The 57,671-nt window shown below is 39.4% G+C and carries 58 protein-coding genes (2 of these 58 running past the window's edge); 45 read left to right on the top strand and 13 right to left on the bottom strand.

Annotated features, from left to right (window positions below):
• The 5 genes from ACEXOE_RS01360 to ACEXOE_RS01340 all read left to right on the top strand — a co-directional run.
• Positions 1-520, top strand: partial view of an RDD family protein gene (locus ACEXOE_RS01360; RefSeq protein ID WP_394746925.1) — the 3' portion only. 281 nt of this gene lie to the left of the window's left edge; 520 of the gene's 801 nt are visible here — the last part of the coding sequence; its start codon lies beyond the left edge, outside the window; its stop codon occupies positions 518-520.
• A gap of 66 nt (positions 521-586) precedes the next feature.
• Positions 587-1,492, top strand: a complete 906-nt coding sequence (locus ACEXOE_RS01355; RefSeq protein ID WP_394746924.1) for a helix-turn-helix domain-containing protein — start codon at positions 587-589, stop codon at positions 1,490-1,492.
• Positions 1,493-1,579: 87 nt separating this feature from the next.
• Complete coding sequence (locus tag ACEXOE_RS01350) at positions 1,580-2,101, top strand: nuclear transport factor 2 family protein (RefSeq protein WP_394746923.1); 522 nt, start codon at positions 1,580-1,582, stop codon at positions 2,099-2,101.
• Between the two features lie 4 nt (positions 2,102-2,105).
• Positions 2,106-2,645 (top strand): nuclear transport factor 2 family protein, encoded by a 540-nt coding sequence (locus tag ACEXOE_RS01345; protein ID WP_394746922.1) that lies wholly within the window; start codon positions 2,106-2,108, stop codon positions 2,643-2,645.
• Positions 2,646-2,660: 15 nt separating this feature from the next.
• On the top strand, positions 2,661-3,569 hold the full coding sequence (locus tag ACEXOE_RS01340) for an alpha/beta hydrolase (RefSeq protein ID WP_394746921.1): 909 nt from the start codon (positions 2,661-2,663) through the stop codon (positions 3,567-3,569).
• Positions 3,570-3,683: 114 nt separating this feature from the next.
• On the opposite strand, the gene ACEXOE_RS01335 is transcribed toward ACEXOE_RS01340, so the two are convergent.
• The gene (locus tag ACEXOE_RS01335) at positions 3,684-4,157 is read right to left on the bottom strand and encodes a Fur family transcriptional regulator (protein WP_394746920.1); all 474 of its coding nucleotides are present in this window, start codon (positions 4,155-4,157) and stop codon (positions 3,684-3,686) included.
• Positions 4,158-4,380: 223 nt separating this feature from the next.
• On the opposite strand from ACEXOE_RS01335, the gene ACEXOE_RS01330 reads away from it, so the two are divergent.
• The 7 genes from ACEXOE_RS01330 to ACEXOE_RS01300 all read left to right on the top strand — a co-directional run bounded on the left by ACEXOE_RS01330 (position 4,381) and on the right by ACEXOE_RS01300 (position 10,180).
• Entirely contained in the window at positions 4,381-4,881 is a 501-nt protein-coding gene (locus ACEXOE_RS01330) for a hypothetical protein (RefSeq protein ID WP_394746919.1), read from the top strand.
• The gene (locus ACEXOE_RS01325; protein WP_394746918.1) at positions 4,871-5,836 is read left to right on the top strand and encodes a YncE family protein; all 966 of its coding nucleotides are present in this window, start codon (positions 4,871-4,873) and stop codon (positions 5,834-5,836) included. The genes ACEXOE_RS01330 and ACEXOE_RS01325 overlap by 11 nt, the downstream gene beginning before the upstream one ends.
• A gap of 386 nt (positions 5,837-6,222) precedes the next feature.
• Positions 6,223-6,786: a Crp/Fnr family transcriptional regulator gene (locus tag ACEXOE_RS01320; RefSeq protein ID WP_394746917.1), complete on the top strand. Its 564-nt coding sequence runs from the start codon at positions 6,223-6,225 to the stop codon at positions 6,784-6,786.
• Between the two features lie 121 nt (positions 6,787-6,907).
• Positions 6,908-7,306, top strand: a complete 399-nt coding sequence (locus ACEXOE_RS01315; RefSeq protein WP_394746916.1) for a DoxX family protein — start codon at positions 6,908-6,910, stop codon at positions 7,304-7,306.
• A 63-nt stretch (positions 7,307-7,369) separates the two neighbouring features.
• Positions 7,370-8,185: a hypothetical protein gene (locus ACEXOE_RS01310; protein WP_394746915.1), complete on the top strand. Its 816-nt coding sequence runs from the start codon at positions 7,370-7,372 to the stop codon at positions 8,183-8,185.
• Between the two features lie 108 nt (positions 8,186-8,293).
• On the top strand, positions 8,294-8,485 hold the full coding sequence (locus ACEXOE_RS01305; protein WP_394746914.1) for a tautomerase family protein: 192 nt from the start codon (positions 8,294-8,296) through the stop codon (positions 8,483-8,485).
• A 132-nt stretch (positions 8,486-8,617) separates the two neighbouring features.
• Complete coding sequence (locus ACEXOE_RS01300) at positions 8,618-10,180, top strand: amidohydrolase family protein (RefSeq protein WP_394746913.1); 1,563 nt, start codon at positions 8,618-8,620, stop codon at positions 10,178-10,180.
• A 56-nt stretch (positions 10,181-10,236) separates the two neighbouring features.
• Here ACEXOE_RS01300 and ACEXOE_RS01295 read toward each other — a convergent pair whose 3' ends face one another.
• Together ACEXOE_RS01295 and ACEXOE_RS01290 are read right to left on the bottom strand one after the other, a co-directional pair.
• Entirely contained in the window at positions 10,237-10,968 is a 732-nt protein-coding gene (locus ACEXOE_RS01295) for a LytR/AlgR family response regulator transcription factor (RefSeq protein WP_394746912.1), read from the bottom strand.
• Entirely contained in the window at positions 10,965-11,996 is a 1,032-nt protein-coding gene (locus ACEXOE_RS01290) for a sensor histidine kinase (protein ID WP_394746911.1), read from the bottom strand. Before ACEXOE_RS01290 ends, ACEXOE_RS01295 begins: the two co-directional genes overlap by 4 nt.
• A gap of 220 nt (positions 11,997-12,216) precedes the next feature.
• On the opposite strand from ACEXOE_RS01290, the gene ACEXOE_RS01285 reads away from it, so the two are divergent.
• The 3 genes from ACEXOE_RS01285 (at position 12,217) to ACEXOE_RS01275 (ending at position 15,377) form a co-directional block, all read left to right on the top strand.
• On the top strand, positions 12,217-13,488 hold the full coding sequence (locus tag ACEXOE_RS01285; protein ID WP_394746910.1) for a DUF5686 family protein: 1,272 nt from the start codon (positions 12,217-12,219) through the stop codon (positions 13,486-13,488).
• Positions 13,489-13,694: 206 nt separating this feature from the next.
• The gene (locus ACEXOE_RS01280; protein WP_394748484.1) at positions 13,695-14,807 is read left to right on the top strand and encodes an alpha/beta hydrolase; all 1,113 of its coding nucleotides are present in this window, start codon (positions 13,695-13,697) and stop codon (positions 14,805-14,807) included.
• A 6-nt stretch (positions 14,808-14,813) separates the two neighbouring features.
• Positions 14,814-15,377 (top strand): DUF4199 domain-containing protein, encoded by a 564-nt coding sequence (locus ACEXOE_RS01275; RefSeq protein WP_394746909.1) that lies wholly within the window; start codon positions 14,814-14,816, stop codon positions 15,375-15,377.
• Between the two features lie 70 nt (positions 15,378-15,447).
• On the opposite strand, the gene ACEXOE_RS01270 is transcribed toward ACEXOE_RS01275, so the two are convergent.
• On the bottom strand, positions 15,448-16,359 hold the full coding sequence (locus ACEXOE_RS01270) for a DUF6624 domain-containing protein (RefSeq protein ID WP_394746908.1): 912 nt from the start codon (positions 16,357-16,359) through the stop codon (positions 15,448-15,450).
• 231 nt (positions 16,360-16,590) lie between these two features.
• On the opposite strand from ACEXOE_RS01270, the gene ACEXOE_RS01265 reads away from it, so the two are divergent.
• The 10 genes from ACEXOE_RS01265 to ACEXOE_RS01220 all read left to right on the top strand — a co-directional run bounded on the left by ACEXOE_RS01265 (position 16,591) and on the right by ACEXOE_RS01220 (position 27,846).
• A complete protein-coding gene (locus ACEXOE_RS01265; protein ID WP_394746907.1) occupies positions 16,591-17,340 on the top strand; it encodes a LytR/AlgR family response regulator transcription factor in 750 nt (249 codons plus the stop codon).
• A 35-nt stretch (positions 17,341-17,375) separates the two neighbouring features.
• Positions 17,376-20,174 (top strand): sensor histidine kinase, encoded by a 2,799-nt coding sequence (locus ACEXOE_RS01260; protein WP_394746906.1) that lies wholly within the window; start codon positions 17,376-17,378, stop codon positions 20,172-20,174.
• 285 nt (positions 20,175-20,459) lie between these two features.
• A complete protein-coding gene (locus tag ACEXOE_RS01255; RefSeq protein ID WP_394746905.1) occupies positions 20,460-21,146 on the top strand; it encodes a cupin domain-containing protein in 687 nt (228 codons plus the stop codon).
• 149 nt (positions 21,147-21,295) lie between these two features.
• Complete coding sequence (locus ACEXOE_RS01250) at positions 21,296-21,835, top strand: hypothetical protein (RefSeq protein WP_394746904.1); 540 nt, start codon at positions 21,296-21,298, stop codon at positions 21,833-21,835.
• 61 nt (positions 21,836-21,896) lie between these two features.
• Positions 21,897-23,453, top strand: a complete 1,557-nt coding sequence (locus tag ACEXOE_RS01245; protein WP_394746903.1) for a S41 family peptidase — start codon at positions 21,897-21,899, stop codon at positions 23,451-23,453.
• Between the two features lie 343 nt (positions 23,454-23,796).
• Entirely contained in the window at positions 23,797-24,216 is a 420-nt protein-coding gene (locus tag ACEXOE_RS01240) for an RNA polymerase sigma factor (RefSeq protein WP_394746902.1), read from the top strand.
• Positions 24,217-24,220: 4 nt separating this feature from the next.
• Positions 24,221-24,889 (top strand): hypothetical protein, encoded by a 669-nt coding sequence (locus ACEXOE_RS01235; RefSeq protein ID WP_394746901.1) that lies wholly within the window; start codon positions 24,221-24,223, stop codon positions 24,887-24,889.
• A gap of 63 nt (positions 24,890-24,952) precedes the next feature.
• Positions 24,953-25,450, top strand: a complete 498-nt coding sequence (locus ACEXOE_RS01230) for an RNA polymerase sigma factor (protein ID WP_394746900.1) — start codon at positions 24,953-24,955, stop codon at positions 25,448-25,450.
• A 1-nt stretch (position 25,451) separates the two neighbouring features.
• Positions 25,452-26,087 (top strand): hypothetical protein, encoded by a 636-nt coding sequence (locus ACEXOE_RS01225; protein ID WP_394746899.1) that lies wholly within the window; start codon positions 25,452-25,454, stop codon positions 26,085-26,087.
• 445 nt (positions 26,088-26,532) lie between these two features.
• Positions 26,533-27,846, top strand: a complete 1,314-nt coding sequence (locus tag ACEXOE_RS01220; protein WP_394746898.1) for an alpha/beta hydrolase — start codon at positions 26,533-26,535, stop codon at positions 27,844-27,846.
• Between the two features lie 227 nt (positions 27,847-28,073).
• On the opposite strand, the gene ACEXOE_RS01215 is transcribed toward ACEXOE_RS01220, so the two are convergent.
• The 6 genes from ACEXOE_RS01215 to rbsK all read right to left on the bottom strand — a co-directional run bounded on the left by ACEXOE_RS01215 (position 28,074) and on the right by rbsK (position 33,125).
• Positions 28,074-28,706: an NAD(P)-dependent oxidoreductase gene (locus ACEXOE_RS01215; protein WP_394746897.1), complete on the bottom strand. Its 633-nt coding sequence runs from the start codon at positions 28,704-28,706 to the stop codon at positions 28,074-28,076.
• A gap of 31 nt (positions 28,707-28,737) precedes the next feature.
• Positions 28,738-29,610: a nuclear transport factor 2 family protein gene (locus ACEXOE_RS01210; protein WP_394746896.1), complete on the bottom strand. Its 873-nt coding sequence runs from the start codon at positions 29,608-29,610 to the stop codon at positions 28,738-28,740.
• A gap of 31 nt (positions 29,611-29,641) precedes the next feature.
• Complete coding sequence (locus ACEXOE_RS01205) at positions 29,642-30,604, bottom strand: alpha/beta fold hydrolase (RefSeq protein WP_394746895.1); 963 nt, start codon at positions 30,602-30,604, stop codon at positions 29,642-29,644.
• 51 nt (positions 30,605-30,655) lie between these two features.
• Positions 30,656-31,066 (bottom strand): RrF2 family transcriptional regulator, encoded by a 411-nt coding sequence (locus tag ACEXOE_RS01200; protein ID WP_394746894.1) that lies wholly within the window; start codon positions 31,064-31,066, stop codon positions 30,656-30,658.
• A gap of 125 nt (positions 31,067-31,191) precedes the next feature.
• On the bottom strand, positions 31,192-32,199 hold the full coding sequence (locus ACEXOE_RS01195) for a multidrug DMT transporter permease (protein ID WP_394746893.1): 1,008 nt from the start codon (positions 32,197-32,199) through the stop codon (positions 31,192-31,194).
• A 2-nt stretch (positions 32,200-32,201) separates the two neighbouring features.
• Positions 32,202-33,125 (bottom strand): ribokinase, encoded by a 924-nt coding sequence (rbsK, locus tag ACEXOE_RS01190; protein ID WP_394746892.1) that lies wholly within the window; start codon positions 33,123-33,125, stop codon positions 32,202-32,204.
• A 111-nt stretch (positions 33,126-33,236) separates the two neighbouring features.
• On the opposite strand from rbsK, the gene ACEXOE_RS01185 reads away from it, so the two are divergent.
• The 3 genes from ACEXOE_RS01185 to ACEXOE_RS01175 all read left to right on the top strand — a co-directional run bounded on the left by ACEXOE_RS01185 (position 33,237) and on the right by ACEXOE_RS01175 (position 36,649).
• A complete protein-coding gene (locus tag ACEXOE_RS01185) occupies positions 33,237-34,229 on the top strand; it encodes a LacI family DNA-binding transcriptional regulator (protein WP_394746891.1) in 993 nt (330 codons plus the stop codon).
• A 91-nt stretch (positions 34,230-34,320) separates the two neighbouring features.
• A complete protein-coding gene (locus ACEXOE_RS01180; RefSeq protein ID WP_394746890.1) occupies positions 34,321-35,325 on the top strand; it encodes a nucleoside hydrolase in 1,005 nt (334 codons plus the stop codon).
• A 10-nt stretch (positions 35,326-35,335) separates the two neighbouring features.
• Positions 35,336-36,649 (top strand): nucleoside hydrolase, encoded by a 1,314-nt coding sequence (locus tag ACEXOE_RS01175; protein WP_394746889.1) that lies wholly within the window; start codon positions 35,336-35,338, stop codon positions 36,647-36,649.
• 156 nt (positions 36,650-36,805) lie between these two features.
• Here ACEXOE_RS01175 and ACEXOE_RS01170 read toward each other — a convergent pair whose 3' ends face one another.
• Both ACEXOE_RS01170 and ACEXOE_RS01165 read right to left on the bottom strand, forming a co-directional pair.
• Complete coding sequence (locus tag ACEXOE_RS01170; RefSeq protein WP_394746888.1) at positions 36,806-37,027, bottom strand: hypothetical protein; 222 nt, start codon at positions 37,025-37,027, stop codon at positions 36,806-36,808.
• An 82-nt stretch (positions 37,028-37,109) separates the two neighbouring features.
• A complete protein-coding gene (locus tag ACEXOE_RS01165) occupies positions 37,110-38,372 on the bottom strand; it encodes an NAD(P)/FAD-dependent oxidoreductase (protein ID WP_394746887.1) in 1,263 nt (420 codons plus the stop codon).
• 104 nt (positions 38,373-38,476) lie between these two features.
• Here ACEXOE_RS01165 and ACEXOE_RS01160 point away from each other — a divergent pair, with 104 nt between their 5' ends.
• Genes ACEXOE_RS01160 through ACEXOE_RS01150 form a run of 3 tightly spaced genes read left to right on the top strand, consistent with a single transcriptional unit; the run spans position 38,477 to position 40,262 of the window.
• The gene (locus ACEXOE_RS01160) at positions 38,477-38,908 is read left to right on the top strand and encodes a 6-pyruvoyl trahydropterin synthase family protein (RefSeq protein WP_394746886.1); all 432 of its coding nucleotides are present in this window, start codon (positions 38,477-38,479) and stop codon (positions 38,906-38,908) included.
• On the top strand, positions 38,889-39,572 hold the full coding sequence (folE, locus tag ACEXOE_RS01155; RefSeq protein ID WP_394746885.1) for a GTP cyclohydrolase I FolE: 684 nt from the start codon (positions 38,889-38,891) through the stop codon (positions 39,570-39,572). The genes ACEXOE_RS01160 and folE overlap by 20 nt, the downstream gene beginning before the upstream one ends.
• 6 nt (positions 39,573-39,578) lie before the next feature.
• Complete coding sequence (locus ACEXOE_RS01150) at positions 39,579-40,262, top strand: SDR family NAD(P)-dependent oxidoreductase (RefSeq protein WP_394746884.1); 684 nt, start codon at positions 39,579-39,581, stop codon at positions 40,260-40,262.
• A 107-nt stretch (positions 40,263-40,369) separates the two neighbouring features.
• On the opposite strand, the gene ACEXOE_RS01145 is transcribed toward ACEXOE_RS01150, so the two are convergent.
• Positions 40,370-40,531, bottom strand: coding sequence for a helix-turn-helix domain-containing protein (locus tag ACEXOE_RS01145; RefSeq protein ID WP_394748483.1), 162 nt, complete (start codon positions 40,529-40,531; stop codon positions 40,370-40,372).
• Between the two features lie 287 nt (positions 40,532-40,818).
• On the opposite strand from ACEXOE_RS01145, the gene ACEXOE_RS01140 reads away from it, so the two are divergent.
• The 14 genes from ACEXOE_RS01140 to ACEXOE_RS01075 form a co-directional block, all read left to right on the top strand.
• The gene (locus tag ACEXOE_RS01140) at positions 40,819-45,024 is read left to right on the top strand and encodes a response regulator (protein WP_394746883.1); all 4,206 of its coding nucleotides are present in this window, start codon (positions 40,819-40,821) and stop codon (positions 45,022-45,024) included.
• A complete protein-coding gene (locus ACEXOE_RS01135; RefSeq protein WP_394746882.1) occupies positions 45,024-45,848 on the top strand; it encodes a CheR family methyltransferase in 825 nt (274 codons plus the stop codon). Before ACEXOE_RS01140 ends, ACEXOE_RS01135 begins: the two co-directional genes overlap by 1 nt.
• 1 nt (position 45,849) lies before the next feature.
• Positions 45,850-46,419, top strand: a complete 570-nt coding sequence (locus ACEXOE_RS01130) for a chemotaxis protein CheB (protein WP_394746881.1) — start codon at positions 45,850-45,852, stop codon at positions 46,417-46,419.
• A gap of 1 nt (position 46,420) precedes the next feature.
• Positions 46,421-47,965, top strand: coding sequence for a hybrid sensor histidine kinase/response regulator (locus tag ACEXOE_RS01125; RefSeq protein WP_394746880.1), 1,545 nt, complete (start codon positions 46,421-46,423; stop codon positions 47,963-47,965).
• A gap of 314 nt (positions 47,966-48,279) precedes the next feature.
• On the top strand, positions 48,280-50,007 hold the full coding sequence (locus tag ACEXOE_RS01120; protein WP_394746879.1) for a helix-turn-helix domain-containing protein: 1,728 nt from the start codon (positions 48,280-48,282) through the stop codon (positions 50,005-50,007).
• Positions 50,008-50,180: 173 nt separating this feature from the next.
• The gene (locus ACEXOE_RS01115) at positions 50,181-51,443 is read left to right on the top strand and encodes a serine hydrolase domain-containing protein (RefSeq protein WP_394746878.1); all 1,263 of its coding nucleotides are present in this window, start codon (positions 50,181-50,183) and stop codon (positions 51,441-51,443) included.
• 19 nt (positions 51,444-51,462) lie between these two features.
• Positions 51,463-52,335: an SDR family oxidoreductase gene (locus tag ACEXOE_RS01110; protein ID WP_394746877.1), complete on the top strand. Its 873-nt coding sequence runs from the start codon at positions 51,463-51,465 to the stop codon at positions 52,333-52,335.
• 11 nt (positions 52,336-52,346) lie between these two features.
• Positions 52,347-52,694 (top strand): DUF983 domain-containing protein, encoded by a 348-nt coding sequence (locus ACEXOE_RS01105; protein WP_394746876.1) that lies wholly within the window; start codon positions 52,347-52,349, stop codon positions 52,692-52,694.
• Positions 52,695-52,793: 99 nt separating this feature from the next.
• Complete coding sequence (locus ACEXOE_RS01100) at positions 52,794-53,714, top strand: NAD(P)-dependent alcohol dehydrogenase (RefSeq protein WP_394746875.1); 921 nt, start codon at positions 52,794-52,796, stop codon at positions 53,712-53,714.
• 51 nt (positions 53,715-53,765) lie between these two features.
• Positions 53,766-54,344, top strand: coding sequence for an NAD(P)H-dependent oxidoreductase (locus tag ACEXOE_RS01095; protein ID WP_394746874.1), 579 nt, complete (start codon positions 53,766-53,768; stop codon positions 54,342-54,344).
• Between the two features lie 107 nt (positions 54,345-54,451).
• Positions 54,452-55,408 (top strand): NAD(P)H-dependent oxidoreductase, encoded by a 957-nt coding sequence (locus ACEXOE_RS01090; RefSeq protein ID WP_394746873.1) that lies wholly within the window; start codon positions 54,452-54,454, stop codon positions 55,406-55,408.
• A gap of 2 nt (positions 55,409-55,410) precedes the next feature.
• Positions 55,411-56,121, top strand: coding sequence for a GNAT family N-acetyltransferase (locus ACEXOE_RS01085; protein ID WP_394746872.1), 711 nt, complete (start codon positions 55,411-55,413; stop codon positions 56,119-56,121).
• A 16-nt stretch (positions 56,122-56,137) separates the two neighbouring features.
• The gene (locus tag ACEXOE_RS01080; protein ID WP_394746871.1) at positions 56,138-57,238 is read left to right on the top strand and encodes a serine hydrolase domain-containing protein; all 1,101 of its coding nucleotides are present in this window, start codon (positions 56,138-56,140) and stop codon (positions 57,236-57,238) included.
• A 129-nt stretch (positions 57,239-57,367) separates the two neighbouring features.
• On the top strand, positions 57,368-57,671 hold the 5' portion of the coding sequence (locus ACEXOE_RS01075) for a Crp/Fnr family transcriptional regulator (RefSeq protein WP_394746870.1). The gene runs 197 nt beyond the window's last position; 304 of the gene's 501 nt are visible here — the first part of the coding sequence; it begins with the start codon at positions 57,368-57,370; the stop codon falls past the right edge of the window.

The following is a 57,671-nucleotide window of genomic DNA, read 5'->3' as shown; positions in this document are numbered from 1 at the left end:
TCTGAGTTTACCTTCTTTAATCCTATCGGATTTTGAAAGCTTTATTATGGGAAGCAGTGGCTTTGAAAAAATCAGGTATATCGTAAATACGGTAACCATTGCGGTATTGGCGCTGACGTATGGGGTCTATTGTCACCAATTTTTTAAGCATCAAATGGGAGAACAAATACAGGATGTAGGTCATAAAAAATCCTTGCGATTGTGGAACTATGGAATTGATGTCCTCATTAATTTACAACTTGGATATTGGTTGGTCCAATATCCTTATTTTCAGGATATAGGATATCAATGGATGTTTCCTGCTACGGCTTTCTGCTATTATGTGATTTTAGAAGGAGTGTTTCGGCAAACCTTGGGAAAGGCGCTGACCAATACTTTCGTCAGCACTACAAAATACCCCTATATAAGAGCTGTCCTATGGAGAACCCTGTGCAGGTTTATACCCTTTGAACCTCTTTCTTTTCTTATGGGAGGAAGGTGGCATGATACCTTCTCGAAAACTAGGCTTTATAGGCTTTGATGGTTTTTCTTTCCTTGTGTTGGCCTCCCAGAAATGCGTTAAAAAAAGAAAATGTAGCTTTGTTTTGTGGAGCATTTTAAAACTATAGAAAGTTATTGTAAAGCCATTCGGATTTCAGCCCCAAAGCAGCCTTATTTGGACATTCGGAGTTTTGAGGAGAATATGCCCATGGTCATTGCTAAAATGACGCCCTTTAAACATGAGTTTTATGCCATAGCCATAAAAGTTGAAGGCTCCGGAAAGGCAATTTCAGGGCATCATACCAATTTCCCCAAAGGAGCTACTGTTTTTTTTAACTCTCCTTTTCAAATTCTTTCCTGGAGTATTTTACCAGATTGGAAGGGGTATTATGTGATGTTCTCTAAAGAGTATGTAACACGATCGAAACACTTAAAAGAGCTCTTGGAGGAGTTTCCATTTCTAAAAATCGACAAAGCAATACCTTTTGAGATACAACCTGGAGACGTGTCGCAATTGCTGAACATCTACGAAAATATGTATGCAGAATACCACAGGATACGGGACAATTCATCCCCTATTATTGAAGCATATCTCCTGGTACTGTTGAATTATGTAAAGCGTTTTTTTAGAAAACAGGTTCCCGAAGAAGAAGCAAAGATAGCCTTTAGGAAAGCGGATGTTAGTTTACTCTCTAGATTTCAGACGCTAATTGAAGTAAGTTTTCAAGAAGCCCAAATGATTCAGGACAAAGTACATTCGCCTAGCTATTATGCAGCGCAATTGGCCGTGCATCCCAATCATTTAAATGCGGTGGTCAAACAGGTCACTGGGCATACGGCAAAAAAACATATTCATAACCACATTCTACATTTGGCCAAATCCCATTTACTTCAAACGCCAAGAAGCGTTAAAGAAATTGCCTACCTCTTACATTTCGATTCCCCCAACCGTTTCAGTAGCTTTTTTAAAAAACAGACCAATCAAACTCCAAATTCTTTCAGGAGACAATAGATTCTTTGATTTTTATACTTCTTCCTTTGAATTTATAAACGCTTCCGATCAACGCGATTGCATCTTTGTATCATCAAATAATACGATATGAAAAGAGGAATTGTTATCGTCCTGTTCTTTTTTTTTGGATGTCAGGAAAATACTAAAAACAATAAGGTTATGGAAGAACAACAGCAAATTCAAGAAGTAGTTACCAGCGTATTTATACATACCGACAATGGCCATTGGAGTGCCGTGGAGGCGCTGTTTGACGCACAAGTAGATTTAGACTATAGCTCAATGACCGGAAACCCTGCCGTAAGCCTTTCGCCCCAAGCAATTACCACTGCCTGGAAAACGGTCTTGCCAGGTTTTTTACATACACATCATCAAATAGGAAATTTTGTAATAAAGGTGGTTGAAGACAAAGCGCATGCATTTATCTATGGCACTGCCACGCACTATTTAGAAGATGATGCGGGTAGTCTCTGGACCGTTGTGGGTACTTACGACTTTGATTTGGAAAAAAGAATGGGGGATTGGAAAATCAACAAAATGAAGTTCAATTACAAGTATCAAACAGGCAATCCAGAACTTGTAAAAAGAGCCATAACAAATGTCAAAAAATAATAGGATGAGAATAGCCTTGTTTGCATGTATAGGATTGTTTTTTGCATGTGCCAATTCGGCTACTGAAAAGGAACTACAACAGCAAATAGAACAGTTAAAAGCAATAGAAATTATGAAAGAAGCCATAGGAAATAGAAACAAGAACTCGGTCAAAGAATTTTTTAAGGTATTGGAAAATGAAAATATATCGGGATTAGTGAACTTGTTTGCAGAAGATGGCAAGCATATAAACCCGTACCATTCTGGAATTTTCCTCGAAGGTGCTGTGGGCAAAGAGGCTATTAAGGCCTATTGGACGCCCGTTTTTTCCAATTTTGATGGGATGACTTTTCCCATTGAAGAAATCTATGCCATGGAAGATCCACAAGTGGTATTTGTGCAGTATACGGGAAACATCAAACTGAAAAATAATGCAGGGATATACCGCAACGATTATTATTCCATTTTCAAATTCAATAGCGACGGAAAAATAAAGGAATACGTAGAGCTGTTCAATCCCATAATTGCTGCGAGAAGCTTTGGATTGTTGGATGAAATTAAATAACAAAAAATAACAAAGATGAAAAAAATACAATTTAAAAGTGAAGGATTAAAGGTAGTGGGAAACCTGTTCTATCCTCCCAATTACAATGAAGAACAGCAATATCCCGCCATAATCTGTTCTGGAAGCTGGACCACGGTTAAAGAACAAATGGCAGGTTTATATGCACAAGGTTTTGCCAAAGAAGGCTTTATAACCCTAGCTTTTGACTTTAGAAATTACGGGGAAAGCGAAGGTTTGCCACGAGCTTGGGAAAATCCAAAGATGAAAATCCAGGATATTCAAAATGCCGTACAATATCTAAGGACACTGCCCCAGGTGGATAACAAAAAGATAGGGGCTTTTGGAGTATGCGCGGGATCCATGTATACCTTAATGGCCGCGGCGCAGGATGATGCGATAAAAGCAGTGGCGACCACAGCATCCTGGCTGCATGACGCGGAGGGCGTAAAATTGTTTTATGGAGGTGAAATGGGCGTACAGCAACGTATTGATGCCGCTAAAAAGGCCAAAAAGGAATATGCGGAAACAGGGAAGTTTACCTATATCAAAACCATATCAACAACAGATGAAAGTGCGGCAATGTTTGGAGAGTTTGACTACTACTTAAATCCAGAACGGGGGGCAATACCGCAATGGAGTGCGGATCAGTTTGCCGTGGCTACTTGGGAAGATTGGTTGACACTTGATCCATTTCCATCAGCAAAAAACTTGAACAAGCCTGTTTTTATGATGCATAGTGATGGTTGCGTATTGCCGGAGTACACCAAGAAGTATTTTAACACTATTCCCTCTGAAAATAAGGAATTGGTATGGGTGAAAACGGATTTACCTCCCGTAATGCATCAATTTGCCTTTTATGACCAGGAGAAAGAAGTAGGTTTATCCGTAGAAAAGACCAGTGCTTTTTTTCATAAGTATCTATAAGATTATAATATCCTCTAGAAACGTTCGCATAGACACTAGCCCATGTGGACGTTTTTTCTTTAATTGGATACGCCTTCTTTAGCGGTAAAGGAGGGTACAAACAGCATACGGGAACTATTCCCCTTGCTCGTTTTTCACGGCATCTACTGCATGTTGATTTCGGGTAGCGTAGAAATATAGGGAATGTTCATCAATGGTAACCCCAAAAGTCTCCTCAATGGTCTCTTTGATGGTTTGAATTCGAGGATCGGAAAACTCCAATATTTCCCCGGTATCAGTCAGAATAATATGATCGTGCTTTCCATCAAAAAAAGATTTCTCATAATGCCCAATATTATCCCCAAATTGATGTTTGCGGACTAGGCGCGATTCCAAAAGAAGGTCCATGGTATTGTATAAGGTAGCACGGCTGACCCTATAGTTTTTATTTTTCATGCGAACATATAGGGAATCAATATCCAGATGCTCGTCCGATTCGTAGATCTCTTGTAGAATAGCATAACGCTCCGATGTTTTTCGGTGTCCGTTTTCCTCTAAAAAAGTAGTGAAGATTCCTTTAATGATATTGAAACTACTAACACAGGCCATAGGGGTTTTTTTTAATAGTGCAAATATACAATTTATTCTTATTTGGATTTAATAAAAATAAATGAATAACACCTAATATAAAATGGGCATATCCTTAAGATGTTAAAAGCCTCGGTGCACCATACATAATGTCTCAAAATACCAATATGGGACATTGGAAGCTATCGGCAATGCCACATCGCCTTCTTTCATTTGGTCTTTAAGTAAATCAAAACTTGTAATTATGAAATCAAAGCAAATTTACATGGGCCTGTTGATCGGAAACCTTGTGGTTACCGCATGGCTTTGTTATCACATTATTTTGGAACAAAAAGAACCCTTGGATTTTTCCAAGGATATCTTAAAAGTGAGAGGGCTTGTGGTCACGGATACTTTGGGCGTGGAGCGTGTCATTATTGGGGCTTCCTTACCCGATCCTACATTTAATGGGTATCGCAATTTCAGAGGCTCTGATGAAGGAATAGCCGGAGTAATGCTCTATGATTCCGAAGGGCAGGAACGCGGGGGCTACGTCACCGATGATGGATATGGCAATGTTTACCTCACTCTGGATTCCAAAACCCAACAGAATGCCTTGTTCATTGCAGATCCACTGGGAGGTGGAGCCATGCAAGTTTGGGGAAAAAACGGCAATAAAATAAGTTTTTCCGCGGGAGATGACGGCCTGTATATGGATTTGTTGGAAAATAATAACCCCTTAAAACTGAACACAGATGAAGATTAAAATTACCCTTATTTTTATTGGTACACTGATCATTTTCGGCTGTAAAAAAACGAAAACTGTACAAAAACAGGGCTTTACAGCTATAAACCCTTTAAGCTATACCGATGTTGTCTATATTGCAGATAAAGATGAGGTTATTGCCTCTACGTATGATGGCAGTATCTATACATTGACGAAACAAGGATCTAAAGAACTTTTGATCAACATAGCCGATGAGATTTATGGGATGCAATATTCCAAATCAAGGCACAAGGCCTATATTACGACCTATAGGTCTGGAGTATTGGTTATAGATCTTGCAAAAAGAGCAGTCATAAAGAAAATAGAAGTGGGGAAGGGCAATTGGTTGGTGAACCTGCGATTATCGGATAATGAACGCTATTTAAGTGGGTTGGGCGTACGGAAGAACAACTATATTTGGGATCTTAATGCGGACTATCATCGCATTGAAATTTTGGACCAACTCCCCAATCATTTTATACGGCATATCAGTGATGATGGAAAGGCATACTTTCAAACTTTTGACAAATACAGCATTTGGGATATAGAAAAAGGAGTAGTCCTGGAGGAGATTCCCGTATTTGGAAAAATAGATGATATAGATAGTAAAGGCAATAGTGTGGCCCTGTACGACAATCGATTTTTCTTTTACGATCGTGATAAAAAACGAATTCTCTATGAAAAGAAACATCCTTATTTGATTTTTCAGGAGGCCAATGGAGATACCTTGCACGACCCTTATCAACTGAAACTATTATATTCCAAAATTATCAAGGATAAAATATATACGGTAGGTTTGGACAAGTCCATACGGGTATGGCGTAAAAGTAACGGAGATCTGTTGGATGAATGGGTAGCCCATAAGGCCACCATTTCTGGTTTTGATGTATCCAGGGATAAAAGTCAATGGGTCACGGTAGATTTAAAAGGAGGGGTTATATTTAAGGATTTGTAACGAACCTCATATTTCCAATAGATGAGCAGCAGCGTATTCCAAAAGTATCCCTAGGCCCTGAAATAATAGATGAAACACCTTTAAAAAGCGCCATTCATTTAGCTTGGAATTTTGCCGTTCTCTAGGGCAGTTTAAAGAGCGGTGGAGGCACTTGGATGTGGGGCGATCCATTCTTTTTAAAAAGAAAGCTCGGTGTAGCGTATGGCTTAGTACAAATATAGCTTGAAGTTTGTCGCCCCATACTCCTAGTACGGCATACCGTAGTTTCCCAAGATCTTTCTTAAATTTACGAATACCTTAGGATTGGAGTGCTTTAAAAAAATAGGAGAAAGCATCCTAGACAAAGATGAAGTGCCCATCCATAATACAATGAATAGAATATCGTAATGAAACACCCTCTCAGAGAACATATTGAAGAAATAATCAGCCTTACCGATGAAGAATTTGATTTTGTGCTTAGTCATTTTGAACCGATCACAAAGCGCAAGCACCAATATATAGTTCAGGAAGGGGAGTTTATCAACAGGGAATATTGGGTCTTGAAAGGTTGTTTAAAAAGTTATTTCCTAGATGAAAACGGAAAGGAACATATTCTTCGATTTGCCCTGGAACATTATTGGGTTACGGATTATGAGGCCTTTGTAAAACAGCTTCCCTCAAAAATCTATATTGATTGTTTAGAAGATTGCCAGATGCTGTATATAAGCTTTGAAAACCGGGATAAGCTTAGCGCACAAATGCATAAAATGGAGCGGTTTTGGGCCAAAAAGAGTAAGTTTGGTAGAATCGCATTACAAAACAGGATTCTTTCCCTTTTAAAGAATTCGGCCAAAGAGCGGTATGATATGCTTTTAACACAATATCCCGAACTCTTTCAAAGGGTTCCAAAAAAGCTTATTGCGTCTTATCTGGGAGTTTCCAGGGAAACCCTGAGTAGATTGAATTCCTGATCTTTTTTTGATTTTACAGCAGTAAAATGTGATTTAGGTCACTATAAATTAGTGATTTAAGTCCTTCGATTCGCTTTCGATTCGCTTCAACTTTGTGGTATTAATTTTAAACCAAAAAAAGATGAAAACAATCGAAGAAAACAAAGACATTGGAATTTTAATGCTAAGGCTATTAGTAGCAGGTTTGCTCATTTTTCATGGCGTTGGAAACTTCCTCAATGGGTATGAATTTATTAAAAGTATGATGGTCCAATCCGGCCTGCCTACCTTCTTGGGCTATGGCGCCTTTATAGGCGAAATTATTGCCCCGCTATGTATCATCATCGGCTATAAGGAAAGGTGGGCCAGTTTGTTTGTAGTTGTCACTATGGTATTGGCTATCATTACTACCCATGCCGGGGAAATTTTTTCACTAAATCAATTTGGGGGCTGGGCTATTGAGCTACAGGCATTTTACCTTTTCGGAGCAGTAGTAATCTTCTTTACAGGGAGTGGAAAATATGCTATAGATCGTAAATAATAATCAAAGTCACAGGCCGTGTGTATCACAAGGAAAAACAGATGTATTCCATATCTCGTTTTTATGCTATGTTGGTTAAGTACATCGGATGGTCGTGCGCAAATTGAAAACCTTCCTATCAGTAGTGAGCTTACTATGGACAAACTCTATGCTGGCGTAGTAGCATACACCACTTTATCGGAACAGCATAGAGGAAGGTATCACAGAAACTCTATTCAAATAGGCGCGAGACTTACTAGCTGGTTAGTACCTAAAACATGGAAAATAAGGACATCTGTCGTGTTGAAGGGAGAGGAGAAGCAGATGCTAAAAAGTATCAGGAGTTATGAAATTATTTTTACCCCAGGTGAAAATGTAAAAATAGCGCTCGGCGCAATGGCTACTCCTACTACTGAATTAAGACCTAGCCCCTTAATTGGGCAAAGTCAGGTAGAAACCAATGCAGAAAGTAACATTCTTGGAGGCAGAGCTGGGGTTAAAGTAGATTACATTTTTCATAAACTTAAGTTGTCTTATGGTATCCATAAGCATGAGAACAAATTGGGGCAGCATCTTAAAATGACCTATAACGACTTTGCCTTGGCTTCCTTCATAGAGGATGGTAATCTATTTATTGCTGCAAAATGGGAAAAGGAAAACACTTCCCTGTTATTTACTAGGGATGGCCATGAAACGGCGTTTTCCGCTGTCATTCCTGTTTCTAAGGTATATCGCTTTTATATCGATATGGAGTATCACAATGCAATGCGGGATATCACCTTTGGGGAGTGTGGCTTAAGAAGGTATTTTTCAGATACTGGTGTAATCAAAGGCTTCTGGTCCCTACATTACAATAAAACCCAACAGCGACTTCATGGTGGAATCTTTATTCATATTTGATGGATTTATATAAAATGTGACATACATCACTTTAAAGAAGTGAGGTATATCCTTCGTCCCGTATTTTGATTGCCCCAATTTTGTAGTATTCATTTAAAACGTAAAAAAATGCCATTTATAAACATAAAAATTACCGATGAACAGGTAACCAAAGCACAAAAACGCCAATTAATTGAAGGCGTGACACAAGTGCTTGTTGATGTATTGAACAAAAGCCCCAAAACGACCCATGTGGTCATTGATGAAGTACCTATAGGTAATTGGGGAGTAAATGGGGAACAATATTCCGGAAAAAAATAATATGCAATGAAAAATCATAGTCAACGGCGTACTTCAGTAGCAATAGACCCAGCAAGTAGGGTAAAATGCACGAGCTACGAGAAACGTTTTTAGTGCTGGGGCGTCATTATACTATACTATTAGATAGCGAAGATGAGAAAAAGAGTATTTAAATTTCTGAAGATAGCATTAGGCCTATTTCTTTTGGCCTTGACCCTTGTTTTAATAGCTTTATTTTGGCCCATGCCTGAGCTGAAAACACCGAAGAGACACGATATCATCGTATTGACATCCATAAACCTGATCGACGTTAAATCCGGTAGTATATGGGAAGATCGGAATGTTTTGATAAAAGATAACCTCATTTTTTCAACCGATGCAGGAAATACTTTTGAACAGTACCCCAATGCTTTGGTCATCAATTGTTCTGGCAAATTTTTGATACCCGGGCTTTGGGATATGCATACACATTCCAACCAGCATTCCGAATGGTTGCATCATCCGCTTTTTATTGCCAATGGGGTTACGGGAATACGGGATATGTCCGGGCAGCTAGATCGTGAGGACAGTTATTGGGCGGGTAGTAAAGAGCGCCTATTATGGAATGCTGAAATGGAGGAAGACAAAAGGGTGATGCCAAGATATGTACTGCAAAGTAGTTATCAAATAGACGGGGCCTCTTCTGTTCCCTCTGGGTTTCCTGAATTTTTTAAACTGCAAAAGGCTGGGGATGTTGATGCTCTTTTGGATTTTTATAAAGCGGAGGACGTTGATTTCATCAAGGTATATCAGCAAATAGTGCCGGAATACTATAAGGAACTTGCATTGAAAGCACCAAAGTATGGATTACATATTGCAGGCCACAAGCCGGTATTTACCAGTCTGGAGGATGCCATTCTATTAGGACAACGAAGCTTTGAGCATGGCCGTATATTCATGTTCGAAGCTTTTCCCAAAGCAGATAGTCTCCGAATTTCAAAAGACTGGAAAAAGCTGTACTACAAATCCAAAAAATCAATGGTGGAGGATTTTGATTTTGGGGTAGCTAGGGACCTGATGAGACTCATGAAGGAGCACAATGCGCATTGGGTACCTACCTTGCAGACCTTAAAATTTGAGGCCTATGCACATAGACCAATTTTCCGGAAACATCCCAATTTAGATTATGTTACCTTCATAAGAAAGAAATTGTGGTGGGATATTGATCGAAAAAACAATAGTGAAAGAAACTTGTCCCAAGACAATAAGGGATTGAGTCTGGATTTTTATGAAGCCTCCAGAGAACAGGTAAAAATGGCGAAGGAAATTGGGGTGCCAATTATGGTCGGGACCGATGTGACGGATTCCTATGTGTTTGCAGGATTCAGCCTTCACGATGAATTAAAAGATCTAACTGAAAGTGGTTTAACACCGCTTGAAGCCCTTCAAAGTGCCACTATTGTTCCTGCCCGATTTTCTGAAATGGATGATACCTATGGTAGTGTTGAGAAGGGAAAAATTGCCGATTTGGTTATCCTGAATAAAAATCCTTTAGAAAACATTGCCCATTCAAGAAGCATTGCGGGTGTGGTGATGAATGGCATTTATTATGATACGGATAAAATACAAGACTTAAAAAGTTTTACAAAATCCGTTGCTGATGATTTTCATGTAAACGTCAAAGTTATTTTTAGCCTTTTGAATAGTCCATTAATGAGAGTGCAATTCGCGGATTGAGGAGACATGGATGATGTCATTGATTTTGTAATTCTTATGGAAGATTCCCAGAAAAATTATACAATTAATTTTCTGATATTGCCCAGATAACTTCGGCTTACCCTGACCATATCTCCATTGGTCATGATCAACTCGTAACTGGAAGGGTAACTATAGGCTTCCTTTACATGGTCAATATGGATTACGGTAGACCGATGTACGCGTATAAATTGCTGTGGATTTAACTTCTCCTCCAACTTTGTTAGACCATAGCTTGTGAGATGCGAACCTTTTTCCAAGATCAATTTGGCATAATTGCCATCCGCTTGGATGTAAAGGATATCCTTTACCGGAATGTTGATCAATTTATTCCGCACAGATACTAGAATATTGGTAAGATAGGTTTCCTGTTCTTGGAGTCCGTTCACCAAGGTTTGTATTTGATCGAGGTACTGCGTATTGCTGGTCATGATTTTTTCAATAGCCTCATCAAAGCGCTCTTGTTTAAAGGGTTTCAACAAATAATCTACAGCATGTACCTCAAAGGCTTTAAAGGCATATTGATCGTAGGCCGTTGAAAAAATGATTTGCGGCATTTCTTCCAGGCGTTGTAGTACTTCAAATCCGGTTAAACCCGGCATCTGGATATCCAAAAAGACCAAATCGGGTTTAAAGGTATTGATGGCCCTTACCGCATCCACGCCATTGTTGCATTCTTCAATGATCACCAAATCCTTATGCCCTTGTAAAAATTCTTTGATCAATTTACGGGCTGGAGCCTCATCATCTACGATAATTACTTTTTTCATGACAGTGTGGATATATTGTGAACAGGTATTGAAAAGGATATACAAAGTCCAGTTGGTGTATTTTTCTTTAATTCCAATCCCTTTCCATACATTTTAAGGAGCCGTGCATTGGTATTGGAAAGGCCCACGCCTTTTTGGAATAGCGCTGATTTTTCCTGTACGTTGATTCCCTTTCCAGTATCGCATACCAAAAGCTGTAATTCATCTTTCATAGGAATGACATCAATTTGGATCTCCCCTCCTTCTATAAGCGGGGAAATACCATGTTTTATGCTATTTTCAACAAGGGGTTGAAGAATAAGTGGCGGAATCAATAGCGTGGTCAACGCAGCCGGAGCATTGATCGTATATTGTAATCGTTCACCAAAACGTTCTTTCTCTAAATCCAAATATTTACGTACGAAATGCAGTTCTTCTAGTAGCGGAATCATTTCTTCCCTTGAAGCTTTAAGCTGGTATCGAAACAAATCCGATAATTCATTCACCATATTCCGTGCATTCTTTGCCGTGGTAGGAATGGCAGCATTTATGGTATTAAAGATATTATATAAAAAATGTGGATTGAGTTGTGCTTTCAGCGCAGCTAATTCACTTTCTGCATGGAGCTTGCTCAGCTCGGCCGATAGCAATTCTTGTTTCTTTAATGCTCCGGAATAGATATATACATGAAAAATACCGAATTGAATGCCATAAAAAAGAAGCGTCAGATATACATCCCAAACTTCCCGTTGCCCCTGAAGGCGAACAATCCCCAAGCTATCACAGAGCAGGTAGTATGTTTTAATCCAGATATAGGTGAATAGGCACATCGTTAGCAGATGCAAAAGTCCTTTTTTCCAAATAGCAGAAGAGGCCAATTTCCTAAAGAACACCCATAATAGGGGAAGGGTCAATACCGCTTTAAGCAGATAATTAATGAGCGTTCCCGAGGGATTGATCCATCGCCCCAGATCTATAACCAAGGCTACATAGTTCATGATACCCATCACTAGGTAAAAAGCAAGTATGAGTACAATCTCTTTTTTCAAATCATCCAAATCTATGACTGCAATAAACGATTAAAAATTAACTGAGAGACAAATATTTAAAATAAATACGATTACACCTATCCCAATCTTTTGAATTGCAATATAACTAGGTGAATGAAGGTGTTGTGCTTTACAAGGTTATATGACCACTGAACACAATTCACTTTAGTATGGCGTAAAGACATTGGTTATTTGTCCTGTGAATTTTAAATAAATACGGATGAAATCTGCCGTTATCTACAACGAAAAATTTTATGTACTACTGCTGTACCTGATTATAGGACAGATTGCATCAGCTCAACGTCAAAATCCTTCTGAAGATGTGGAAACGAAGGCTATTGGCGTCCCGAATATTCTATTTTCAGGAGTGCTATTGCAAAATGAAATGCAAGCATGGTACTTCCCCAATGCTTTCGAATGGTTTCCGGCAAATACTGTGGAAGGTTTTGTGGTCAATCCTCAAGTGAAGTTCACGCAAAAGTATCAGGATGATCGTTTCTTTTCGATCCATCCTAATATCCGATACGGATTTGGAAATAAGCGATTTCAGGCACAATTGAAGACACAATACTACTATAAGCCAAAAAGGAATGCCTTCTTTTCCCTTTCTGGTGGGCGCGCCGTGGAACAACTTTACGAACAAAGTACGCTGAGCGCTTTAAACAATACCCTTTATACTTTTGCTTTTCGTGAAAATTTCCTAAAGATATATGAACGTTCTTATGTGGCAATGGAACATTCTTTTTCACCTGTTAAGGACTTTTTATGGACTTTGGCCATAGGATGGAACAAAAGAAATCCATTAAATAATCTTGCACGATTTGAGGAAGACGAAGACTTCACTTCAAATGCGCCAGAAAATAGCACACTGGAAAGTACGGCTTTCGTGCAACACAAAGCCGTACTATTTAAGACGGTACTGCGCTGGCAGTTAGGACATCATCTTGAGAAACAAAGAGGGCAATTGATTTCCCGGGGAAAATATCCAGCTTTTACGCTTATCTATACCCATGCAACAGCTGCAATTTTGGGTGGAGATCTCTCCTACCAAAAATTAAGTTTTAGTATCCAAGATGAATTTAAGGTAGGCCAAGGATATGGGAGGGCATTTATAGAAGCGGGGGATTTCTTGAAAAAGGACCGTCTTACTTTTGTGGATTTCAAACATTTTAAAGGAAAAGAAACGGTGTACGGCACCTATGATATTGATCAATTTCAACTTCTGGAGTACTATAGGAATAGTACGGCGGAGTTTTATCTTCAAGGACATTATGAACATCAATTTGGACCACTATGGGAACTGGGGAAATCTAGATTAAAACCGCTTTTTGGAGTCCACTACCTGTATACGGATGCCGGAGGGCATTATACAGAATTGGGTGTGGGTATGGCAGGTATTTTAAAACGTTGGCGTATTGATTTATATCATGGTTGGCGGCAAGGGGATTCCCAGAGTTTTGGGGTAAGGGTTGGTTTGGATATGGGACAGTGACGTCACATCTTTAATAGGCAATAAGATTGGAATATCCATAGGAACGCACTGGTTCCTGTGATGAAATAGGCTAGTGGTACCACATCCCATATTTTGGTTTTCTCGTAACAAAGTCGTCTGCTTTTATAACTTCGTCTAAAAGGGTAGGGGGCTTCTTTTTTACTTCGTGGTACAATAACTTTTTAAATGTACGACCTGTGAAATTAATGCAAATACTCTTTTGGGGAATCCTTTTATGTTCACTTTCCTTGAGATCACAAGATTACACCAAACAATTTGAAGCATTTAAAGAATCCGTTGAGGCTAAGAACGCGGATGCTTTAAAATCCTTTATCAGTGTAGATATGGCCATTCCTCCAATGATTAGTAAAGAACAATTGAATCCTACAATCTTGGAACGCATTTTATCCGATGTTTTCCAACGTATGGAATCCGTGTCCTTTGTAGAAAGTAAACCTAATGAAATTGTGGTGTTTTACGATTTTAAAGATGAAGATACCAAGGACAGGCAATCCTCCATTATGCTCGATGCCGAAGGGAAAATCAAGGAAATTAAAATAATTGAAGATCTTATTCGGGAAACCCGGGAACAAAGACAAGGTAAAAATGCAGAGCAGCCTATTGCTGATGCGCTGACTAAAAAATATCCCCCCGAAAAAATAGAATTTACCACTGCCGATAATAGGGTCGTAGTGGGGAACTTATACCATATTGGTGCAGACAGACCTGCGATATTATTGTGCCATCAGGCAGAATATAACAAATATGAATATGCGGATATTGCTCCAAAGTTGAATGAAATGGGGTTTAATGCGCTGGCGGTTGATTTATCCGGGGGAGGTACCTTTGCGGCGCATCACAATGAAACCGTAGCTAAAGGGACCGATTTGGGCAATGCGATCGAGAATCGAAGGCTAATCTTTGAAAGAGTGAAACAAGAAATGTCTACGGCCTTTGACTATCTCGATAAGCGCTATAACCAAAATGTCATTATTTGGGGAAGTTCTTTTTCTGCCAATTATGCTATAGCAATAACGGCCAGATTAGATAATGCAAAAGCCGCAATAAGTTTTAGTGGCCTGGCAAAGGGTTTGACATCCGTACTCTCCACATTTGAAAAACCACTTTTTATGACGTCCTCTAAAGAAGAAGTGCCCCGGGTAACGGCATTGATGGAAGGTATTCCTACCAAGGAGAATATTGTGCATTTTATTCCGGAGAGCAAAGGCGGACACGGCTCTAGCGTATTGTGGAATGGACAGCCGTATCAAGAAGAGTATTGGACTGCCTTAAAAGCATTTTTGAATACGCTAAAATAAACAGCCATGGACCAAAGCAAATCCCTTTACAAATTTACATGGATTTATGGCCTTATTTTAGGCGGGCTGCCCACCCTTTACCATATGGTAATTTATGGTATGGGACTTCATTTGGATTATGGATATTATGGTGAAAGGTTAGGGGAGGCCTATACGCAGGCTAGGGGCTATCTATTGCCGCTATTGCTGTTTATAGCCCTATACACCTATAGAAAAGCCAATGAAAACAGCTTGCGCTTAAAAGAAGGTATGATGATAGGGCTTTGGATATTTTTGATCGGTTCCATAGTGGTTATCGGATATAACCTTGTTTTCCGTTTGTTGTTGGAGCCCGACTTTAGTGCGGAGTTCTATGCCTTGAACAGGGGGCGTATTTTTAATGAATTGTTGGAAGGTCACTTGGAATTGGGGAGAGACTACACGCAAGAAGATATGGACAATCATGTGCAAACCAATGGTAACCTATGGATTTCTTTTAGTGTGAATTTGGTGTTGAACCTGCTTTTTACGGCATTCTTTTCATTTGTTTTTGGATTGCTGTTGAAACGGAAGAAAGCCGTCACGGACTGACCCACCAATGAACTGAGACCTTGTTGAAAAGGTTTTGGGTTTTCCGTAAACCAATGTATTTAAATGCCTATCACTGCTTTTGTGCGGTATGAATGACTTTCATTAAATCGTGTTCCCAAAAATCAGGGCTTTCTGTTTTAAGGTAATTGAAATCAGGGTCTTGATCTACTTGGGCAATTTCTGGATATCCTTTAAAAGCAGCTTTGATCAAATAAAATGAGGCCAATCCAATTTCATCATGCTTTGCTAAAGACATGGCTCTGGCCGCTTCTACATAGTCCTCAGCTTTGGTATACCCATCAGAATTTAAGGCATTGAGGTAATGTAAAGCTGCAGCTTCATAATTGCCCTGATCCATGGCTTCCTTTGCTCTTTGGATATGTATTTTATAGGCATCTTCAAATTTTTTGGCTTTTTCCACGGCTTCTTGCTCGGAGGGAACCCGGTAGTCAAAATTCAAGGATAATGCATAGTGTTCAATATGTTGCTCAATGTTCATTTCCTCCCGTCTTTTTTGAACATTGGATTCGTCTTCTATGGGTTGAAAGCCTGCAATCTTGGCATTAATATTATGATTTGTCGTACTCTGGGTGGCATACAATTGTTTTTCTCCTTTGGCAAGCTGCACTCTGTCGTATAAATACGCATAATTACTAGGGTTTATTTGATGCTCCTTTAATGCTTGTTCCATCAATTCAAGGCATTTTTCTTGAAAAAAAGGATTTCTATCGGCATGCTGTACAATTAACCAGGCCACATTGCTGGCTTCTTCACCAACCTTTTCAAAGGTAGGCCAGCCGTGTTTTTCCACGATTTCTTCCATTCGTGCCGTATTACTTCGATCGATATTGATGAGCTTCTCGGTAATTTTTTTAAACTTTTCTGTCTCTTGTTCTCCTTTGGCGTTTAGTTTTAACCATTTCATTCTGTATTTCTGGTCATTTTTACGGAGCGAAATAATTTCCTTGCTGATTTTGGGCAAGATTATTTTTTTACCCTGCCATTTGGTTTGACAGCTTGTGGTTGCGGAAAAAAGTAGTACTACACTGCATAGGGGTAGAAGGTGACGTCTGATGTTCATAGGGAAGATTCTCTTTGGTTTGCCCTTAAAAATAGAATGTCCCATTTGAAGGAGGAAATTGACTTTACAAAAGCAAAAGCCCTTTTGTAAACTCTCCATTTAGAGTCAAAATATTAAGATTATATTTATATAATGGATACGATCAAAGCGATATTGATTGATGATGAGCCTAGGGCCAATAGTGTACTCAATGAGCTACTTCTTAAAAGTGCATTTGACATTGTCGTACACGCCACTTGCGAAAGCCTGCTCCAAGGAATACGAGCCATTAAGGAAATACGGCCAGATGTTGTTTTTTTGGATGTTCAAATGCCGAACTATGCAGGCTATGAAATTGCCTCTTTTTTTGATGAAATAACCTTTGAGATCATTTTTATTACGGCTTATGACAAATATGCTATTAAAGCCTTTGAATTGTGTGCTATAGATTATTTATTAAAGCCCATTAAGAGAGCAAGACTCCATGAAGCCCTTACCCGATTAAAGCTTCGATTGGATGACAAGAACAATGCGGAACAATACCAACTATTGCTCAAAACCATACAGGATAAAAAACAGGATAAGCTTATTATCCCGGAAATGGGAAATAGACGTATTATTGATATCAGTGACATCATTGCCATTGAAGCCAATGGTGCCTATACCATTATCCATTTACTACAACAACCCAAGGTGACGACCAGTAAAAACTTAAAGCATTATGAAAACCTCTTAAATACCAATAAACTTTTTTATAGAACCCATAGAAGTTGGATGATCAATTTTAATTACTTGAAACGCTTTAATAGGACTTTGAGTGTGCTTTATCTTAGGGGGGATGTGGAAGCGAAGATATCCAGAAAACAATATCAAGAATTTACAGACATTTGCGAAAATACCTAAAAACATATCTTCTCGCGGCTATATTTGCGATACATATGGGTTTTTCCCAAGACCCAAGTTACTTCATCATAGGAGAAGAAGCGCTAAAAAATGCAGAAATATATTCCGTTTTACAAACTAGGGACCTGCGCTTGTATATTGCTACAAATGAAGGACTATATGAGTATAAGCATGGGGCAATGAATCCCATTTTATCTTCAAGGCAGCAAAATGGAATAGCCCTTTTTAATTTACGGGAAAATAGTAAAGGAGAGGTGTTTTGTTACAATCTTACGGGACAGATATTTATCATTAATAAAAATCGGCTAGAATTGTTTAATAGTATTCCAGATACGATGTTAGCTCCTCATATGTCTATGGAATTTGATGCGCAGGATAATTTGTTGTTTAAATCAAAGGGGTGCTATCGTATTAGTCGTACGGCAATAGATGTTCTGATATCGGGAGATAAAGAGTTTTTCTTAGGCTTGTCAAAACTTCCCGACAATCGGATTTTTATCGCTAAAAAAAACCTGGACACATTGTACCAAATCAAGAAGGGTAAAATTCAAAGAGTGAAAAGCCCATTTCATAATACTTCATTGACTCCCACTGGTTTTATCTATGCTTTAGATGGAAAATTAGTGCATAGCCATCTTTTGAATCAAGTGTATTCAAAGGACGTACAAAACAGAAAATACAGTTCAGATACCAAGTATGTGCAGTTTACCCCTAAAGAAATCTGGAGAAGGAGAAACAGTTCAGGAATAGAAACCTTAGAAAAAAGGAACGGAAAGGTTGAGGTCGTCCATCAGTTTTTTACCGACTTCTTTATTTCTGATATTGCCAAGGGATACAGTGGCGAACTGTTCTTGGGTACTTTTGGAAAAGGCTTGATCGTAGTACCAGATCAGGACATTGAGCAGCATCGTTTAAAAGGGCTGGACAATACGATAACCTCTATTGTTGCAGGAAAGAACAACAGCATTTTTCTAGCCGATAAAACAAAGGGTATCCTTAAATATGAGGATAATAAAGTAAAAAAAGTAGCCATTGATTTTGATTATGTCCCCACACGCATTTTTTACTTAAAAAAACACGCAGATAGACGCAGCAATACAGAAGGCTTATTTTACGGCCCAGGTTTTCAAGGCGCTTTAAAGAATATTGATCCTATAGATGATACTCGGGTATTGATAAGCACTTCCCAAGGGGTCTATACCAATAGCGCAAACCTATTGCTGCATGATCACTTATGGGAAAGGGTAGCGCCTCAAAAGGAATACTTTCGCCTAAAAGATAGCAATGTACGCTGCCAAGATGCGGTATATGCTCCCAATGAAAATTCAATATATATAGCGGCGATTACTTCCCTTTTTAAACTTAAGGAAAATGGAGAGAAAGAGGTGCTTACGTATAAAGGGAGCAACATTATAGCAAATGATCTTATGTGGTATAAAGATCAACTATGGGCCGCTACACAAAATCATGGAATATTGATCATTGAAACAGGAAAACCCCCGGTAAGCTTAAGTCCGAAGTTAGACTTTGTGGACAAAATTGTCTATCGAGAGGGACACATTTACATTTCCCATAAAAGTGGTTTTCAAATCTTTGATACAAAGAATGAAAGTTGGGAGACTATAGGTTTGGCCGAAGGTGTGGAAAATGGAAGTGTCAAAGATTTTACGATAAGCGAAGACTATATATGGTTTTTGTCCAATAATAAACTTATTTCTATCCCATTACAACGGGAACAAAAGACGAAACTCAACATGGAGATCAATATAGACTCCTTATTGGTGTCCGGAAAATCTATCTTTCCTTTTAGCAAGGCGAACCTCAATCACAAAAAAAATAAATTGGAGGTCTACCTAAATTTTAAGGGCATCATCTATGAGAAAGAAGCATTTTATAAGTATCAACTCAAAGGCTTTGATGAAGTAGAACAACAGGTATCGGTCTTAAAACCAAAAATAACCTATAATTATTTGCCCCCAGGAGCGTATTCATTTGTACTAAAGACTGTGTATAGGGATAATGAAAGTGCGCCTGTCGTGTATGATTTCGTCATAAAAAAGGCATTTTGGAAAACCTGGTCATTCTATCTTTTTTCACTGCTGGGCGCCATATTGACCGTGATGTTCTATTACAGGCTAAGGAACAAAAAAATAGCACGTAAAAATCACTTGCAATTAGAGCGACAACGACTAAAAACGAATTCGTTGGAATCTGAATTACGGGCATTGCGTGCACAGATGAATCCGCATTTTATTTTTAACTCCTTAAATTCCATACAAGATCTGATCCTAAAAGAAGACACCGATGCCTCTTATGATTACATTGTATTGTTTTCGGATTTAGTACGTAATTCCTTGACGTATTCCGAACAAGGATTTATCACTTTGGAGGAAGAAGTGAAGTTCTTGGAAACGTACCTAACACTGGAAAAACTGCGATTTGGAGATGCGTTTACCTTCAAAATTAATAGTGAAAAATTGGAAGCTAAGTTACCATCACTCATTGTTCAACCTTTTGTGGAAAATGCAATTATTCATGGGTTGTTCCATAAAGAGGGCAGAAAAGAATTATCAATAGATTTTATAAAGCATCCTTCTGGCATTCAATGTACCATAAAGGATAATGGTGTAGGTCGTTCGCGGTCTCGGGAAATTCAAAAACGACAAGGTGTCGCTACATCTTCTTACGCTCTGAAGGCGATTAAAAAAAGACTAAAAATCTTGGGTGAGAAACACCAATTGGAAGTGGGATTTACCATCACTGACTTAAATGACCAAGCTGGCAATGATGCGGGAACAAAAGTAGTGCTCATCCTGCCTAATCTCCTGCAATAAGCTTTTTTGGGGTTCATACGCTTTACAAAGTAGAATTGATCATCGTAAAAGCTTCACCCTGATTTTAGAAATGCTCCTATATATTGAGTTTAATTAGTGATCAAACCATGTTCTGGCCTAATTTTAGGCCGTCTTCATGTTTAATATTCCATTTTCGAAAGTTGTTTTTAGAAAGGGAACAGCTGTACTACTAAAAGATACGATATGAAAATCTCGATAACATTTTTTTTGTTTTTCGCATTTAGCTTCCTAAGCGCGCAAAACGAACCGCTATCCCCTATACTTTTGAATAAATCAGTACTATCTGGTGTTGGCCTACAGAAAGTAGATTTGAAAGATGAACCGGAAAAGAAATTTTATCAGCAACAACTATTTCGAGGCGAGGACATTAGTGTGTATGTGGTTTCAACGAATACTTGGAACAATGAGTTTAAAAATTTTTGGTTTGATGAATTTGTGTATATGTATCATGGCGAAGCTCTTGTGAAACCACAAAATGGGAAAGCCCAACGATTTCACTCAGGAGATTATTTCTTTGCCCCTAAGGGATATACGGGTGCGTGGGAGATCAAGGCCGGAAACTACTTGCATTATGAATTATCGGTAATTACTACAAAAAGAACAGATTCAACCATTACATCAAAAGCCTTATCACATCAGCTATTTGACCGAGCTACTTTATCAGGAACGCAGATTCAACTAGATCATGACGGGAAGTACTCGGAAATTTTAAAAAAAGGCGTAGAGTTAACGGTGAGTTTAAAAGCGGAAAAACCAGCTGAATGGAAGATAGAAGCAGCAAAAGAGCGGTTGATTCAATTGCTTTCAGGACAGGTGACCATTAATATTCCCGGAGGAATGGCAAAAGCCTTTTACAGTGGCGACTTTTTTGTAATTCCAAAAGATCTAGAGGGAACCTGGAAATCGGAAGGTCACGGCCTGGTTAAATATTTGACCATTGAAAAAACCTGAGGGGTATTGGTGCAAATTCATGAGCTAAAACGATAAGGATCCAGGGTAATGAAGAGTAAAAAGAACCCTTTAAAAATAACATTGAGAACAAGTAAAAACTAGGAGCCGTATTTTCAAAAAATAGTCAGTAATACATTTTTTTTGCAATCATGACCAAGCTCAAAAAAAAGTCAATAACCGGAGATAGAATCGTCACGATACTGGCCATTGGCATCAGCCTTTTTACGTTGTTGGTATTTACCAAACAAACACAAATCATTGCCAAACAAAGTAGGTTATCCGTTTTGCCCTACCTCTATGTAGAAACAGGCTATGACACCAAGGCAAATACCATTTCCTTTACCATAAACAATCATGGGGTGGGACCCGCAATCCTAGAAAAGATAGAGATTGATTATTTGGGAAAAACCTATGAAATGGATTTTGAAGATTTCATGAAACTGAGCTTTTTTAAAAACGATAGTGTTCGCATTCTAGCCAGTACTAGTTTGAACAAAGGAATGCCCTTTCCTTCAAAATCTGAACGCCTAGTGGTTCAATTTGGCGGTTCGGAAACTGAATATAACGAAGCTCGTGAGTTTTTGGGAAAATTAGAGAAAAATAGCTTTTCGTTTAAAATTTATTACAAGTCAATTTATGAAGACAAATTTATGATCAGTATGGAAAGTGATGTTCCGGTTGAATTGTAAGGGAGTTATAATTTGTCATAAGCGTTTATAGAATGAATATTGTTAAAGTAAAATAATCGCCATGAAAAAAACTAAGGTAGATACGGGACAGTTGTATAGGCACTCGCTACGGAAATTTTCCGGTTTCCATAGGAAAGAGGTTTTTTTAGTTGTTTTTTTGATTCTGGTAATCCATCAACTCGTTTCAGGGCAATCCCCACAGCCACCAGAAAACCCTAAAATTAAAAAACACCTTTTATTAGAGGACCTACGTATCCTAAAGCATAACTTGGAAGTGGTACAGCCAGGATTGTATAATTATACCTCCAAAGTGGAAATGGATGCCATTTTTGAAGAAATCAAGAACAGCATCAATGAAGACATGAGTAGCATTGACTTCTTTAAATTAATAGCTCCTTTATCCGATAAAATAAGAAATGGTCATACTATTATAGTACCTTCCTCAACATGGGAAGATCAAGTAGTTACTACCATGGACTTACTGCCCCTAAACCTATATTTCCATAAAGGGCAGTTGTATATACTGCATCATGTTTCCGATAATGATGAGGTTCAGGAAGGATCTATATTGAAAACTGTCAATGGAGAATCGGCCACTCATCTCTTTGATCATATGGTGAACCGCTGGTTTAAAGATGGTTATAATCTTACGAGGCCCCGTGAAATTGTAGAAGAAGAATTTAGGATCTTGTACGCTCATTTTTTTGGAGCCACACCCCATTATACTATTGAGGTGAGAACTCCATCTGGCGAAGAAAAAGTATTGAACATCAAGGGAATTAAAGAAACCGTATTTAAAAAGAGATTGGAAAAAAAGTATGGGGTGTCCTATGTGCCTTGGTGGCGTAGAGCACCAAAACCACAATCCCTTCTCATAACAAACCATACGGCTTATTTAAAAGTCACTCAATTTAGCAATGGGGTCAAAAGTACAGGTGGAAAACGCTTTGGAAACTTTATAAAAGCGGCATTCAAAAAAATAAAAAGTGAAAACGTTAAAAATGTAGTGTTGGATTTAAGGGGGAATCAAGGAGGAGACGTAAAACCGCAACTAGAACTCTTAAAGCATTTGGTGGCAAGCCCATTTCATCTATACAAGGATGTCCACGCCAAGGTAAGAAAATTGCCCAATCCCCAATATTATAAGTTTGATTTGCTTTCAAAAGCGGATTTCAACAAAGACTTTGTCAACGAAAAGATAAATGGGGTCTATCCTATGAAGGAAAGACGTGGTTTTCAGAAAGAACCACAGGCACCTTCCCCTAACGTATTTACAGGACAACTTTACGTGCTTATTGATGGATGGACCTTCTCCGCCTCTGGGGAAGTGTGCGGTATTTTAAAAGAACATAGAAAAGATGCCATTTTCATTGGGGAAGAAACAGGAGGTAACCCCGTGACCAATATAAGCGGTATACAAACCTTTATGACCTTACCACATTCTAAAAATAGAGCTTTGATCTGCTTGGTAAATTACACGACACAGGTGTCCTATAAAAACACAGGGCATGGTGTTCAACCGCAATATGAGGTTCGGAATACGATTGAAGATATGCAAAGAGGTACAGATGCGGCACTGCGCAAAGTGAATGCTCTGATTCTTGATTCGGAACATTAGTGGCCTAAATTTACCAGTCCAATTTCTCGATTTCAAAAACCTTTTTTAGCATGCAAACCCAGAATCTGAATCAGCCTCAAGAAGCTTATCTACCCTTTACGATCAGTTTCAATGCCCAATAGGAGGATTCCTCGGCTTTAAAAATTCAAAGTACAACAACTGCCAATCAATATGGGATTGCGAATGGCCAAAAAAATAATTCCAGAAAACTGTAATTATACGCTAGGTATATTAACCTATAGGGTAGAACGTAGTTAATAGCACCTTGAATACCGAAAGTCAAGAAGAATTATTCATAAAGCAAATTACAGATTCACAGGGTATTATACATAAAGTGTGTAGAATGTACTGTGATGATGAGGAACACCGTAAAGATTTGTTTCAGGAAATTTTAATCCAGTTATGGAAATCGTATAGCTCTTTTCGGGGAGAGGCGAAGTTTTCTACTTGGATGTATCGCGTAGCACTTAATGTAGCCATTCAAGATTTGAGAAAAGTAAAGAAGGCACAATCTCTATTTAGTCCTTCAGAAAAATTCAAAGACATTTTAGAAGAAAAAACAGATCCTTCCACTGACGAAAACCTAAAGTTGTTACATAAGGCAATTTCACATCTCAGTAAAATAGAGAAAGCTATTATGATGTTATACTTGGACAACAAATCCAACGAAGAGATTGCTGAAATTATTGGGATTACCCAAAATTATGTGCGCGTAAAAATGAATCGCATTAAGGGTAAATTAAAAAAAACACTGACAAATTAACGCCATGGAACTACAGGAATTAAAATCGGTTTGGACCAAGGTGGTTAATGAGGAACACATTAAGTATGAGTTCAACCAGGATAAAGTACAAGAAATGATTCATCAAAAATCGAATACCGTGCTGGCCAAAGTAGAGCGCAAATTAAAATATAAGCGTTGGTTTTCTGGTATTACCGGAGGGTTGGCTATACTGCTTTCACCGGCCTACCTCTTTTTAAAAGAAGATTCCAACTATATTTTGAACCACCTGCTTTCTACATTAGAAATATTTGGCATTATGCTCTTATTGGGGATTTCCCTGATCTTCTTATGCATTCTTCTGGATGTAAATTATAAAAAAGTAAAAAGGCAAAGAACCACTTCGGACGGCTTAAAAGTTACTTTAAAAAAGGTGAAAGACCTTTTAAAAAGAATAATGAACTTCACTATTATCTTAGATGTTACCGTAGTTCCCCTTATCGCATTCTTGGTATTGTATCGGATCTTTTTTGGAGACCAAGCTTTTCTATTGGACAGTAGGGTCTTGTACATCGTGTTGGGTACAGTAATCACTTTTTTGTGTATCCGAAATGTGTCAAAACGGCAACAAGAACAGCGTTTTGGTTCTTTTGTTAAAAATCTTGAAGATTGTATTTCGGATATGGATGCTTTGGATGATAGTCCAAAAAAATAACATCGCTTTCCTGTCATATTTCCGTAACTTTTGTCACTAAGCAAGAAAGCGACAAGAAAATACGTGCAAAAACCCAATTTCGAACAGGTTCTTGAAACCAATAAAGAAACGATCTATCGTATCTGTAGGATATACGCTTTATCTCCTATAGAGCCACAAGATCTGTTTCAGGAAGTGATATATGAAATTTGGAGATCTCTAAAGAATTTTAAAGGAAAATCCAATATCAACACTTGGGTCTATCGCATTGCCCTTAATGTTTGTATGCGCTCAAAGTTAAAATTAGAAAGAAAGCAGGGAAAAACGGTCAGATTCGATGCGATTCAATTTAAGTTGAGCGCTACTGTGGCACAGGAAGGGAATGATGAAAAGTATCAACTTTTAAAGGAATGCATTGCCGCATTGAATGAGAGCGATACTTCTATTGTAGTGTTGTATTTAGAAGATTTGCCCTATCAACAAATAGCAAAGATCACGGGTTTGACCGAAAACCATATTGCGGTAAAGATGAAACGCATTCGAAAAAAACTATTCGATTGCATCAACCCAAAACTCAATTAACATGGAAGAACAAGAGTTAAAAGACATATGGAAACGTTCTTCTAAAAATGAAGATATAACAATCAACAATACTCAGCTTATGCGTGATTTTAAATCTAAAATGGAACAACGGGAACGCATTGTACGTAGACGAGATCTAAAAGAGTACGTTGCCGGCGTCTTTGGGATTTCGATGTATACCTATGCTTTCATAGAACTACCATGGTCCATATCAAAAATAGGGGCACTTTTAGTCATTGTTTCCATGATTTATTTCATAGGCAGATTGTACAATAACCGTAAAAGCAAGTTTACCCACCACCTATTTTTACCCATTAAAGCACAATTAATACAACAAAGAGAATTTATGCTGCGTCAAGCAAGCTTATTAAGAACAGTGCATTGGATGTTCATTCCCGTATTTATAAGCTTTGTCGTGTTTGTCTGGGGAGATGCCGCTGTTGAACAAGATAATGACTCCGTTATAGAGTTTATTTTGATCAGAAAATCATTGGCTAAAATCATAGGAACGGCCTTTCTACTGGTTTATGGTATCTACATCGTACGAATGAATAAACGTGCGGCCAAGGTCAACTGGGAACCACTTATTAAGGATATTGACGCGATCATTGAAAACCTGGATAAGGAAGAAAATTAAGTGCTTTTAGGGCATTGCCTTCACTTTTAATCCCTAGAAAGTTGCTAAAACCCAATATGAAAGCGTTCAGGTTGGGCTTTCTGCTTTACACGTTAAGGCGCATCAATCCCCAGCGCCACCTCAATTATAGCTCCGGTACAGCCATTTCAATACATCCATAGCGTAAAATTATCATTCCTGTCATATTCTCATCATTCTTGTCACTAAGCTAATAGCGACCCAAAGAAAGGAGCACAGATTGTTGTAAACGATCTAGGAGTACGGATACACGATAGCGCTTTTAAGCTAGCATGGAAAACACCAAAGGAGTAAGATCTTAAGCAGTTGCTGTATAATTTCTGCGAAACCAAAGCTTTTGGAACGGAAAAGGAAATTGGTGAAAAAATAAAGGAAAACTGTAATTCTACAATACACTTTTTAACATACCCATTAAAGAAACAATGACATGAAACATTTAAAATACCGTAAAAAAAGAAACACTATTCAAAAAATAGGAACTGCCCTAATGCTATTGGCCGGAGTGATGACATTCCTACACCTGATAGATGTCCTGCCCTGGGATTACTATACCACCCATGATCTGCGGAACTATATGTTTTTGGCGGGAGCATTACTATACCTAGTCCCAGGATGTTTAAGGAAAGGTAGGACAAAAATGGCTATTGTTGTTTTTGCCCTTTTTTCATCAACTAGTTTTTTTGCTCAAGATTATTCCAAACAAATTGCGGCATTTACCCAAAGTTTTTCGGATAAAACTACGGAGGCCATAGCACCCCATATGAGTCCTAACTTGCAATTTGGTCAAATCCCGGTGGCAAATACACCAGCCATTATGAAAAATATTGTACAGAATTTGCCTAAGCTGAACAGTATGTCCATACTGGAAAGTGAAGAAGGGAAGGCAAAAGTGGCCTATGATTTTGTGGGCTTGGGAAAACGGGAATCCCATATTCATTTTGATGCTAAGGGAAAAATAACACGTATTGAGTTGGTCGAAAATTTAATTCAACAAGAAGCGGAAGCACGTCGTCAACAGCAACAAAGTGTTCAGTTGCCAACTCCCGGGGAGCTAGGAAAAAAGTATACGCCTACCCACATAACATTTAAGGCTGCCGATGGATTGACCATTAGCGGAAACCTCTATGAAATTGACAAGAAGAAGCCGGTTATTTTATTAATGCACCAAGCAGGCTATAACCGCATAGAGTATGCCGATATTGCTCCAAAACTGAATGAATTGGGCTACAATTGTCTTGCTGTGGATCTGCGCTCGGGAGGTAGTTTTGCAGGCAAACCAAATAAAACAAATGCGAAAGCCATTGAAAAAGGAGAGCAGCCCGAAATGATAGATGCACAGCAGGACGTTGCGGCAGCGATCAACTATTTAAACCAAGAATACGATCAAAATATCATTGTTTGGGGAAGTTCCTTTTCATCGAGTTTAGCCCTTTTAGAAGGCTTCGATAATCCTAAAGTAGGTGCTATCATCGCTTTTAGCCCCGGGGATTATTTTGGAAATGCGGCTCCCTCTTTAGCTACCGTATTTTCCCAAATCCAAAAGCCCTATTGGGTTACCTCTTCCAAGCAAGAAGCTACAGGACTTAAGGGACTCCTTGGAGCCTCAAAATTGAAAACGAACCAATCTCAATTTATTCCCGCTTCTGCCGGCTTTCATGGATCACGGGCGCTTTGGGAAGGACAAGAAGGGGCTGGGGAGTATTGGACTGCGGTGACCGGATTTTTAAAGCAACTGAAGTAACTTGGAAATAAGTGGAAATAATAGGTTTGGGTAAAATGGATGAAAAAAGTTCTTCTGCCTTTTGAACCATTAAAACCTTGCAGCATATTCTATTTTGCAAGGTTTTTTTAATTGGAGTAGATTTTTCTCCTGAAAACATAAAAAGGCCTTTCTTGTAAGTAATAAAAATAGCGGTTTGTAGAAAGCAAACCGCTATTCTCTTGCCGGAATGAGGTATAGTGGACCAACTAGTACCCTATAGTAAAGCGTTTTTTAGAAAAATTCTTATTTTCAACTTCATCCAATATCCCAACCGCAAAATCTTCCATGGAAATGGCGCTTTCTCCTTTTTCATTGGTCAATAAATACGCTTCGCCAATTCTGAATTGGTTGGTGCGCTCTCCCTCAAAAATATAGGCCGATGGGGATACATTGGTCCAGTCCAGTTCCGTTTCATTCAAAAAAACATCTTCCAAAGCTTTTTTGTGCGAAATAGCAATGGCTTTATAGGCTTCGGGAAATTGCGGCGTATCGACCAAAACGATATCGTCACTTACTTTTAAACTTCCTGCCCCGCCAACAACAATCAATCTGGTGTTTGCTTTTTTTGCCGCTTCCACTAGGGATTTAGAGGCATCAACGATCAGATCTGTGTTTTCGTGCGGGGGGGCATAAGCACTGATGGTCACATCACTTCCCCTTAACAATGCGGCCAATGCCTCTGTTTCAAAAATATCTGCTTGACGAATGTCGGCATTATTCAGATCAAAAAATTCTTTGTTTTTAGAACTGATCAATTGCAGCTTATGATTTCTTGATGCTGCCTCTTTTACGATACGTTGTCCGATGTTTCCACCGGCTCCAATTATGGTAACTTTCATATTTGTATTTATGTAATATTAATTTTTAGGATTAGAAATTGAATAAGCCATTTTGGTGCGCCATTTTTTGAGGGATTTCATTGACCACATCCCAGTGTTCCACTACTTTACCATCCTTTACGCGGAACAGGTCGTAGAAAACATGGGGTTTCTGGTTCCATTCGCCTTCCACGACGGCCAATACAAAATTACCCTGGCCTAAAAGCCTGTGTATTTTGTAATATTTAAACATATTGTTCTGGGAACTCAAATAGGTAATGGCTTCTGAAAGCCCCGATAGACCGTCCTTTACCATAGGATTATGCTGGTCATATTGGGTTGTGCTGATGTAATTGGTAATGGTGTTGGATCTGCCCGCAATAAACACCTGTTCGATCAATTCTTTGACCAAAGCTTTGTTGGCATCGGTTTTGTCCAAATCGGTCAATAGCGTTTCCCCATCAACTTGGGTTCTTCCGTTGGCCGTTTTCTCCACTTTTGGGGTCACGGCATCCCAGTGTTCCGCTATTTTACCATCTTCGATTCTCCAAATATCGAAAGCGACCATTTCTTCAGCTCCAAAGGGCTGGGCGTTTTTATAGGTGTTATGCAAGATCACGAAGTTTTCGTCCGTAAAGATGCGGTGGGTCTCATAGGTAGTTCCGCTCTTTTTTAAGGCAGGCAGAAACCCTATGATTGCAGTTCTCCCAGTAGGCACGTTGGGGTTGTGCTGTATATAATCCTTCTTCAGGTATTTTTTTACCTCCTTGGCATTGTAGTTCTTAAAAAGGGCATCCATGGCTTTTTTCGCCAATTTGATCTGACCTTTGTTCAAGGCGTCCAGGTCGGACTTTCTACTAAAGGATAGCGTTAATCCTGCTGCGATAAACGTCAATACTATTACTTTTTTTGTTACAGTTTTCATTTTAAATTAGGTATTAAAAATTATTGTTCAATTATTGGATAAAGTTTCTAATGAGGGCTACGGCCTCAGTTGCGTATTCTTCAAGCATAAAATGCCCGCTTTCAAAAAGATGTATGGAAGCATTTTTTAGATCTTTCCGGTAGGCTAGAGCGCCTTCTTTACGAAAAAACTTATCGTTTTCTCCCCAAAGGATAAGGGTAGGAGGTTGTTTTTCTTTCAGGTATTGTTGCCATTCGGGATATTTTGGAAAATTGTTTCCGTAGTCCATAAATAGGGCCGTTTGTACAGTATTGATTCCTTCGCGTTGCATGAATGCCGAATCTGTCAAATACGATACAGGATCTATGGCCTTAGGGTTTTTTGCCCCTGTAGTATACTGGGCTTTGATACCTTCCGGTGAAAACAGATAGTTTTTGTAATCCATAAGACCTTCGAAATCTTCGGACTGGACAAAGCCTCCTATTTTTTGTGACCATTCGCCCAAACCTTCCATATAGGCATTGGCATTTTGAATAATGAGTCCTTCTATGGCTTCTGGTCTTTTTGTGGCAATTCGCATTCCTATGGGACCTCCATAGTCCTGCATGAGCAGGTAGAAGGAAGTGAGTTCCATTTGATCGATAAATCCCTCCATTAAAATGCTGATATGGTCAAAGCTGTATTCAAATTCATCTATGGTAGGTGCTTCGGAGAATCCAAAGCCAGGATAATCCGGTGCAATAAGATGATACTCATCTGCTAACGAGGTCATCACGTTCCTGAACATGTGCGATGAGGAAGGTAGGCCGTGTAGCAGTAAAATGGTTGGTTTGTTCGGGTCTCCAGCTTCGCGATAAAAAATATCGATAGCATTAACAGTGGCTATTTTATGGCTGATTTTAGAAGTCATTTCCGAGTTTTGGATAAGCTGTTTGTTTTTAGGATTCTTATGGCTACATCCAAGTAATATAGATGCCGCCAACCATAGGAAGATGTAATTGATTATATTTTTCATTTTTGATTATTTAATTGTAATAAATTTAGTTACAGTATTAGATAAATTTTTTTAAAACCTATTTGCAAATTCTTTTAAAGACATGCCTTCTAGTTGTGTTATCACTGCTTGGTCTATGGATTCAAACAGTTCACTTAATCGTGTATTAATTTGTTGCCCTACCAAACAGGATGGATTAGGGGATTCGGTTCTGAATTCAAAAATATGATCTGCATCTTTTATGGCTTTAAAAATATCGGATAAGTAAATGTCCTTAGCAGATTTTGCCAGACGGACACCACCGTGTTTCCCTTCTTTACTTTCAATTAAGTTCGCTTGTTTTAACAATTTTAGTTCTTTACGTACCAAAACAGGGTTGATATTGATGCTGCCGGCAATATCACTAGAGCTATTCCAATCCTTATCATAAATGGAAAGCAATGTCATAATATGTAAATGGGTGGACAAACTACTTTTAATCATGACACAAATGTAACAAAAATTATTACAATTAAAAATTTGCTAGCATTAAAATTTAGTTAAATCGATTAAAAATGATGTTTGGAGACTACCAAAACTACAACACCTCCAGTAGCGGGGCGTTGTGTTTACAAGGCCATCCTGGAGTATACAATCAGTCCAAGCCCTAGAAGAAATAACAAAAACATCAAAGTGATTAGGGTATGGGTGCCTTTTGGAGCGGCTCGGAATTCCTTCCACACAAAAACACCCCAAGCTGCTGCCACCATGGTGGCCCCTTGACCCAAGCCATACGAGATAGCAAAACCAGCTTTTTCTGAAGCAATCATGCTCAATGACATACCAATACCCCATATAATACCACCAAGAATTCCGATCAGATGGAGTTTGGGAGTACCCAATGTAATATAGTCCTTATAGGAAACCTTGGTACCTTCAATAGGTTTATACATAAACCAACTGTTCCACAAAAAATTGGAAATAAAAATACCCAAGGAAAAAACAAAAACGGCGCTATAAGGGGTGAAGAGCCCAATTTCCGGTTGTACAAAATCGGTGGAGACCGATGCAGCAACAAAACGGAAAAAGAAACCCATAAGAATACCCCCTGCAATAGATAGCAATAGTCCTTTTAGCACAGAAGTATTCTTCTTTTTGGGTAGACGATGATAGATAATGGCATCCAAAACAATAGCAGCAGCGACCAGACCAACGCCTAAAAATAGCATAATAGGTTCGCCAAGGGGGTTGGCAATATAATTGACCACAACACCTAGAACCAGAGCGATCCCTATACCTACGGGAAAAGCAACCGCCATTCCAGCCACAGAAATGGCCGCTACGATCAATAAATTGGCAATGTTAAAAACCACTCCTCCTAGAAAAGCGGAAATGTAAGTGTCCCAACTACCTTGGCCCAAATCCTCAAGAAAAGCCCGTCCATGTGCACCGGTACTACCTAAAGTGAACCCAAAAATGAGGGTCAATAGTACAATCCCAATAACATAATCCCAATAAAAAAGCGGGAAAGCCCATGATTTTGAGGTCATTTTTTGGGTATTTGCCCAAGAACCCCAACAGAACATGGTAATAACACAAAGTATAACGGCAAGGGAATAGGTGGCAGGTATAAACATTTCTAATCTATTTTGGTGCTTGTTTTAATATCTTTTCTCAGGGGAGCAGAGGCTTGTGCCCCCAAAATCCCTACAGCATAGGCCGCAGCACTGTTGGCGAATGCCACGGCAGACTTTAAGTCTTTTCCTTCGGCTAAGGCAACCAGCAGCGCCCCGTTGAAAGTATCGCCGGCCGCCGTAGTATCTACCACCTGTACTTTTGGTGATGGAATCAGTTCATTTATAGTATCGGACTGTACAAAAGCCCCTTTGCTTCCCATGGTAATAATAACAATGTCCACCCCTTTCTTTCGCAAAGCCCCAGCGGCAATTCGTGCAGAGGATTCATCGGATACTTTGGTGCCGCTCAAGAGTTCTGCTTCGATCTGGTTGGGTGTTATGATATGTAAGGAAGCCAGTAATTCATCGGACAAGGGTTGGGCAGGAGCAGGGTTTAGGACTAATTTCAAATCGTTTTTCTGGGCAAGTTTTCCCAGGTATTCCACGGTTTGCATGGGTGATTCCAATTGGGTCAGCACAAAGGCACTTTCTTTAATTTCAGGCAAAGCTGGTGTAATGTTCTTTTTGTTCAGTGTTCCATTTGCCCCTAGGGCTACGGCAATGGAATTTTCACCATGATCGTCCACCATAATCAAGGCAACCCCTGAGGCTTCTTTTTCATCTTTGCTAATAAAACGGGTGTCTATACCATGTTTTTGGAAAGCTTGAATGGCCTGTTCTCCAAAAAGATCCTTGCCTACTCTGGCAATAAAAACAATATGGCCTCCGAGACGAGCCGCTGCAACTGCCTGGTTTGCACCTTTTCCCCCTGGATTCATGGTGAACCTGCCTCCGATGACCGTTTCCCCAGGCAATGGTAAATGACTGGATTTAAGCACCATATCAGTATTGCTACTCCCAATTACGATGATTTTTTGTTGCTTCATTTTAATATGTCAAAATAAATATTTAGTTTTGCACAAACGATTGCGCAAATTAAGAATTAAAATTGTAACCACCAAGTTTTCTTAAAATGGGCAAGCTTAAAAGCACGATCAATGACCTTAAAAGAACTTGCCCAGGAACTCCAGATGTCTACCACGACGGTTTCACGTGTGCTTACCGGGCAGGAAAAAAAGTATAGAATTAGCGAGAAGACGGCAAAACGGGTTCGTGAGGTAGCTTCAAAATTAGATTTTTCCCCCAATCAAATTGCGAGAAACCTACGCTTGCAAAAAACAAATACCATTGGGTTGATCATTCCCGATATATCCAATCCCTTTTTTGCCAATTTGGCCAGAACGGTGGAGCTGGAATTACGCAAAAGAGGGAAAATGGTGTTGCTTTGCGATACCAAGGATGAAACCGCTATAGAAGAAGAATCCCTAGCCTTGCTCTTGGGTAGAAAAGTAGATGGCATTTTAATTGCGCCTGTGGGTAGAGAATCACAACATTTGGTCGGGCATGCTCCTGTTCCCGTGGTCCTGATCGACCGATATTTTGAGGGGTCAAACCTTCCTTTCGTCAGTACCAATAACTTCCTAGGGGCCCATGAAGTTACTTCCTTTCTCCTAGGAAAAGGACATCGCAAAATAGCTTGCATCCAGGGACTCGCAGGAACCACATCCAATGAAAATAGAGTCAAAGGATATCAAAAAGCAATGGAAGACCACAATGCGCAAGAAGGTATTGTGGTAGTAGGGGATGATTATAGTGTGGAAAATGGGTATAAAAGTACTTTAGAACTGTTGGCAAGACAAGATGTTCCTACCGCCCTCTTTGCCCTGAACAATCAAATTGCCATGGGGTGTATGAAAGCCTTAAAGGAAAAAGGTTGGCATATTCCCCAACAAATGTCGCTCATTGCTTTTGACGAACAGCCGTACTTTGAATTATTATCGCCGGCACTTACCGCTGTAAAGCAGCCTATGCACGCTATTGGTACAGCTGTAGTGGAAAGCCTTTTTGAATTATTGGAGGGAAGAAGTGTTGCACCTAAGATGCTCAAACCCTTATTTATTGAACGTGATTCGGTTTCCGAAATACAATGATTCATGGTACTAAGAAGGAGTTGGCCATGGCCCAAACGGAGAGGGAATGCCAATACCTTCAACGATTTAAAAACATTTTAAAACAAGGACAATGCGTAGTAAAAAATTAATGAAAGCCCTCATTTGCAGTATCTTGACAATGCTTTTGACCGGAAATCTCTTTGGACAAAAGAATATCATTTTTGATACTGATTTTGGAGGAGATGCCGATGATCTTGGAGCCTTGGCCATGCTCAATCATTTTCAGAATAAGAAAGAGATTGAACTTATGGGCGTGATGTGCTGGAATGCAGAAAAATATGCCGTAAGCGCTATTGATGCTGTCAATACCTACTATGGTAATCCAGATATTCCCATAGGTTTTAGGCAGAGCGAAATTGGAATCGTCGATTGGAACCATTCCAAAGTATTGGCCGATAATCTTCCCCATGATGTTTCTCGTAAAAACGCAACGGAAGCTACGGAACTGTATCGAAAACTTTTGGCCGGGTCTCCAGATCAACAAATAACCATTGTAACCGTAGGTCCCCTAATGAACATCAAAAAGTTGATAAATTCCAAGGCAGACAAATATTCCCCCTTGAGCGGAAGGGAACTGATCAAGGCAAAAGTCAAGGAATTTGTCATTATGGGAGGACAATTCCCCAAAGGAGAGCGAAAAGAATGGAATTTTGATGGAAACATGCCAGGGGTTACGCAATATGTGTTGGAAAAATTAGAAGTTCCCATCACTTTCTTGGGATATGAAATAGGGGTAAGCCTTAAAACTGGGGAAGTGTTCAATAATTTGGATAAAAACTCCCCCTTGTATCTTGGATTTTATCACTTTAGCAAATATGCACCTTGGATGAACCATCAATTTAAAGGAAAAATTTTTGACAATGCCACCTATGACCAAACCGCTGTACTTTATGCGGTCCGAGGGGGCGTAGATACGTATTGGAGTCGAGTTTCAAATGGTATTTGTGTACCCGATTCCGAAGGGAGAAATAGTTGGAAAAGAGTAGCTTCATCCCAACAATCCTATCTCGTGCTGAAATGGCCCAAAGCAAAAATGGAGGCCGAATTGGAGAAATTTATGCTGGGTAATTTTTAAGGTTATGGTGATGAAAAAAACGATATTGGCTCTGACCTTTTTCCTATATATTAGTGTTGCTTTTGCCCAAAAGAAGGTTATTTTGGATACAGATCCCTCTTTTGATCCTGATGACGTAGGCTGTATGGCCATGTTACAGCACATGGCTACCAATGATGAATGCCATATTTTGGCAATCGTCAATTCCACCAATCAAAAGGAGTCGGCACTTTCGATCAGCGCTATCAACAGCTTTTATAATCGTCCGGCTATTCCAGTGGGAGACTACAAAGGATACCCCAATAAAATTCACGCGAATGAAAATACCTATGATTTTCATATTGCCAAAGACTATCCTAGGTCGCTGAAAAAATGGGAAGAATCCCTGGATGGGGTAAAACTCTATCGCGAAATTTTAGAGAGTGCCAAAGATAGTAGTATTACCGTGGTCATCATTGGCACCATGCACAATTTCTATGGCTTGTTGAAATCGCAACCCGATGAATTGAGTGCCAAGACCGGTTGGGAATTGGTAAAACAAAAGGTAGAACAGGTGGTTACTATGGGCGGCAATTTTTTGAAGAATAAAGGTTTGGATCGCACCAATTGGGGTGGTTCCGAAATCTTATGTCCATATACGGAATGGTCTTGCCTCAATGAAGAACGAAACCGCATGTGCCGCTATGTCATTGAAAATTGCCCTGCGCCATTTGTAGCCTCGGGCTGGGAAAATGGCAACGGAGACTATTACAATGCCAATAATGGGAATGTGATGACGGGCCAAGGCCTGAAAAAACTTCCAAAGAACCATATAGCGAGAGTCAGTTATGAGAAACACTTTGCCTATCGTGGAGGTGCGGAAGACATTGATCGACACAGTAACGATCAAATTGCACTACATTATGCCATTCGGGGGGAAGGGGAGAACTACAAGGCGTTTACTTCAGGGAAAATAACCCTAACCCCTTCTGGAGAATGTACATGGATACCACAACAAAAGGGTATTCAGGGGCATATCCAAAAGGTTAGGGAAGATGATCAAATAGCGGGTGAAATAGAACGTTTGATGATGGGAGAAGTTCCCAAAATTGACAAAACCCCGCCAAGCGCACCCCAAAATTTAGGTTGGACGGTTGATGGGGCAATACAATGGAATCCCGCAATGGATGATACCAAAGGCAGTTGGGTTGTGGGATACAACATCTACAGCAATGGTAATCTCATACGTAGGGTTCACGGTACAAAGTTTCGGAGTAAATTACTGGATCAGAGCGCAACCTATGTCGTAAAATCTATCAATGCTAGCGGTATGGAAAGTGCGCCCAGTACCTTAAGGCCCCGTTGATGGCTAAGGGAATAATGATCTAAGCTTTAAAAAGGTTTAAAAGATAGAACGCCCTGGAGGTACTGCGGTATGGAATAACCAAAGCTTAACGCTTTTCATAACAACCTTTAACTATAGTGACAGTATACCCTAAGGACGTTCCTTACCAATAGGATGTCAGACCGATGGCATGCCCTTTAATCGCTTTTCTATTTTTCGTTTCTTGACCGTAATCCGTTTCATGATTTCCATGAGTTTGGAATCTTTGGTCTTTTTATAAATTTCATTAATGGACAATACTAGTCTCTTGGCTTCCCTGGAGGCTACCACACGATCACTGGTGGACATATGGCTCATTTTGGCCTTTTCAAAAACCTCTGCTTCTTTTAAAATATCCATAGGTTTAATTTTGTTTAATTGTTATATAAAAATAGTTAAACAAAATTTAATAGCCTAAAATCATAAGCAGATTAAGATTATTTTAAGATTTTTTGACCATAGCGTCATTGATGGCTTGTATAACACCCAAGGCCGCTTGCTCTCCGCTGAGCATTGCTGCATTCAAAGAACCGTTGAGTAGGGTGTCCCCAGCCAAGAAAATAGTATCGGTCAACCGTGTTTTGGAAGGTGTCATCCCATATTGCACATTAGTGGTGATCGGGAGCGCTCGCGGAATCTTGTACCGTTTTAAAAAGTTGCAGGAATCAATACCACAATATTCTTTTAATTCCTTTTTTACCTGTACGATCAAATCTTCCTCTGACAACTGATGAACTTTGACTATAGTAACGGACAACAATTCTTTTTCGGTGGTATGGACCATGGGCAAACTGCTATGAAAGAAGATATTGTTGATCAATGCTTCGGGTTGGGAAATCAAACCGATTAGAGGGCCCTGGATAATTCGCTTTTGGGTCTCAAAATATAAAGTTTCACAAGACTTCCACAGAGTGGGCTCTCCCTGTAAACCCTCCACCAAATTATGGGCTTCTGTGGCCACGATGGTGTAGTCGCTTGAAAGCGTCTCCCCGTTGCTCAATTGTATTGTTCCATCGCTTAGTCCGGCTACTTGGGTACGGAATCGAAAAGTAGTTTGGGAAAGCCGATTGGCCAACTGTTCGGGGATGGCTCCCATTCCGGCCTTTGGAAGTGTGGCATAACCTTCACCAAACATTTTATAAATAAAGTTGAAAAGCCTGCTGGAGGTGTCAAGTTGGGTTTCCAAAAAGATACCCGCAAAGAAAGGCATAAAGAATCCTTGTATGATTTTTTGGGAAAACCCTAGGTTGGTGAGATAAGTCAAGGTGGTCTTTTCCTCTTCGGAAAATAACTGGGCCACACTTTTATGTTTTAAAGCTGAGTTTAACTGGAGCGTCTTTATTTTATCGGAAAAAGTAGCAACACTGGAAAATAGGGTAGAAAATAATAAAGACAGATCTCTCATCGGGTCTCCTAAAATAGATTGCTTCCCTTTGGAAAAAATAACGGCACCAGGCTTAAATTTTTGTAATTCCAGAGCATCCATGTCCAGATATTGGGTGCAAAGAGGATATGCCGTCAATAATACTTGAAAACCGTGATCCATTTGGTATCCTCCCAAAACATCTGTTTTGACCCGCCCACCTACGCGCTCTGATGCTTCCAGCACTATAGGACAAAATCCGTTTTCTTCTAAGACCCGCGCGGCTATCAAACCACTGATGCCGGCTCCTACAATATGTATTTTCTGTTTTGTTGTTTCCATAGATTACGAATAAATACTACTGGATTCTTTGTGCAAAGGTATAGGTTTTGAATTATTGTTTAATAATTTTACTTATTTATTAAACAAAATATGAGTATTTTTGTATGCCAAAAGCTAAAAAGAGCATGAACAGAGTTGCCATAATACGTTGCGAACATTTTAATGCAGCACATCGATTGCATAATAAAAATTGGAGTGAGGAAAAGAATCAAATCATTTTTGGAAAATGCAATAATCCCAATTATCACGGGCACAATTATGACCTAGAGGTTAAGGTCATCGGTACGGTCGATGAAGAAACGGGTTATGTCATGGACGCCAAAATCTTATCAGATCTGATCAAAGAAAAAATTATAAAAAGGTTTGACCATAAAAACCTCAACCTGGATACGATAGAGTTTTCGGAATTAAATCCGACTGCAGAGAATATTGCCATAGTCATTTACGACTTATTACGAGCAGAAATTGAGTCAAATTTGGAATTAAAGATTAAGTTGAACGAAACAGCAAGAAATTATGTTGAATACCCTTATTGAAAACAAATCCTTAAATGGGTTTACGGATGAAGAAATAGGTGATGACCACATTTCCACAGGATTGGAAACCCCTATGCGATGCGATGCTTTTGTATTATCCGACGAAGAAAAAAAAGTACAAATCGCGGATCTGTTCGGGCAGATCATGGAGGTAATGGGGTTAGATTTAACTGACGATTCCTTAAAGGGGACGCCCAACCGAGTGGCAAAAATGTATATCGAAGAAATTTTTTCCGGTTTAAACCCGAACAACAAACCTAAAATTGCCCTATTTGATAATAAATATCAATACAATCAGATGTTGGTGGAAAAAAATATCACTTTTTATTCCAACTGTGAACACCATTTTGTACCTATTATAGGGAAAGCGCACGTGGCCTACATCTCCTCCGGTAAGGTTATTGGACTTTCCAAACTGAATCGCATTGTGCAGTATTATGCAAAAAGACCTCAAGTACAAGAACGTTTGACCAATCAGATTGCCCTTGAACTGATCAACATATTGGATACGGAAGATGTAGCGGTCATTATCGATGCAAAACACCTCTGTGTGTCTTCCCGTGGTATAAAAGACGATACCTCTGCCACTGTGACCTCTTTTTATGGCGGTAAGTTCAATACGCCCCATAAAATAGCGGAACTACAAAATTATGTAAATTCATAAGATGTCATGAGAAAAATAGCCATCATTGGAGGAAGTAAAGGTATAGGTAATGCCATTCTGGAACTATTGTCCGATACCGATCAGATTTTTAATATCAGTAGAACGGAACCCGAAAGAATCCCTGCCCATGTCACTCATTATTCCTGTGATATTTTGAGCGATGATTTGCCCGAAATTGATGAATTGGACGGACTGATCTATTGTCCCGGAAGTATTAATTTAAAACCAATTTCCAGGTTGAGCATGGAGGATTTCCGGGCCGATTTTGAAATTAATGTTATGGGTGCTGTTAAGGCCATTCAGCAATATTTGCCACAGCTTAAGAAAGGGACCAACCCGGCCATTTTACTCTTTAGTACGGTAGCATCCGCCTTGGGCATGCCTTTTCATGCCAGTGTGGCTACTTCAAAATCAGCTGTTGAAGGTTTGGTAAAGTCCTTGGGCGCTGAATTGGCACCTACCATAAGGGTCAACGCCATTGCCCCTACGGTAACGGATACCTCCCTGGCCGCCAAATTGTTACGCAATGAAAAAATGATTGAAAACATCACCCAACGCCACCCCTTAAAACGCTTCTTGAGTCCTAAGGAAGTGGCCGCTACCGCCCAATTTTTAATGTCTGAAAAGGCAGCTTCTTTTTCAGGACAGGTATTCCCCATGGATTGCGGTATGGTGTCGTTTAAGATCTAGCTCATAAAAACAAAGGGAAATCAATAGGCTATCAATACATAGTAGAAAAGGGTTCAAACACAGAGATATCTGCTATGGTACCATGAGGTTTGTTCCCTTAGATGCCCTTAGTTAAAATGGGCTTCTCTATAGGCTTTAGGGCTCATTCCGGTCTTCTTTTTAAATAAACGAGAGAAGTATTGCGGATATTCGAACCCTAAGTTATAGGCGGTTTCGGAAACGGAACTGTTCGGATTTAGAAGCATATTTTTAGCCTCTTTGTAAGGAATAAAGTTTAATGGAGGTAATATCTATATTTCCAATACTCCAAATGTTAAAATATGAAACTTTTAACCTGATGCTATCAGATGCTATATTTGGATTGCCAGCCAATCAGTGTCTTCTCTTTTTGTAAAAGGAATTCATAAAACAATCATTGCAGATATACCATTATGTCATATTTTACGTTGTAAGTAAAAACTGACATAAAATAAAGTTTTTAACCTAATAAAAATTTCATTGGATTACGGAACACCTATGAGAAACGAAAAAAATAATAGCGATAAATACGTATTCCATGCACAAAACAATTTCTTCTCAAAAAAGGCTGAAACAATCAGTGGCTTTGATTGTGGGCACTTGCCTATCTACATTCACGCTTTTATCGATCCTAATCTTATGGTTGGGGCAAGGTGAATTCACGCCATCCACTTGGATAGTGGCCGCTGTTATTCTAGCAGCTATTCTCATTACCGGAACCTTTGCCTATAAAAGTATTAGAAAAATGTTTTGGGCAGGAAAGCGCCTTTTACAAAACGATGCGAAAAACAAAGCCATCCTTAAAGACGCTTCCGATGGCATCATCACCTTAAAAGCAGATTGGACCATCTCCTCATACAATAGGACCGCTGAAAATCTTTTTCAATATCCGTACCAGGAGATCAAGGGAAAAAATATAGAGATGCTATTGTCCAGCGAATCCAATGCTTCCAATGAAGCGCTGGAAAATATTCAACTTAGCCGTAAGAATCAAAAAGTAAGTTGTCTCAGAAAAGATGGGACCCTGTTCCCTGCACTCTTGTCCATAACGGAAGTCCATGTAAACGATACTATCATATTTACTGGAGTTTTTAGAGATCTTACAGAAGAAATTCAACAACAAGAAGAAATTGAAAAACAGAATTGGATAAAAACGGCAGTATCTCAAGTGTATGATTCCGTCAAAGGCGTTCAAGACATTGGCGAACTGACCACGATTTTAAGCAAAACCATTAGCAAATTGCTCAAAGCATCCGTAGGTACCTTTTATTTGAGCGAACATCTTTTTGACGAAACCTCTAACGACTTAAAATTATATGGGAGCTATGCCCTAAAAAACAACAAGAATTTACCGGGGACCATAGCATTGGGGGAAGGACTCTTGGGACAATGCGCGTTGGATGGGGAAATTATCACCTTAAAGGAGATTCCAGAAAACTATTTGTCCATTACCTCTAGTTCGGGTGAAACCGCTCCGAAGGAAATGGTACTTATTCCCTTCAAACACAACAAAAAAGTTATTGGAGTGATGGAATTTGGCACGATCACGGGCTTTGATCCCACGCAACATGAGTTCATTCAAGAGATATTCTCCTCCATAGGAATCATCGTTAAAAGTGCGGTGGAACGCACCAAGATCGAAGAGCTTTCCATTGAGGTAAACAATCAAATGATGGCCATTAACCGTTCCAATGCAGCCATTGAGTTGGATATGGATGGGACAGTGCTTACGGCAAATGATATTTTCCTTGACCTCATGGGATACCGTTTGGAAGAAATTCAAGGAAAGCATCATAAAATGTTTGTAGGGAGCAACTATTCCAGATCTCAAGAATATAAAGAATTCTGGGAGGAGCTTAAAAACGGGGATTTCAAACAAGGGGAATTTGAGCGTAGGGACAAGGATGGAAAGGCTGTTTGGATCCAAGGATCATACAATCCCATATTTGCTCCCTGTGGAAAAGCGTATAAGATTCTTAAGGTAGCTGTTGATATTACCCGGCAGAAGTTACAACAGCTAGAAACAGAGAAATTATCCGTTGAAGTAAACAATCAAATCAACGCCATTAACCGTTCCAATGCCGCCGTAGAGTTCGATATGAATGGCATCGTGCTCACTGCCAATGCTATTTTCCTGGACCTTATGGGATACACTTTGGAAGAAATTCAAGGAAAGCAGCATAAACTCTTTGTAGGAAAGAAATATTCCGAAACCCCAGAATATGAAAAATTCTGGGAAGAGCTGAAAAATGGGGAATTTAAACAAGGAGAATTTGAACGGAGAGACAAGGAGCGAAAAAAGATATGGATCCAAGGATCGTACAATCCCATATTTGATACCAATGGAAAGGTCTATAAAATTCTAAAGATAGCTGTGGACATTACAGAACAGAAAACATTTCAGTTTGAGGTACAAAGACAGAAGGAAGTTGTAGAAGCTCAGGAAGAAGAACTTCGAGTGAGCAATGAAGAACTGACCAGGCAGGCCAACCAGTTACAGGCTTCGGAGGAGGAGTTGCGACAACAACAGGAAGAATTGGAAAAGACCAATGTGCTATTAGAGGAAAAAGCCCAGCAACTTGAGGAACAACATTTGAACATGGTAGAGAAAAATACGGCCTTGGAACAAGCACAAGCAGCCTTGTTGATCAAAACCGAAGAATTGGAAAAAAGCGGAAAGTACAAATCCGAGTTTTTGGCCAATATGTCCCACGAATTGCGCACGCCGCTCAATAGCGTGATTATTCTTTCAAAACTTTTGCAGGGAAATAAAAGCAGTAATCTGACCGAAAAACAGGTGGAGTTTGCCCAGATTATCAATAAATCAGGAGAAGACCTGCTAAGTCTGATCAATGAAGTATTGGATTTGGCGAAAGTAGAATCGGGAAAAATAGAGTTGGAAATGGAAACGCACGAACTGCGTGCCTATGCAGAAGAAAGTAAAAAGAGGTTCGTAGCCATCGCAGAAGATAAAAAGGTGAACTTTGAACTCCATTTTGATGAAAACCTTCCCTCCACTTTTATTATGGATGATCAGCGCTTGAATCAAGTGGTCAAAAATTTATTGAGCAATGCCTTTAAGTTCACAGAACAACAAGGTACGGTGCGCTTAACCTTCAAAAATACCAAGACCCTCCCAAAATTTGTCGATCCTCGCCTGTTGAAGTATGAAAGCGTACTTCAAATCTCGGTAAGCGATACGGGTATTGGTATTGCAGCGGATAAACTAAGTTCCATTTTTGAGGCTTTTGTACAAGAAGATGGCACTACACAACGGAAATATGGGGGAACCGGCCTTGGCTTAAGCATCTCTAAAGAACTGGTTCGATTGTTGGGCGGGGAAATCGCTGTGGAAAGTGAGCTGGGAACGGGATCTACCTTCACTGTATTCCTTCCTTTTGATGGCTCCGAATTTGTACAACAGCAAACGGAAAAGGAGACCGGCCATACAGCAGTGGAACCTCCAATAGAAGCATCGGAAACAAAGGAAATGACAATAGCTTCCGAAACCAATAAACCCATACGGAACAAACACCTTGAAGCCGTAATAGCAGATGATCGTGATCAACTTTCCGAAGGTGATACGGTAATTTTAGTGGTTGAAGATGATTTGCAATTTGCAAAAATACTATTGGATCAAGCCCGAGAAAATGGTTTCAAGGTACTGGTCGCAAATCAAGGAGACACGGCCTTGGAACATGCTGAACATTATCTCCCCAAGGCCATTATTTTGGATATGCAACTTCCGGTAATGGATGGTTGGACCGTGCTTAAAAGACTCAAGGCCCATGAAGATCTTGCACATATCCCTGTCCATATTATGTCTGGAATGGACAAGACAAAATTAGGTCTTCAGATGGGAGCGGTGGAATATTTGGTGAAACCGATTTCCATAGATACCCTTGAGAATACTTTTTCCACCATTTCCAAAGCAATGGAAGATACGGATATGAAAAAGGTATTGATCATAGAAGATGATGAATCCAATAATCAAGCATTGCAGGAAATGGTCAAAAGCAAGGACCTCCAGGCCGTAGCCGCCAAAAATGCAAAAGATGCCCGAAAATTGTTTAAAAACGAACATCCCGATTTGGTAGTGCTCGACCTTGGATTACCGGACATTGATGGAATAGAATTATTAGGAGAGCTTAAAACGCAAAAAAAGGAGGTTCCCGTGATCGTTTTTACCGGACGTGAATTGACCAAAGCGGAACTCAAAAAAATTCAACGGCATAAGGATACTTCGGTGGTCTTGAAGACGAATAAATCGTATGAGCGACTTTCGGAAGAAACCGAACTCTTTTTGAACATGCTCAACTCCACCCAAACAGAATATCCGGTGCTACCGCCCAAGGAGTTTACGTCTGAAGATATCATCAAAGGCAAACGCATCTTGATTGTGGATGACGATATGCGGAACATCTACGCCTTGGAGACGATTTTAGAAGCTGAGGAAGTACAGGTTACCGTGGCCACCAATGGAGCTGAAGCAGTGGAAGAAGTTGAAAATGGGGAGTTCGATGCGGTTTTGATGGATATCATGATGCCCGTCATGGACGGTTATGAGGCCACCAAAAAAATCAGAGAGCTGGGTTATGAAAAATTACCCATAATTGCACTGACCGCCAAAGCCATGAAAGGAGATCGGGAAAAGTGCCTAGAGGCCGGGGTAAATGATTATATGTCCAAACCCTTGGATGTAGAAAAACTGATTTCACTATTAAAAGTATGGCTATATAACTGATGGAAGTACTCTTGGAAATTACAAAGGAAGAACTGGATGATTTTGTACGGATCACCCACAAGCTCTATGGTATCGATTTTTCAGGCTATGCCCAAGAATCCCTGCGAAGAAGATTACTGCGGCTCATGAAAATCAGAGACTGTGATTCCTTTACCGCATTTAAATATGTCCTGGCCAATCAAAGTTTAAGTGATGAGGAGCTGGTAAATGAAATCTCCGTGAATACCACAGAAATGTTCCGGGATGTTGAGGTATTTAAATTTTTGAAGGAGGAGGTATTTCATGTTTTGGAAACCTATCCTCGGATCAATATTTGGCATGCCGGATGCTCCACGGGAGAAGAGCCCCTTAGTCTGGCTATTTTATTGAAAGAACAAAAATTATTGGCGCGGTCCATCCAATATTGTACAGATATCAATTCTGAGGTGATCGATAGGGCCAAAAAAGGAATTTTTGACCTCAAGGACATGAAAGAATATTCCACCAACTATATAAAAGCGGGGGGTGGGGAATCCCTATCCGACTATTATGTGGTCAATTATGGAAAGGTGAAAATGAACAAGGAATTGGGCAAGAATATGGTGTTTACCAGACATAACCTGGTCAATGGATCATCGTTCAACCAAATGCATATGATCATGTGCCGCAATGTTTTTATCTATTTGGATACGGAACAGCAGAACAAGATCCTGCGCTTGTTTGTAGATAGTCTAATGCCGCGGGGATATTTAGTGTTGGGGGCAAAAGAAAGTGCGATTTTTTCGCCTGTTTTAAACGAATTGGAAGTCGTCAATGGGAAACTCAAGATCTATAGAAAAAAATAGGATGCAAGAAGATTTTAAAGTGGTTCTTTTTTGCGGTTCATCCGGTGGAATCGATGTGCTGGAACATTTCCTTTATCCGTTCGAGGAGATGGCCAAAGTGGCCGTGGTGGTGGTCCTGCACAGAAAAGTAAGTGTCAAGGATTATCTATCGAGCTATTTGAATAAAAAAATAAGAGCGAAGGTGATCACGGTAGAACACGGTGCCCCATTGGAAAAGGGTACCGTATACCTTGTTCCAGCGGGCTATCATTGCCTTCTAGAAAATAATATGACCCTGAGTCTTGATCTAAGTGCCAAAGTGATGTTCTCTAGGCCTTCGGCCAATGTTTCATTGGAGTCTTTCTCCTATAATCTGTGCGAACGTTTGATTGCCGTTGTTGTCAGCGGAGCAAATTCCGATGGCGCGGAGGGGGTTAAATGGGTACGGAAAAGAGGGGGGTTGGTCATTGTCCAAAATCCGATAGACGCTTTTGCCAAAGCCATGCCCAGTGCAGCCATTGAGGCATTACAAGAAGTGGACGATATTGTCCCTGCACATCATATGTATAACACAGTAGCCAAATATTTTTAAAATGGAAAAAGCCAAAATTCTTATCGTAGACGACTTGGTGGAAAATCTGTATTCCCTAGAACAGATCATTGAAAATGAAGATCGAGAAATTATTTCGGCCACGAGTGGAAATGAAGCCTTGAAATTGGCCAGAATCCATAGGTTTGCCCTGGTGATTACCGATGTGCAAATGCCAGAAATGAACGGCTTTGAGTTTGTGGAAATTTTTAGATCTAAAAAAGAAAACCAACAGGTTCCCGTCATATTCGCAACAGCCATCAATAAGGAGAAACAATATGTCATTAAAGGGTATTCGGAAGGTGCCGTAGACTATCTCTATAAACCTCTAGATCCAAATATTGTAAGTGCAAAAGTGGATATTTTTGTTACCCTATACCAACAAAAAAGGGCCTTGGAGGTTAAAAACCAAGAATTGAATGACCTAAACCAACTCAAAAACAAGTTTTTGGGCATGGCGGCGCACGATATTAGAAACCCTTTGGCCATTATCGAATTTTACTCCAAATCCTTGTTGACAGCGTTAAAACCGACCTTGGAAGACCCTGTGAGAATCCAGGAATTGGAGAGTATCGCGGTTTCTGCCAAGTTTGCCCAACATTTGGTCAATGATTTCTTGGATATCAGTAAAATGGAATTGGATCATGTGGAGCTGAGCGAAGAAATGGTAGATGTCGGTCATTTTCTGAATACGAACCTCAGGTTCAATCAGGTTTTTGCGACCAAAAAGAACATCAAGCTTTTGGGGAACATCAATGTTGGTCATCTTAAGACTGCTTTGGATAAGAATAAGATCAATCAAGTACTCAATAATCTAATCACCAATGCGGTAAAGTTTTCACACCAAAACACCTCCATCCATTTATCTGCGGCCATAGAAGATGACTATCTCATGATGTCCCTTCAAGATGAAGGGCAGGGGATTCCCCAAGATGAAATAGAACATATTTTTGACCCCTTTTCCAAAAAATCCGTGAAATCCACCGCCGGTGAAAAAAGTACCGGACTTGGACTGATGATCGTCAAAAAAATAGTGGAGGCCCATAATGCCCAAATTACAGTGACGAGTAAAGAAGGTGTGGGGTCTTGCTTCACCATAAAACTGCCCATTAAAAGCTTGGAACTTGCGGATAGCACACAAGAGAGCCATGAGGTTTATAAAGATGCAGATAATGAAGAAGACCTAAATATCGTCGTGGTAGATGACGATATCCTTATGAGAACCATTATAGAGGTGGTATTTAGTAAGATCAAGGGAAACCTTATCCTATTGGAAGATGGTGCCACGCTTTTAGATCAAGTAGAGACTATAGCTCCCGATCTGGTCTTTACGGACATCCATATGCCTGGAATCAGTGGATATGATCTGGCCAAAGAAATGCGAAACAAAGGCTTGGATATCCCTATTTTTGGTTTAACGGGATTCATCAATGATGAGGTACACCAGCGGTCCAAAAACTCTGGAATGGATGGTGTTTACGAAAAACCTCCAGTGGAGGATCTATTAAAAAACTTGATTTCCCAAATCCAGGCGGAAAAAGCCACATGATTTTGAAATAGCCTTTAATGAACATAACTATGTTTGAACTATTCTCTTTTCTTGGAGAAGGGTTTGACCTATACTCTGTGACTTCTACAGAATTTTATTATCCTAGCCCTTAGATGCTATCGCTACGAAAAGTAATCTAGTTTTATCGGCTAGAGGGTAACATATCTTTAAGGAAGAATTTAAAATTCTTCTTGAAAATGTTCAACTTTCTTTACACTTTTATAAATTTATAGTTGTGTTCTTAACAGTTGAATTTATCGCATACTAATATATCATCTATAGACAAATCCATTGTCGTTTTACCGTTCAAAAACTTGAGCGGAGATTTAGGTTACGATTATTTTTCTGATGGTATTACCGAAGAAATAATCAATGCGCTTAGCAAGATTAAAGGACTCAAAGTCACTGCCCGCACCTCCTCATTTATGTTCAAAAACAAAGCAACGGACATACGGATCATTGGCAATGAACTAGGTGTGACCAATGCTGTGGAAGGAAGTATTCGTATTGCGAAAGAAAGAATTCGTATTTCTGCTCAACTTACACGAACCGATACGGGTTTTCTGCTTTGGTCCGAAAAGTTCGATAGAGAATTGGATGATGTCTTTGCCCTTCAAGATGAAATCAGCCTTTTGATCGCAGACAAAATCCGTGAGAATTTTGGACATATTGAGATAGACGAATCTTTATCGAACATACAAACACAGAATTTAACCGCATATCAGCTTTATCTCAAAGGAAGGTATTTTCAATTGACTTGGAATCTGCCGAATCTTGAAAAGGCGATTGGCTTTTATCAAAAAGCGGCGGACTTTGATGCCTCTTATGCTGATCCTATTATTGCTATTGGTTGGTGCTATGCCATTAATGCGAGTTGGGGACATATGGATAGAGAGGATGGACTAAAAAAAGCCAGCCAGTATCTGGACAAAGGCTTGGCCATGAATCCAAATTCCTATACGGGATATTTTGCAAAGGCTACGATACATTTTTGGGGCAATTGGCAGTTTGAAGAAGGATATCAGGACCTCCAAAGTTGCTTCAAAATAAACCCGCATTTCTCTGAAGGTATGGAGGCCCTTGCAGAATTGTTTACCGCTACAGGGTTTTTTGATATGGCATTGAAGCAAACGGAACAAATTTTAAAGATCAATCCATTATCGCCCAATCATTATTACACCAAAGGAAATATTCATTACTTACAGGGTGATTATCGAACTGCTTTGACCAGCTTTGAAAATTCCCTCAAGCTCGATAGTAGTTTTACATTGAGTAGACATCTAAAAGTAGCTTGTTTACTGTTTTTGGAGGAGAGAGATGCCATGCTAACCTATGCCAAATCCTTCTTAAATGATCATTTTGTAACGATCGTCAAGGCCATCTATGGAGCCATTCACCATCAAGAAATTCCAGTGTACGATAAAACGTTGGTGTCAGAAAATTTGAACTTGATGGTGTATTGGGATTTCTATTATTTGGTACATTGTCAAAAAACGGATACTGCACTGGAACACTTGGAGAAAATGGTTGAAGGACGTATCGGGCAAATCATTAATTTTCAATTTGATCCCTTTTTAGTGCCTTTACGAGGCACCAAAGTTTTTAAATCATTAAAAAAAACGATTTTTAAAGGAATCCAAACAACAAGCTTCTCTGGTGAAGCATCAAAAACGGATAGTGCACCCTCCTTTACCCAAAAAGAATCCGATGCCTTAAAAAATGCACTGGAACAAAGCTTGGGTGACGAGCAAGTTTTTCTTCGGTCCGATTTATCCCTTCGTTCTTTAGCGGAAGAATTGGTCATTCACCCCAATCGCTTATCTAAATTTATCAATGATGATCTTCAAACCAACTTTACTACGCTTGTCAACGGAAGACGCTTGAAACATTTTCAAAAGATAGCCTTGCTTCCAGAAAATAGCCATTTAACCCTACTGGGATTGGCCTACGAAAGTGGATTTAACTCTAAAACGGTATTCAATACCTACTTTAAAAAAATAGCAGGAATGACGCCAAAGCAATGGTTAAGGGACAATACCTAAGAAAGTTTCCATAGTTTTTGTCACTTTATCAGGGGTTAAAAAGTTCTGATTCTCACCGTATAGGTTCTGATTTTCATTTCAGAACGATTGCCTTTTCTTTCCATATCATCTTTGTACCATCAAAAAATTTATCAACCTACTTCGCAAGGATGCGGAGTAAAAATGGAACAATTATGACAAAAATAATCAGATTTATCCCAGCAACCGTATTGGCAATCCTACTATCAGTTACAACATCATGCTCAAACGATGATAATCAAACTACCATTGCGCCAACGCCTACAGGAATTCAAACGAAGGAAGATTTAACCATATACCTTGAAGAAGTCATTGAAACCCAAGAAATCCCTGGTTTTGCTATAAGCATAGTAACAGAAAATACTATTGATTACAAGACTTCCTTTGGTTTTGAAAATATTGAAGCAGAACGAAGTTTTAATAACCAAACGGTTATTAATATTGCTTCCTTAAGCAAATCTTTTGTAGGAGCTGCCACTGCCAAAGCCATTGAACAGGGTCACTTCTCTTTAGATACACCTATCAATGCCGTGCTGCCCGTGGAAATTGTAAATCTTGAAAACCCAGATGCTATAATTCGTGTGCGACATTTGGTGACCCATACCTCGGGTATAATAGATGACCAAAGTACTTACCTTCAGGCCAACTATTTTGTATTGCCCGATCAGGATATGAGTACCGTCGGGGCCCATATCTTAACAGGATCTTTAGGACTCGAAGCAATGGAACCTATTCCCCTTGATGACTATTTGGGAGAATATTTTTTAGAAGATGGAGTATTATATGGGGATTCCAACTTCATAGCCATAGCACCAGGTGAAGTTTGGTCGTATTCCAACGTAGCAACCTCCCTGATGGGCTTTGTTATTGAATCCGCTACGGGAGAGGATTTTGCCACCTATGTAGCGACACATATTTTGTTGCCCTTGCAAATGAACAACTCCACTTTTAATGTGACAGAGGTGAATCAACAAGAATGGGCCATTCCTTATTTGGATAAGAATACACCGCTGCCATTTTATGGAAATCATGGCTATCCAGAAGGAAGTATACACACTACGAATGATGATTTGGCCAATTACCTTTTGGATATGACCAAAGGTATTAAAGGGCAATCCAATACGCTCTTTGGAACGGCCTTCTATAAACTATTGTTTACGCCGCAACTCAATGCCGGTATCGTCCCTAACAGCTTTGCCGAAAACCATGGTTTGTATTGGTACAAAAAAGGAAATAGCTGGGTTCATGGCGGGAATAGTTTGGGGGTGTCCAGCCATATGGAAATAAGGGCGGACGGTAGTTCAGGTTTCTTTGTCATTGCCAATATGGACGCTACTTTTTCTGAGAACGCCCCTAAATGGGAAGCCGTACTGCAACTCATAAAAGAAGGTGTTCAGGAGTATTTGCAAAATAATTAATCAAAGAAAAAAAATCGTGATGTTACGAGAAGTAAATCATAAATGCATCCTTATTGCAGGAGCCACTGGATACTTGGGAAATCATATTGTGCAGATTATAATGGCCAAGGGGCTCCCGGCAAGACTGCTTACACGAAAGAGAGGCAAATTGGAACAATATGAGTCTTCTAGCATAGAAATTATGGAAGCTACGGTGACCGAACCTAATACGCTTTCAAAAAGTTGTGAAGGAATTGATACAGTGATATCTACCATAGGCATCACACGCCAAAAAGACGGGTTCACTTATATGGATGTAGATTATCAAGCCAATTTAAATCTGTTGCGTGAAGCGCAAAGAGCAGGTGTGCGAAAATTCATTTACGTGTCTGCCATTAATGGCGATAAGCACCGGGACTTAAAGATTTTTGAGGCTAAAGAAGCCTTTGTGGATGAGTTGAAAACCTCAGGGCTTGAATACACAGTAATCAGGCCGAACGGATTTTTCTCCGATATGAGGGACTTTCTTCAAATGGCGGGAAAAGGACGTGTATTCCTATTTGGAAATGGAAAGCAATTGATGAATCCCATACATGGAGCTGATTTGGCGGAAATCATCTTGGATATGATTGATGACCCTACCCATGAATGTGCTGTAGGTGGGCCGGATGTACTTACGCAAAACGAGATTGCGGAACTCGCTTTTGATGCTCTGGGCAGGGTCCCAAATATCTGGTATTTGCCCGATTGGGTAAGGCGTTTTACCCTTTGGTCGGTACGTAGCTTCACTTCTGTTGAAACGTATGGCCCGATCGAGTTCTTTCTGACGTTGATGGCCAATGATAATGTAGCAATGCGCTATGGAACCCATAAATTAAAAGACTTCTATTTCGTAGAAGCAAAAACCAATTAAAATCTAAAGCGATGATACAGAAAATATTAAACAATAAATGTCCTAACTGTAGTAAGGGGCATATCTACAGGGAGAAGAATATCTATTTCAATTTTAGAAAACCAAGGATGAACAAAAGTTGTTCGTGTTGCGGTTATACTTTTGAGAAAGAACCGGGATTTTTCTTCGGGGCGATGTATGTAAGTTATGCTTTGGGAATTGCACAGGCGATAGCGGTATATATCATTGGAACATTCTTTTTTGAGGCCACCTTCGATTTACGGATTATTCCGTGGATAGCTACCACGATTATTTTGTTGTCGTCTTTTAATATTCGCTTATCGCGCATTATATGGATATACCTTTTGAAAGGAATCTAAAGCAGTTTGGCATTGCATTAAGAAACGATAAACAACTGGGTCAATCGCATTTAATAACATCAAATTATACCAGTTTATTCATCACTAAAACCTCTAAAAATGAAAGCAGTAGTGTATTCCAAATATGGTTCACCACAAGTACTACAACAAAAGGAGCTAGAAAAACCAACACCGAGACCCCATGAAATTTTGGTAAAGGTATATGCCACCTCGGTAACAGCAGCTGACGTTCGATTGCGGGCATCTGATTTTCCACCATTCATTTGGTTACTGGCCCGCCTGATGTTCGGATTGTTCCGTCCCAAAAAGCAAATCTTGGGCCACGAATGGTCGGGAGTCATTGAACAAATAGGCAATAAAGTGTCAAAGTTTAAAGTGAATGATGAAGTATTTGGAACCACTACAATGCTGCCTACAGGGGCCTACACAGAATATCTGTGCCTTCCCGAATATTGGCGCCAAGGAGTCATTGTCAAAAAACCAAAGCAACTGCCCCATAAAGCAGCTGCGGTATTGCCCATTGGTGGTATGACTGCTCTGTATTTATTGCGAAAAGGGAATGTTAAAAGAAACCAGAAAATACTTGTTTACGGTGCTTCGGGTAGTGTGGGGACCTATGCGGTACAGATTGCCAATCATTTTGGGGCACAAGTCACAGGGGTTTGTAGCACACCTAACATAGGGATGGTGAAGCAATTAGGTGCGGAAGTCGTGATCGATTATAAAAAACAGCATTATACCCAATCATCCGAACGCTATGATATGGTGTTTGACGCCGTGGGCAAAACCACGAAGGCAGAAGCTAAAAAAATTTTAAAGCGTGGAGGTCAATTTGTTTCCACAAAAATGTGGACCAAAGAAAGTACCGAACTACTTCTTAAAATACGGCAACTTGCGGATAGTGGTAGGGTTAAACCATGTATAGATAAAGAATACAATTTAGAAACGCTGGTTGAAGCCCATTATTATGTGGATTCGGGTAGAAAACGGGGAAACGTCTCGGTAATACTTCAAAATTAAAACCATCAGCTTGTGCTGAGCCTCGTCGAAGCATCAAAAAACAAATATATAATGAAAAAAGTACTCATCATCAACGGACATCCGGACAAAGAAAGTTTTAACTGGGCTTTGGCCGAAAGCTATAAGCAAGGTGCGATGTCGGAAAGTGCCTTGGTAGAGACCTTAAATCTCTCGGAACTTCAATTCGATCCGAATCTGAAGTACGGCTATAGAATTCCCTATGCATTAGAGCCCGATTTAGAAATGGCTATAGAAAAGATTAGGGAAGCGGAACATCTCGTCTGGGTATTCCCGATGTGGTGGTATGGTCTTCCCGCCTTACTGAAGGGCTTTATCGATCGTACTTTCCTGCCTGGGATTACCTTTAAATACCAAAAGGGGAAGTTGTTTCCCAATAAGTTATTAAAAGGCAAAACGGCTCGAATTATTGTAACCGCTGATACGGTGAGTTGGTATAATAGTTTGGTCATGAAAAATCCAGCCATCAATCAATTTAAAAGAGGAGTTCTTGAATTCTGCGGTATAAGCCCCGTGAAGGTTACCTATCTCTCTGTAGTAAAAGATTCTAGTGAAAAACAACGTTTACAGTGGCTCGCTAAAGTAAATCAATTAGGAGTCAGGGTGAGCTGAAAATCAAAAAAAAGCGCCTTTAGAACAAATCAGATTTCCACTCAAACAAATATGTTAGCATAGACATGAGCAAATTTGAATCGGTATTAACTAAAAAATAGAACACAATGAAAAACATTTTAGCCTTTTCTGGAAGTAACAGTCCAGAATCCATTAATGAAAAATTAATTCAATCTGTAATCGGAAGATATCCAGAGTATGAGATTAATTTAATAGACCTCAAGCAATTCGAAGCTCCTATTTATGCGCCAAGCATTCAGGCAACGGGTATTCCAAAATCAATTCAAGATTTGTATGCTATTTTCAAGGACAGCGATGGTTTCATCATCGCTTCACCAGAGCATAATGGTCTACCAACTACTTTTTTAAAGAATACATTGGATTGGCTATCCGTCTTCACCCAGCAGTTTTTTGGTGAAAAACCAGTCCTTCTGTTAAGTACTTCTCCTGGAGCCACAGGAGCAAAAACACAACTGGCATTGTTAGAAAAGTTGGTGCCCATATGGGGTGGTCAAGTAAGAGGAACCTATTCATTGGGGAGTTTTCAGGATAATTTTAACCTTCAGACAACTACTATTAACAATATTGAAGAAATAAAAAAATTGGATGAAGCCTTTTACACTTTCGCAGAAGCGGAATTCAAACCAAAGAAAACCAATACAGAAGTAGTACGAGCCTATTTTGATGCATTTCAACAAGGAGATTTGGATGGGGTGCTGAATGTCTTTCATCCCGATTGTTATATTGTGAGTGTAAAAGAAGAAGAGCGTTTAAAAGAGCAATTGCACGGTATTTATCGCAGTCGAAAGGAAGCACGACAATTTCTAAACAACATTGTGTCGCTTTTTGAAACCAAGGAATTTATAGTGGAAACCATTGTGGAAGCATCGAATAATCTTGTGATTGCCAAAGGCAGTTTCTCACATTTGGTCAAGAGCTCAGGGAAACTATTCAATAGTCATTGGGTGCAGCTTTGTGTTGTTGAAGATGAGATGATAAAAGAGTATCGTTTCTACGAAGATTCTGCTGCGCTTGTTGAAGCGTCCACGGTTGAATTTGCATAGTGATGGTGTCAAAAGCCATACAACATCAATTTGAATTTTGGAGCCACATTGGTCAAGTGGGCGGATATTTCCATAAATATGATGGATTTTCCAGTCTTTCCCCCAAAGACGCTACTTGGCCCTCTAAAATATTCGACCTTAAGGAGAATCACATAAGGGATTTAAAACCTCATATAGCGACATATCATCTTGCGAAATCAGTGGCCCTAGCGGAAAATGAAACGCTTGAAACCCTATTACGAGCAGAGGGTTTTACCCAAACCTCTTCCGTGGCTGCCATGTCCATGAATGCGAGGCCGACTATACCATATGCTACGTATCCCGAGATTGAAAAAATAACCGAAGTGTCCAGTGCAAAAATATTCGCAAAAATTGCTTCAGAGGCTTTTGGATATGTCATCTATCCAAACACAATCCTATCATTGCTATCAAGTTCAAAAATTCACCTTTTTTTAGGAAAATACAGAAATCAATATGTAAGTTGTGGTCTCCTGTTCCATGATTCCAATGGCGATGCTGGACTTCATATGATCGGTGCCAAAAAGGAATACAGAGGATTGGGTTTAGGAAAGAAAATGACCGAACATTTGCTTTCTATTGCTTTGACAAACGATAGTGAATACGTCCATCTAGTAGCTTCAAAATTGGGTGCGCCTATTTATTACAAACTTGGTTTTCAAAACCGAGGATATTTAAAATCTTACACCATATAATACTACTATTATTATTATGAAATATATCTGTTTAATTCTATTCGGTGCTGTTTTTAGCGCCAATGCTCAAAATGTACATCAACTTTTGTTGGGCCATTTAGATCCTACATCAGAAAACCCCGTAAATAGCATTTCCTTACTTATAAAAACAAACGACAGTACTCTTATTGATAAAGTGGTTGGATTACGGGAACAAAATGGAGAGAAAGCTGAAACAACGGACCAATTTAGAACAGCTAGCAGTACAAAGACTTTTATAGCGACTATTATATTGCAAATGGAGGAAGAAGGAGTATTTACCCTTTCTGATAACATCTATCCGTATTTACAGAATATTGAGTATTTAAGGTTGGATGATTTTCATTTTTATGAAGGCTTAGCTTTCGCGAAAGAAATGAATATTGAACAACTATTAGCACACAAAAGTGGTCTAGCCGATATTTTCAATGATAAACAAGAGGCTTTCTTTGCACGTGTGATGCAAAATCCGCAGTTGCAATATCAACCTAAAACTATAGTCGATTTATATTTTGAACTCGGTTTATACAAAGAAGCCAAATTTAAACCAGGGGAAGGTTGGCACTACTCTGATATGAACTATGTCTTATTGGGGTTGTTGATTGAAAAATTGGACCAAAAATCCTTATCACAGTCCATTCGTGATCGGATTTTATACCCTTTAAAGATGAAAGATACTTACTTCGAATTCTATGAGAAGACACATTCCAGTAATGGAAGAATTCATCAATATGTTGGTAATACAGATTTTAATACTATAAACACATCCTTTGATTGGTCTGGTGGTGGATTAGTGAGCACCCATCAAGATTTGGCTGTTTTTATCGAAGCTCTTTTTGAGGGTAAACTTATCTCGGAACAGTCATTGCAGAAAATGATAACGGTACAACCCACAGAAGAAACCCACCTTCCTTATGGATTAGGAGTATATCAATCTGTCTATGATGGTCATACGTTTTACGGACATTATGGTTTTTACGGTACTTATATTGGGTATAGTCCGGAATCCAAAACGGTACTTTCATATTGTATCTCACAAGCAACGCCTTCTTTTAACACGTATAAATTCGTAAATTACCTAATTGAAAATTCAAAATGAATTCTTTAAATTATGTTCCATCCAATACGATAAGAATTGAACGATAAAGAATCATATACACTTATACTTAATAACATATCTAGGTTTATTCATTTGACGGACTTGGAAAAACAGAAATACATTTCTTTGTTGACCGAAATTAAGGTGGATAAGAAGGGCTTCCTTATGCAAGCGGGTGACATTGCCAAGTATGAATATTTTATTACCAAAGGATGCCTAAAGGTATATACCTTGGATGAGGATGGTGCACCTCATATTTCAATGTTTGCCATAGAGGATTATTGGACTGGAGATATGTCCAGTTTTATAACAAAAGAACCGTCTGGGTATTACATTAAAGCTACTGAACATTCGGAATTGCTGGGAATTTCCAGGGCAAATTATGATTTGTTGTTTCAAGAAATCCCAAAATTTGAACGTTTTTATCGTATGT

The organism is Spongiimicrobium salis, assembly GCF_043678055.1.
Classification (GTDB): domain Bacteria; phylum Bacteroidota; class Bacteroidia; order Flavobacteriales; family Flavobacteriaceae; genus Spongiimicrobium; species Spongiimicrobium salis.
Note: the sequence above shows the minus strand (reverse complement) of the source record. Positions and strands in the feature narration are given on the sequence as shown.

What these genes read in the sequence shown, in the direction of transcription:
- ACEXOE_RS01350 (WP_394746923.1), top strand. Translation starts at nt 1,580, where the DNA reads ATGAAAAGAGGAATTGTTATCGTCCTGTTCTTTTTTTTTGGATGTCAG.
- ACEXOE_RS01345 (WP_394746922.1), top strand. Translation starts at nt 2,106, where the DNA reads ATGAGAATAGCCTTGTTTGCATGTATAGGATTGTTTTTTGCATGTGCC.
- ACEXOE_RS01340 (WP_394746921.1), top strand. Translation starts at nt 2,661, where the DNA reads ATGAAAAAAATACAATTTAAAAGTGAAGGATTAAAGGTAGTGGGAAAC.
- ACEXOE_RS01335 (WP_394746920.1), bottom strand. Translation starts at nt 4,157, where the DNA reads ATGGCCTGTGTTAGTAGTTTCAATATCATTAAAGGAATCTTCACTACT.
- ACEXOE_RS01330 (WP_394746919.1), top strand. Translation starts at nt 4,381, where the DNA reads ATGAAATCAAAGCAAATTTACATGGGCCTGTTGATCGGAAACCTTGTG.
- ACEXOE_RS01325 (WP_394746918.1), top strand. Translation starts at nt 4,871, where the DNA reads ATGAAGATTAAAATTACCCTTATTTTTATTGGTACACTGATCATTTTC.
- ACEXOE_RS01320 (WP_394746917.1), top strand. Translation starts at nt 6,223, where the DNA reads ATGAAACACCCTCTCAGAGAACATATTGAAGAAATAATCAGCCTTACC.
- ACEXOE_RS01315 (WP_394746916.1), top strand. Translation starts at nt 6,908, where the DNA reads ATGAAAACAATCGAAGAAAACAAAGACATTGGAATTTTAATGCTAAGG.
- ACEXOE_RS01310 (WP_394746915.1), top strand. Translation starts at nt 7,370, where the DNA reads ATGCTATGTTGGTTAAGTACATCGGATGGTCGTGCGCAAATTGAAAAC.
- ACEXOE_RS01305 (WP_394746914.1), top strand. Translation starts at nt 8,294, where the DNA reads ATGCCATTTATAAACATAAAAATTACCGATGAACAGGTAACCAAAGCA.
- ACEXOE_RS01300 (WP_394746913.1), top strand. Translation starts at nt 8,618, where the DNA reads ATGAGAAAAAGAGTATTTAAATTTCTGAAGATAGCATTAGGCCTATTT.
- ACEXOE_RS01295 (WP_394746912.1), bottom strand. Translation starts at nt 10,968, where the DNA reads ATGAAAAAAGTAATTATCGTAGATGATGAGGCTCCAGCCCGTAAATTG.
- ACEXOE_RS01285 (WP_394746910.1), top strand. Translation starts at nt 12,217, where the DNA reads ATGAAATCTGCCGTTATCTACAACGAAAAATTTTATGTACTACTGCTG.
- ACEXOE_RS01280 (WP_394748484.1), top strand. Translation starts at nt 13,695, where the DNA reads ATGCAAATACTCTTTTGGGGAATCCTTTTATGTTCACTTTCCTTGAGA.
- ACEXOE_RS01275 (WP_394746909.1), top strand. Translation starts at nt 14,814, where the DNA reads ATGGACCAAAGCAAATCCCTTTACAAATTTACATGGATTTATGGCCTT.
- ACEXOE_RS01265 (WP_394746907.1), top strand. Translation starts at nt 16,591, where the DNA reads ATGGATACGATCAAAGCGATATTGATTGATGATGAGCCTAGGGCCAAT.
- ACEXOE_RS01260 (WP_394746906.1), top strand. Translation starts at nt 17,376, where the DNA reads ATGGGTTTTTCCCAAGACCCAAGTTACTTCATCATAGGAGAAGAAGCG.
- ACEXOE_RS01250 (WP_394746904.1), top strand. Translation starts at nt 21,296, where the DNA reads ATGACCAAGCTCAAAAAAAAGTCAATAACCGGAGATAGAATCGTCACG.
- ACEXOE_RS01245 (WP_394746903.1), top strand. Translation starts at nt 21,897, where the DNA reads ATGAAAAAAACTAAGGTAGATACGGGACAGTTGTATAGGCACTCGCTA.
- ACEXOE_RS01240 (WP_394746902.1), top strand. Translation starts at nt 23,797, where the DNA reads ATGTACTGTGATGATGAGGAACACCGTAAAGATTTGTTTCAGGAAATT.
- ACEXOE_RS01235 (WP_394746901.1), top strand. Translation starts at nt 24,221, where the DNA reads ATGGAACTACAGGAATTAAAATCGGTTTGGACCAAGGTGGTTAATGAG.
- ACEXOE_RS01225 (WP_394746899.1), top strand. Translation starts at nt 25,452, where the DNA reads ATGGAAGAACAAGAGTTAAAAGACATATGGAAACGTTCTTCTAAAAAT.
- ACEXOE_RS01220 (WP_394746898.1), top strand. Translation starts at nt 26,533, where the DNA reads ATGAAACATTTAAAATACCGTAAAAAAAGAAACACTATTCAAAAAATA.
- ACEXOE_RS01215 (WP_394746897.1), bottom strand. Translation starts at nt 28,706, where the DNA reads ATGAAAGTTACCATAATTGGAGCCGGTGGAAACATCGGACAACGTATC.
- ACEXOE_RS01210 (WP_394746896.1), bottom strand. Translation starts at nt 29,610, where the DNA reads ATGAAAACTGTAACAAAAAAAGTAATAGTATTGACGTTTATCGCAGCA.
- ACEXOE_RS01205 (WP_394746895.1), bottom strand. Translation starts at nt 30,604, where the DNA reads ATGAAAAATATAATCAATTACATCTTCCTATGGTTGGCGGCATCTATA.
- ACEXOE_RS01200 (WP_394746894.1), bottom strand. Translation starts at nt 31,066, where the DNA reads ATGATTAAAAGTAGTTTGTCCACCCATTTACATATTATGACATTGCTT.
- ACEXOE_RS01195 (WP_394746893.1), bottom strand. Translation starts at nt 32,199, where the DNA reads ATGTTTATACCTGCCACCTATTCCCTTGCCGTTATACTTTGTGTTATT.
- rbsK (WP_394746892.1), bottom strand. Translation starts at nt 33,125, where the DNA reads ATGAAGCAACAAAAAATCATCGTAATTGGGAGTAGCAATACTGATATG.
- ACEXOE_RS01185 (WP_394746891.1), top strand. Translation starts at nt 33,237, where the DNA reads ATGACCTTAAAAGAACTTGCCCAGGAACTCCAGATGTCTACCACGACG.
- ACEXOE_RS01180 (WP_394746890.1), top strand. Translation starts at nt 34,321, where the DNA reads ATGCGTAGTAAAAAATTAATGAAAGCCCTCATTTGCAGTATCTTGACA.
- ACEXOE_RS01175 (WP_394746889.1), top strand. Translation starts at nt 35,336, where the DNA reads ATGAAAAAAACGATATTGGCTCTGACCTTTTTCCTATATATTAGTGTT.
- ACEXOE_RS01170 (WP_394746888.1), bottom strand. Translation starts at nt 37,027, where the DNA reads ATGGATATTTTAAAAGAAGCAGAGGTTTTTGAAAAGGCCAAAATGAGC.
- ACEXOE_RS01165 (WP_394746887.1), bottom strand. Translation starts at nt 38,372, where the DNA reads ATGGAAACAACAAAACAGAAAATACATATTGTAGGAGCCGGCATCAGT.
- ACEXOE_RS01160 (WP_394746886.1), top strand. Translation starts at nt 38,477, where the DNA reads ATGCCAAAAGCTAAAAAGAGCATGAACAGAGTTGCCATAATACGTTGC.
- folE (WP_394746885.1), top strand. Translation starts at nt 38,889, where the DNA reads ATGTTGAATACCCTTATTGAAAACAAATCCTTAAATGGGTTTACGGAT.
- ACEXOE_RS01150 (WP_394746884.1), top strand. Translation starts at nt 39,579, where the DNA reads ATGAGAAAAATAGCCATCATTGGAGGAAGTAAAGGTATAGGTAATGCC.
- ACEXOE_RS01140 (WP_394746883.1), top strand. Translation starts at nt 40,819, where the DNA reads ATGCACAAAACAATTTCTTCTCAAAAAAGGCTGAAACAATCAGTGGCT.
- ACEXOE_RS01135 (WP_394746882.1), top strand. Translation starts at nt 45,024, where the DNA reads ATGGAAGTACTCTTGGAAATTACAAAGGAAGAACTGGATGATTTTGTA.
- ACEXOE_RS01130 (WP_394746881.1), top strand. Translation starts at nt 45,850, where the DNA reads ATGCAAGAAGATTTTAAAGTGGTTCTTTTTTGCGGTTCATCCGGTGGA.
- ACEXOE_RS01125 (WP_394746880.1), top strand. Translation starts at nt 46,421, where the DNA reads ATGGAAAAAGCCAAAATTCTTATCGTAGACGACTTGGTGGAAAATCTG.
- ACEXOE_RS01115 (WP_394746878.1), top strand. Translation starts at nt 50,181, where the DNA reads ATGACAAAAATAATCAGATTTATCCCAGCAACCGTATTGGCAATCCTA.
- ACEXOE_RS01110 (WP_394746877.1), top strand. Translation starts at nt 51,463, where the DNA reads ATGTTACGAGAAGTAAATCATAAATGCATCCTTATTGCAGGAGCCACT.
- ACEXOE_RS01105 (WP_394746876.1), top strand. Translation starts at nt 52,347, where the DNA reads ATGATACAGAAAATATTAAACAATAAATGTCCTAACTGTAGTAAGGGG.
- ACEXOE_RS01100 (WP_394746875.1), top strand. Translation starts at nt 52,794, where the DNA reads ATGAAAGCAGTAGTGTATTCCAAATATGGTTCACCACAAGTACTACAA.
- ACEXOE_RS01095 (WP_394746874.1), top strand. Translation starts at nt 53,766, where the DNA reads ATGAAAAAAGTACTCATCATCAACGGACATCCGGACAAAGAAAGTTTT.
- ACEXOE_RS01090 (WP_394746873.1), top strand. Translation starts at nt 54,452, where the DNA reads ATGAAAAACATTTTAGCCTTTTCTGGAAGTAACAGTCCAGAATCCATT.
- ACEXOE_RS01085 (WP_394746872.1), top strand. Translation starts at nt 55,411, where the DNA reads ATGGTGTCAAAAGCCATACAACATCAATTTGAATTTTGGAGCCACATT.
- ACEXOE_RS01080 (WP_394746871.1), top strand. Translation starts at nt 56,138, where the DNA reads ATGAAATATATCTGTTTAATTCTATTCGGTGCTGTTTTTAGCGCCAAT.